Below are 51,219 nucleotides of genomic sequence, written 5' to 3' on the forward strand. Positions count from 1 at the left end.
GCCGGCGATGGGGAGCGTGCGTCTGTGAACCGGGAAATTCCCGCGGAAAGCGCCAGAAATGGCGAAATTCCGAAGTTCCAAAAGCCACTCTTCGGAACGACGCCACCTTCCGCCCTGTCAGGTCTCGTTGTTCAGACCTTCCCTAAGCTCATGAACTCACTGGGTTTGCGCAGGCGGGCGCTAGTGGGGCGGGGATTGGGGATTCGGTATTGCGGATTCGCAACGGCGGCGCTACTGCGACGGGGCTCGCTGCGATGGGGCTCGCTGCGATGACGACAATTGCTCAAACAAGCTAGCGACCACGGCTTTTTTTTTGACCAATCCCCAATGCCGAATCCCCAATCCCCGCCCATGACTACCGGCACATTCACTATAGCTAGGTTCTACATAGCATCACCTTCAACCTAGCGGAGATGGCCGATGAGCGAGCCGGATATCCACCTACGCAAATTTCAGAAGGAACTGAGTGCGGGCACGGTCTCGTTGGCCTTGCTGGCCGTCCTGGCACAGGCCGATACACCGCTGTACGGCTACCTCATCGCCAAGCGGCTCGAGCGTCTGGAGGGCGTGCTCAGCGGCAAGCAGAGCGCCCTGTATCCGGTGCTGCGCAATCTGGAAGGGGCCGGGTTGCTGCACAGCCATGTCGAGCCCTCGGCCTCCGGGCCACCGCGGCGGTATTACCGCATCACCGACAGCGGGCGTGACTGCCTGCGCGACTGGACCGCCGCCTGGCGTGCCACCCGAGATTCCGTTGATTCAGTGCTGGAGGGGACCCACTCATGAAGACAGTTGCACAGGCACACCCGTTGCCGACCACCATTGGCGATTATCTGCTGCAGCTGCGCCAGGCGCTGTCCGGTGCAGATCCGGCAATGATCCAGGACGCGCTTTACGACGCCGAAGAGTATCTGCGTTCGGAACTGGCAGAACAGAAAGGCAAGAGCGAGGCCGAGGTCATTGCCTGCGTGGCCAGCAGCTACGGCGCGCCGGAGGAAGTGGCAGAGATCTACCGCGAAACCGAGGTGACCGTGGCACGCGCACTGCGTTCCCCGGTGCCACCGAGGCGGGCATCGTGGATCGGCACGTTCTTCGGTGTGGCCGCCGACCCCCGCACCTATGGCGCCTTGTTCTACATGCTGCTGTCGCTGCTCACCGGGGTGTTCTATTTCACCTGGGTCGTGACTGGCGCCAGCCTGTCGATCGGGATGTTGATCCTGATCATCGGCGTGCCGCTGCTGGTGTTGTTCTTCGGCTCGGTGCGGGTGTTGTCGCTGGTGGAAGGCCGCGTGGTCGAGACGCTGCTCGGCGTGCGCATGCCGCGTCGCCCGCAATACCCGGGCCTGCAAGGTGGTTGGCTGCAGCGTATCGGCGCGATGTTCACCGATGCGCGGACCTGGAGCACGATGCTGTATTTCCTGCTGATGCTGCCGCTGGGCATTCTGTATTTCACTGTGTTTTGCACGCTGCTGGCGCTGTCGTTGGGCCTGGCCGCTTCACCGATCGCGGTGCTGTTCGACAACCTCGCCGTGCTGACCTGGGATGGCGTGGACATCACCAGCGCCTGGCTGACGCTGCCGTTGTTCGCAGCGGGCGTGCTGTTGTTGTTCGTTACGCTGCACCTGGCGCGCGCGTTCGGCAAGTTGCACGGCATGTTCGCCAAGCACCTGCTGGTCAAGGGCGGAGAAGCGGCCGCGTGATGCGCCTGGCCGAGATGTCAGCGTGCGCAGGGTCGGTGGTGGTGCTCGCTCGCCGGCATCACGTCGTCTCGCGGTTGCACGCAGATCGAAATGAACATCCCCGGCATTGCCGGGGATGTTGTGTGGATCAGGCGCGTTTGCCGCGCTTGCGGATCGGGGTCACGGTGGCCGGGTCGCGGCTACCCACCGGGTCGGCGTCGTAGCGGGCGATGAATTCGCGCACCTGCGGGTACACCACCTCGCGCCAGCGACGGCCGCTGAAGATGCCGTAATGGCCGGCGCCTTCCACCACCAGATGGCGCTGATGCGCCGCATCGATGCCGGTGCACAGATCGTGCACCGCCTCGGTCTGGCCGAGGCCGGCCATGTCGTCCAGCTCGCCTTCGATGCTCAGCAGCGCGGTATTGCGGATCGCCGAGGGCTTGACCAACTGGCCGTCCACCTTCCACTTGCCTTGCGGCAGCAGGAACTCCTGGAACACGACGCGAATGGTGTCCAGGTAATACTCGGCCGGCATGTCGAGCACGGCGTTGTATTCGTCGTAGAACTGCCGGTGCGCTTGCGCATCCTGCAGATCGCCCTTGACCAGATCGGTGTAGAAATCCCAGTGCGACATCACGTGCCGGTTGGGGTTCATCGACAGGAAGCCGGCGTGTTGCAGGAAGCCCGGATACACCTGGCGGCCATGGCCCGGATACGGGAACGGCACGGTGTGGATCAGGTTGTTCTGGAACCACTCGATGCCGTTTTCCGTGGCCAGGTTGTTGACCTGGGTGGGGCTGCGACGCGCATCGATCGGCCCGCCCATCATCACCAGCGAGCGCGGGGTGGGCTCGTCGTTGCTGGCCATCAGCGACACTGCAGCCAGCACCGGCACGGTAGGCTGGCACACGCTCACCACATGCAGGCGCTCGGCGCCGATATGGCGGATGAATTCCTGGATGTAGGTGATGTAGTCCTCGAGCCGGAACGCGCCGGCGTCCAGCGGTACCATGCGCGCGTCCACCCAGTCGGTCACATAGACCTTGTGGTTGCGCAGCAGGGTGCGCACGGTGTCGCGCAGCAACGTGGCGTGGTGGCCGGACAACGGCGCCACCACCAGCACGGCAGGCTGCTCCTTCATCTTGCCGATTAGCTCGACGTGGTCGCTGAAACGCTTGAAGCGCAGCAGCCGGCAGAACGGCTTGCTCAACACTTCGCGTTCGATGATCGGTAGCGAATGGCCATCGACCTCGACATCGTCGAGCGCCCAGGCCGGTTTTTCGTATTCCTTGCCCAGCCGGTGGAACAACTCGTTGCTGGCGGCCATGCGCTCGGCGCCCGGGAGCGAGGCCCACAGGCTGTCCGGGTCGGAAAACATCTTGGCGTTCGCCTGGGCCTGATGTACCCAGGGGGCTAGCAGATTGCGGGTCAGCTCATGCAGTTGATAAAGCATTCCACCCATCCGTGCGGTTTTGCTGCCGCGCAGCATACCGGTTTTGGCGCATTTGCACCTTAATGGGGCTGCGGACCGTTGAGGCTGCCATACGATTGACGGCAAGCGCGAGCGCGTTGATTTGCCGCGGTTTGGTTTGCCGCAAGTGGTGATGCTTTGGACGGCTGCGCGCGCCGAAAGCGCGCGTTCGGCGCAGAACCCTGCGGCCTGCTGGACGAGTCCCTCTCCTGTAGAGGAACACGTGAGGTCGGAGCGCAGCCCAGTGCACTCAGACTTCTTCAGCGCTCGATCTCCACCAGGCTTCGCACGTACCTCGTCCGCCCCTGCGGGGCACCTTCTCCCGGCGGGAAGGAATCAAGCCGCTCAGCCTGCGAGGAAGGCTGCGTGGACTGAAGCCCCTCTCCTGCGGGAGAGGGTTGCGGTAAGGGGGCGCGGCGAAGCCACTCGCCACGCGTGCCGCAACCGGCCAACGTTTTGCTTAGCCGCGTTCCAGTGCAGAGGCCTCATCGGCCAACTGTGGCGACAACCAGCAATGCGAGCCGAGTGCAGCAAACCCCACGCTGGCGAAGCGGCGCCGATACCAGCGCGCCGATCGCGCCTGGAAGCCGTCGTGATCGCCCTCGAACGCATCTTCTTCGGCGAAGGCTTCCAGAAACGCCACGCCTGCGCACATCTCGGCCAACCCCGGCAGGCCCTGGTTGAACTCGCGCGTGGGCACGTAATGCAGCACGTCCGAGCAGATCAGTAGATCCACCGGGGCGCACGGGCGCAGCCAGGCAAAATCGCCGAAGCGGGCAGGGTGGATCTGGCGACTGCGGCCATAGCGCTGCACCGCATAGGCGCTGCTGTCGAAACCCAGATAACTCAGCTTTGGCCGCAATGCCAACAACGGCGCGCGCCATGCGGCTTCGCCGCAGCCGACATCGAGCACGCTGCGGATCGGCCGTTCCAGGTAGTACTCGGCCTGGGCCACGGCGAGTGCGACCTTGCGTCGCAGGCGTGCGGGGTCGGCCAGCCCGGCATCGCGATACCAGCGGCGGAAATAGTGGGCGTCGTACTGTTTGGGGTCGGACTGCTGCATGGGCTTGGCTGCTTTCGCGCGCGCGGATAGGTGAAAATGCGGGCCATCCTACGCGAGCCAGCGGAGCCAGCGCATGACCCTGTATTTGTGGATCAAGACCTTCCACCTGTTGTTCGTAATCGCCTGGATGGCCGCGGTGTTCTACCTGCCGCGCATTCTGGTCAACATCGCCGAAGCCGGCAGCGACACCGCGGTGCGCGCGCGCCTGGTGTTGATGGGGCGGCGGCTCTATGCATTCGGCCACAGCATGCTCGGTCTGGCACTGCTGCTGGGGGCGGTGCTCTGGCAGGGTTATCGGGTCATCCCGGATTTCCCGACGATGGTCGCCGGCGGCTGGCTGCACGCCAAGCTGTTTGCCGTGGCATTGATTCTTGCCCATTACATCGTGTCCGGGCGCTGGGTCAAAGGCGCCGAACAGGGGCGTGCAGTGCCCAGCGGTTGGGCGCTGCGCTGGTTCAACGAAGCACCGGTGATCCTGCTGGTCGGCGTGATCTGGTTGGTGCTGGCCAAGCCGTTCTGAGCGCATTGCCCACCGCATCTGCGTACGCCTGACGGCTCCGGCGCGCCGGTGCCAAGGCTGCTACTGCCGAAAAAATACGGGGCATTCCGGTGTCCCGCCGCGCATGCCTGTGGTGGTTCATGGAGGGACGGCCAGTGACGTGGAGATGTGCGCACCGGGCAAAAGGGCCGATGAATCTTAGGGTCCGCGCGAGCGCGACGACGAATTCATGCGCCTGACGGGTGTTGCTTGAGCAGCATCTCCAGATACCGTTTCTGGTGTCCGGCAAATCCCTTTCTGCCGTATAGCGCGTAAATTTTGCCGAAGGCAGCATAGGCGCGTGCCTCATCCCCGAGCTGCAGCATCGCTTCGCCTTCGGTCATCAGCACAAGATGGTCGGTGTGGTCTGGGTCGTCGTACATCAGTGCCATCACCTGGATCCATCGAAGCACGTTTTCCTGATCGTGCAGGTCGGCGTAATCCTTGACGAAACTTGCAGACAGGCTTTGCGGGTAATAATCCCAGTTCGCCTTAGGTTCGGGGATCAGCGCCCACGCCTGTAATCCCAAGGCGAGCGATTCGGCCAGGGCGCCGCTGCGAAACCGCTGTGTGGATTGCTCCAGCAGACGATCGATCTCGGCTCTCAGACCTGCCTCGATTTCAGGCTTCCTTTGCATGGTGATGGCCTTGATCAGGTTGCCAAGCGATTGGTTGCCGAGCGATGCGATGTGCGTGACCTGCAGCTACACGGGCGTCGTGTTGGCTGCTCTCAGGCGCCGGTGTCGAGCTCGCGCAGGCCCTTGCGCGCCAGGTCGACCCAGGCGCGTTGCTCGCGTTGGTAATGCTTGGGCGAGGCGGCGGCGTGACGCAGCACCTGTTCGTACACCGCCCTGGCCTGGTCATTGCGTGCGATGCGCTGCAGCAGTTGTGCATAGCGCACGCGTGCTTCTTCGCCCGGATAGCCTTGCGCCAGCGTGTCGTATTCGTGCAAGGCAGCCTCGGTGTCGCCACTGCCTTCGACCGCGCGCGCATACAGCAGGTGCCCGTCATGCGAGCGGAAGCTGGGGTTGGCTGCGATCAAGGCATCCAGGGTCTGCCGCGTCTGCTGCGGTCGGCCCAGCCCGAACTGCGCCTTGGCCAGGCCGAGCATCAGGTGCGGATCGTCGCGATAGAGTCCACGCAAGGCCCCCTGGTAATGCTCGGCGGCCTGGGCGTAATCGCCGCGCGCCAGCAAGGTCTCTGCGAGCTGGCGGCGATTTTCCGGTGTGTCGGCCACATCCAGCCGGCGTGAGGCATCGCGCTGTTCGCGTTGCGGGTCCAGGGTGCTGCGCACGCGCTTGAGGCCACGGCGTGCATAGGGGTCGTTGCGCAGATCGGGGATGACCGCCACGCACACATAGACCAGCACCGCCAGCAGCGAAAACGCCAGCAGCAGGAAGATCCAGTACAAGGGCCGCCCGCTGCGCACGACGTGGACGCAGCAGGCGGCTTGCAGCAGCAGTGAGATCAGCAGGAGCGGAGACATGCGGGTGTGGCGTCCTTTCCATGGCCGCGCACTTGGCGCGGCCGGCCTTCGTGCGAATCAATGCCCTTCGTAGGCACCGTAGCTGCGCAGACGCTCGTAACGCTGCTGCAGCAACGTATCCACTGGAATCTTTTCCAGCGCGTCCAGCTCGTTGAGCAGTACCGCTTTCAGGCGCTTGCCCATCTGTTCGGGATTGCGATGCGCACCGCCGGTGGGTTCACGGATCACCTTGTCGACCAGGCCCAGGCCTTTCAGGCGCTTGGCGGTCAGACCGAGCTGTTCGGCGGCGTCCTTGGCCTTGGCCGCGTCCTTCCACAGGATCGAGGCACAGCCTTCCGGCGAAATCACCGAATAGGTGCCGTATTCCAGCATCAGGGTACGGTCGCCCACGCCGATCGCCAACGCGCCGCCGGAGCCGCCTTCGCCGATCACGGTGCAGATCACCGGGATTTTCAGCTCGGCCATTTCCAGCAGGTTGCGCGCGATCGCCTCGGACTGGCCGCGCTCCTCGGCACCGATGCCCGGATACGCGCCGGGCGTGTCGATGAAGGTCAGCAGCGGCAGGCGGAAGCGCTCGGCCAGCTTCATCAGGCGCAGCGCCTTGCGGTAGCCCTCCGGGCGCGGCATGCCGAAGTTGCGTGCCACCTTGGTCTTGGTATCGCGGCCCTTCTGGTGCCCGATGATCACCACCGGGCGGCCGTCGATACGGCCCAGGCCACCGACGATGGCCTTGTCGTCGGCGTAGGCGCGGTCGCCGGCCAGTTCCTGGAACTCGTCGCAGATGGTGTTGATGTAGTCCAGCGTGTACGGGCGCTGCGGATGACGCGCCAGCTGCGAGACCTGCCAGGCCGACAGATCGCGGAAGATCTGCGCGGTGCGCACGCGCAGCTTGTCGCGCAGCGCACGCACTTCGGTCTCCACGTTGACCGCAGGCCCGGTACTGGCCTTGCGCAGTTCCTGGATCTTTGCTTCCAGATCGGCGATGGGTTGCTCGAAGTCGAGGTAGTTAGGATTCATGCAATGGCGTCGTCAACGTAAGGCGGGGAGTGTAGCTGAAGCGGTGTGGCTGGCCCGTACGCAGCCGTGCGGTTGCACGGCAGGGATTGGGGATTCGGGATTCGTAACGGCGGTCTGTTGCAGCGCCGAAGTCGCAGTGCTGCTGTTACGAACCCCCAATCCCGAATCCCGGCTCCTCACGCCCACGGCGGGTTGTACTTGATCTTCAAGGTCCGCACCGCAGGGTCTGCGCGCAGGCTGTCCATCAGCTGCTGGTCGATCCGCACCGAATGGTTGCCGTTGAGGTCGAGCATGCCGGCCACGCCCCCGCTGGGCGCGCGCAGCAGCAGGTCCAGGCGCAGGGGCGTCCTGCCGGGGCGGTGCTTGGCCAGCAGGGCGTCGATGCGCTTGAAGGCCTGCTTTTCGCGCAGGTCCAGGCGCAGCGACAGCCGCTGCGCGTGGTCGGCGCAGATCTGCTCGTAGTCCCAGCACTGGCGGATGCGCAGGCTATAGCCGCCGTTGAATTCGTCCTCGCGCAGGCCGCCCTTGACGATCAGGATGCGGTCGCGGGTGAGCAGGTGGCCGAACTCGGCCATCGCGTCGGAGAACGCACTGCATTCGACCCGGCCGCGGCCGTCTTCGAGCTGCACGAACACCTGGCTGTCGCCCTTGCGGCGTACGCCGACCACCTGGCCGGCCAGGATCGCGCTCACTTCCGGCCGCCAGGCGCGTTTTTCGCCATCGCCCCCGCCGCCCCCGCCACCACGTTGTTGCGAGGCCAGGATCTTTTCCAGCGCACCCAGATCGCAACCGACCAGCTCGCGGACTTCTTCGCGGTGCGGGTCGAACGGGTGGCCGCTGAGGTAGAAGCCCAGCGTTTCGCGCTCGCCGGTGAGCAGCTGGCCCAGCGGCCATTCCTTGCTCTCGGGCAGGTCCAGGCGCATCGCCGGGGCGCTCGGGTCCGGCCCGCCGAACAGCGAGTTCTGTCCGGAGGCGCGCTCACGCGCCATCTGCTCGGTAGCCTTCATCACCTCCGGCAACTGCAGCATCAGCGAAGCACGGTTCTTGCCCAGGCCATCCATCGCGCCGGCATTGATCATGGCTTCCAGCGTGCGCCGGTTGAGCTTTGCGGTGCCCACGCGCGTGCAGAAATCCAGCAGCGTGGTGTAGGGGCCGCCGCGCTGGCGTTCTTCGACGATCGCCTCGCAGGCGCCCTGGCCGACGCCCTTGATCGCGCCCAGGCCGTATTGAATGGTGTCCGGGCTGGCGGCGGCGAACATGTACGCCGACTTGTTGACGCGCGGCGGTTTGACGGTGAGGCCGAGGTTGCGCACCTCATCCAGAAAGCCCACCACCTTGTCGGTGTTGTCCATGTCCGAGGACAGCGTGGCGGCCATGAATTCGGCTGGGTAATGGCGTTTCAGCCACGCGGTCTGGTAGCTGACCAGCGCGTAGGCGGCGGCGTGCGACTTGTTGAAGCCGTAGCCGGCGAACTTCTCCATCAGGTCGAAGATTTCGTCGGCCTTGGCGGCGCTCACGCCGCCCTTGGCCGCACCTTCGCGGAAGATTTCGCGGTGCTTGGCCATTTCGGCCGGCACCTTCTTGCCCATCGCGCGACGCAGCAGGTCGGCGCCGCCCAGCGAATAATCGCCGACGATCTGCGCCATCTGCATCACCTGCTCCTGGTACACCATGATGCCGTAGGTGTCTTTCAGGATGACTTCGGTGCGCGGATCGGGGTAGACGATCTCCTGCTGGCCGTGCTTGCGCGCGTTGAAGTCCGGGATCAGGTCCATCGGGCCGGGACGGTACAGCGACACCAGCGCGATCAGGTCTTCGAAGCGGTCCGGGCGCGCGTCCTTGAGCAGGCGGCGCATGCCCGAGGATTCGAACTGGAACACCGCACCGGTATTGCCCGAGGCGAACACGCCCTTGTAGGTGGGCACGTCGTCGAGCGGAATGGCGGTGATGTCGACCGGGTCGATGCCGGCGCGCGCGTGGCGCACGTTGATCGCCTTGACTGCCCAATCGATGATGGTCAGCGTGCGCAGGCCAAGGAAGTCGAACTTCACCAGACCCACCGCCTCGACGTCGTCCTTGTCGAACTGGGTCACCGGGTTCTTGCCGCGGCCGTCTTCGTCGTGTTCGGCGAACAGCGGGCAGAACTCGGAAAGCGGATCGGGCGCAATCACCACGCCGCCGGCGTGCTTGCCGGCGTTGCGGGTGAGGTCTTCGAGCTGGCGCGCCAGATCCATCAGGTCGCGCACGTCGTCTTCGACCTGGTAGCGCTGGATCAGATCCGGCGAGGCCATCTCCGAATCCTTGCCTTCGCCCATCGCATCCTTGAGCGTGATGCCCAGGATGTTGGGGATCAGCTTGGCCACGCTGTCGACCAACCCATACGAAAAGCCCAGCACGCGGCCGGCATCGCGCACCACCGCCTTGGCGGCCATGGTGCCGTAGGTGATGATCTGGCTGACGCGTTCGCGGCCGTACTTGCGCGCCACGTAGTCGATGACTTCGTCGCGCCGGTCCATACAGAAGTCGATGTCGAAGTCGGGCATCGACACGCGCTCTGGATTCAGGAAGCGCTCGAACAGCAGGTTGTAAGGCAGCGGGTCCAGGTCGGTGATCTGCAGCGCCCAGGCCACCAGCGAGCCGGCACCGGAGCCGCGGCCCGGGCCGATCGGAATGCCCTGGTTTTTGCCCCACTGGATGAAGTCGGCCACGATCAGGAAGTAGCCGGGAAAGCCCATCTTGATGATGGTGTCCAGCTCGAATTCGAGCCGGTCCACATAGTCCTGGCGGGTCTTGCCCGGCGCGATCGGGTTCTTTTCCAGGCGTGCGGCCAGACCCTGTCGCGACTGGCTGCGGATCCAGCTGTCCAGCGTTTCGTCTTCCGGCACCGGGTAGGCGGGCAGGAAGTAGGTGCCCAGGCGCATCTCGATGTTGCAGCGCTGCGCCAGCGCGTGGGTGTTGTCGATGGCGTCGGGGATGTCGGCGAACAGCGCCGCCATCTCCTCGCTGGACTTTATGTACTGCTGGTCGCTGTAGTCGCGCGGGCGCTTGGGATCGTCCAGCACGCGGCCGGAGGAAATGCAGACGCGCGCTTCGTGCGCATTGAAGTCGCTGGCGTACAGAAAACGCACGTCGTTGCTCGCCACCACCGGCAGCCCGCGCACGCCCGCGGCGTGCAGGGCGAACTGGTTGAAGCGTTCCTCGCCATCGCGGCCGGTGCGGGTGAGCTCCAGGTGCAGGCCATCGCCGAACACGCGCTGCCAGTCGGCCAGCTGTTGCTCGGCCAGATCCGCGCGGCCCTCGTTGAACAGGCGCCCGGCCAGGCTGTCGCGGCCGGCCAGCGCAAACAGGTTGGCGTGCCCGGCCTGCAGCCATTCGGGATGGATCGCCACACCGCCTTCGGGGCGGTGGCCTTCCATCCAGGCGCGGGTGAGCAGCCGCGACAGGCTCAGGTAGCCTTCACGGTCGCGGCAGAGCAGGGTCATGCGCCACGGGGTCATGTCCGGCGTGGCGATCATCACGTCGGCGCCGGCGATCGGCTTGATGCCGACGCCTTCGGCGGCCTTGTAGAACTTGACCAGCGCGAACAGGTTGTTGAGGTCGGTGACTGCCAGCGCGGGCATGTCGAGTTCGACTGCCCGGCTCAGCAGGTTGGCCTGCTTGGCCTTTTTCGGGTCAGCCTGATCCGGTTTCTCGGGCACACGGATGGTGGAATCCGCCAGCGAGAACTCGGTGTGGACGTGCAGATGGACGAAGCGGGAAGTGGACATGCGGGACCGGAATAATGCGCGGTCAGGGTACCGGCGGGGGCGGGGGCGAACAAGGCTTGACAGCGGGGGGCGGGACCCGGGACCGGAGACCTGGAAGGGCGGTCAATCGCTTGCCGGGCCGGCGCTGCACAGGCATCCGAGGACCGCAGGGCCGAGACGAGTGGAATGATGTGTGCCTGGAGCCACTGCGCACGGCACGCAATCAATGTGCGGCTGTTCAGGCTCCGACGCGCAGCCGGACACGCCGATGCCGACCCTGGCGTCTCTTACAGCGGCGCAACCAATTGCCCGACCTGCAACTGCTCCAGGTCCCGGGTCCCGTGACCCGGTTCCAGGCCTTCACGGCCTTGCAGCGCCAGACGCACCGGCGCAAAACTGCGCCGGTGTTGCGGGCATGGCCCGTGGGTTTGCAACGCGGCCAGATGCACCGGCGTGCTGTAACCCTTGTGCTGATCGAAGCGATATTCCGGGTGCCGCGCGTGCAGTTCGTGCATCAGCCGGTCGCGCGTCACCTTGGCCACGATCGAGGCGGCCATGATGGCGCGGTCCAAGGCGTCGCCACCGATCAACGCCTCGGCCGGGCAGGGCAGCCCCTTGGGCACGCGGTTGCCATCGATGCGCGCGAACCCGGCCACATGCGCCACGCCTTCCACTGCGCGCCGCATGCCGAGCATGGTCGCCTGGTAGATATTGATGCGGTCGATCTCTTCGCTGTCGATCAACACCACCGACCACGCCAGCGCCCGGTCGACGATGCGCGCATACAGCTGCTCGCGCCGCTCGGCCGTGAGCTGCTTGGAATCGTCCAGCCCGTTGATGCGCGGCTTGCCGGGGTCGAACACCACGGCGGCCACGGCCACCGGCCCGGCCAGTGGGCCGCGGCCAGCTTCGTCGACACCGGCGATCAAACGCCGCGATTCGACATTCGGGATTTGGGATTGGTCAAACAAGGGCGACTGGCGCGCCTCGGCGTCGGCGCTATCGGCCTGGGTGCCTAAAGCAATGATTTTCATGCCTTCGCTCCTGCCGAATCCCCAATCCCGACTCCCGACTGCCGGCCTTCCAGCAGCCCAGCCACCGCATCCGCTGCCCGCGCCGACGCATCGCAGCGCAACTCCGCGTGCAGGGCCAGGTAGCGCGGCTGCAGGGCGGCGACCTTGTCGGGGTGTTTGAACCAGTCCAGCAGTGCCACGCACAGCCGCTCGGGGGTGCAGTCGTCCTGCATCAGTTCCGGCGCCAGGTCGTCATTGGCCAGGATATTGGGCAGGGCGTAGCGGTTGACCTTGAGCAGGCCCAGCAGCTTGACGATGCGGTAGGTGAGCGGAGCGACCTTGTAGCCCACCACCATCGGGCGCTTGACCAGCATCGCTTCCAGCGTGGCGGTGCCGGAGGCCAGCAGTACCACGTCGGCGGCCAGCATGGCGGTACGCGCCTGGCCGTCGAGCAGATGCGAGCGCATCACCGGCAGCGACGAGCGTGACAGCTGCTCGGCCAGCAGGTGCTTGCAGCCTGGATTGGCGGCCGGTACCAGCACGTGCAGATTGGGCAGGTGCTCGGACACCAGCCAGGCCGCCTGGAAAAAGGTGTCGCCGAGCCGGCTGATTTCGCCGTGACGGCTGCCTGGCAATACTGCCAGGACAGTGCTGGAGGCGGACAGGCCCAGCGTTGCGCGCGCTGCTGCGCGGTCGGCCTGGTAGGCAATATCGTCGGCCATCGGGTGGCCGACAAAGCGGGCGTCCACGCCATGCTTGGCATAGATCGGCGGCTCCATCGGAAACAGGCACAGCACCAGATCGGCGCTGACGCCGATTTTTTCGGCACGCTTCTCGCGCCACGCCCACACCGACGGGCTGACGTAGTGCACGGTCTTGATCCCGCGCTGCTTGAGCCAGCGTTCCACCGGCAGATTGAAATCCGGCGCGTCGATGCCGATGAACACGTCCGGCTTCCACGCCAGCACCCGCTCGCGGAACGCGCTGCGCAGCTTGAGCAGGCGCGGCAGATGCCGCAGCACCTCGGTCAGGCCCATCACCGCCAGTTCGCTGGCATCGAACCAGGTCTGGCAACCGGCGCCACGCATCGCATCGCCACCGATGCCCACGAATTCGGCATTTGGATAGCGCAGCCGCAACTGCTCGATCAGCCCCGCGCCGAGACTGTCGCCAGAGGCCTCGCCGGCGATCAGCGCGATGCGCGGTGCGCGGAGATTGGGGATTGCGGATTGGGGATTGGCCAGCGCGTCGTGCACGACTTCGCCCGGTGTGGTGTGGACGCTTTGCATCCCCAATCCCGAATCCCGAATCCCGGCCGTCATCGTAACAACGGCCGTTCTGCTGCTTCGATGAACTCGAGCATCCCGCGCACATCGTCGCTGCTCTTGGCCTGTTCGGCCAGCTGCAGCTTGGCATCTGCCAGCGGCAGGCCGGCGACGTACAGCGTGCGGTAGGCGCGCTTGATCGCGGTGATGCGTTCGGCGTCGAAACCGCGGCGCTTGAGCCCTTCGCTATTGATGCCGCGCGGACGCCCCAGCGATTCGCTGCCCACCATGGTGAACGGCGGGACGTCGCCGTTGGTCAGCGCGCCCATGCCCAGGAAGGCGTGCGCGCCGATACGGCAGAACTGATGCGCGCCGGCAAAACCGCTGATGATCACGTAGTCGCCGACGGTGACGTGGCCGGCCAGCGTGGTGTTGTTGGAGAACACGCAGTGGTTGCCCACATGGCAGTCGTGCGCCACGTGCGTATAGGCCAGCATCCAGTTGTCGTTGCCGACCACGGTGATGCCGCCACCACCGCCGGTGCCGCGATTGATGGTGACGAATTCGCGGATCACGTTGCCGTCGCCGATCACCAATTCGGTCCGTTCGCCAGCGTACTTCTTGTCCTGCGGTTCGCCGCCGATCGCGGCGTGGCCGATGAAGCGGTTGTTGCGACCGATCCGGGTCGGGCCGTGGATCGAGCAATGTGGCCCCACCTCGGTGCCCGCCCCGATCTGCACATCGGCGCCGATCAGCGAGAAGGCGCCGACGCGGACGTCGTCCGCCAGCGTTGCCGATGGATCGATGACCGCCGTCGGATGAATCAAAGGTGTTGAATCGCGCATCGTGTCTTACTCCGAAAGCGGGGGATTACCTGGCGCCGGCGCACATCACCTCGGCACTGGCCACCACTTCGCCGTCGACCTTGGCTTCGCCGTAGAAGCATCCCACGTTGCGGATCAGGCGCTTCATCTGCACTTCCATGATCAACACGTCGCCCGGGACCACCTGCTTGTTGAAGCGGGCCTTGTCCACCTTGACCATATAGAACAGCTGCGACAGGGCATCGCGGCCCAGGCCGAGCTGGGTCATCACGCCGCCGACCTGCGCCAGCGCCTCGATGATCAGCACGCCAGGCATGACCGGACGGTTCGGAAAATGGCCCTGGAAGAACGGTTCGTTGATGCTGACGTTCTTCTGCGCCACGATCCACTTGGTTTCAAGATCGAGTTCGAGGATGCGGTCGACCAGCAGAAACGGGTAACGGTGCGGGAGCAGCGTCTGGATCTGACTGACGTCGATCGGCAGTTCGTAAACGTGGTGGCTCATTGTTTCTCCTTGCCCACAGCCAGGATGCGCCTAGCGAGCGCATCAAGCTGCTTGAAGCGCGCGGCGTTTTTGCGCCACGTGCGATTGTCGGTGAGAGGGGTGCCGGACGAATACTCGCCCGGCTCATGGATGGAATTACGCACGACAGACTTGCCGGTGATCACCACCTTGTCGCAGATCTCCAGGTGGCCGACCACGCCGACATGCCCGCCAAGCAGGCAATAACGGCCGATCTTGGCGCTACCGGCAATGCCGGTGCAGCCGGCAATCGCACTGTGCGCGCCGATGCGGCAGTTGTGCGCGATCTGCACCAGGTTGTCCACGCGCACGTCTTCTTCCAGCACGGTGTCTTCCAGCGCGCCGCGGTCGATGCAGGTGTTGGCGCCGATTTCGCAGTCGTCGCCGATCACCACACCGCCAAGCTGCGGCACCTTGATCCAGTGCCCGGCATCCATGGCCAGGCCGAAGCCATCGGCGCCGATCACCGCACCGGGGTGGATGCGCACGCGCTTGCCCAGCCGCACGCGGGTGACCAGGGTGACGCGGGCAAGCAGCTCGCTGCCGGCGTCCACCACGCAGTCTTCGCCAATGATGCTGCCGGTGCCGATCACGCAGCCATCGCCCACGCGACTACGCGCGCCAATGCTGACGAACGGACCGACATGCGCGGTGGCCGAGACCTGGGCGGTCGGGTCGATCACCGCAGAGGCATGGATGCCCGGTTCGCGCACCGGGGCCACATCGAACAGCGCGGCGATCTTGGCGAACGCGGTATACGGGTCCTTGGCGACCAGCGCGGTGCCTTTGGCGGCCTCGGCATCGTCGGCACGCAGCACCACGACAGCGGCCTGGGTGTCGGCCAGTTGCGGACGATAGCGTGGGTTGGACAGGAAGCCCAGCTGGCCTGCGCCTGCATGGGCCAGGGTGGCGACGCCGCTGACTTCGGTGGTGCCGTCACCGACGACGGTCAACCCGAATTGTTCGGCAATCGCACTGGCGGTCAATCGCATCAGGGTAAACCTCGCGTAAACGATAATTGGCTGGTTTAACAGGGGGGGGAACGTCGCCAAAAGTTGGCTAAACAGTCGAGCGTATTGCTTACCGGGCCGCAACGATGCGGCGAACCCAGGAAGAAACATATGAAAACTGTTCTCTCCATTTTCGGTAGCGTGATCCTGCTGGGCGCAGTCACCAGTGCATCGGCCGACGATTTCGCGCAGCAGCGCACCAACGCTCTGAGCTTCTGGGACCAGCAGGTGCAATGCGTGGACGCATCCGATTGGGGCGCCACCGCCACCTGCCTGGGCAATGTCTGGAACAACTACTTCTAAAGCTGTTTCCTACCAGGGTGTTCAAACAACAATGGCGGCCCGGGCGTCCGGGCCGCCATTGGTTCGCGTGCCAATCTTAGAACTGGCCGCCGAAGGTGAACTGCAGACGCTCGATCTCGTCGTTGTCTTCCTTCTTCAGCGGGAATGCATAGCTGATCGAAATGGGGCCGACCGGCGCGCGCCACAACAGCGCCACACCGGTGGAGGCGCGCAACTCGTTGGCCTTGAAGTTGTCCACGCCGCTGTAGACGTTGCCGAAGTCGACGAATGCCGAAACGCGCGCCGACGGGCTGTCGAACAGCTTGGGGAAATACATTTCCACCGAGCCCACCGTCTTGAACGACCCGCCCAGCGGCTGGCCGCGGGTATAGCCATTGATCGCTTCCGAACGCGGGCCCAGGGTGTTGTCTTCGAAGCCACGGACCGAATTGGTGCCGCCGGCGTAGAAGTTCTCGTAGAACGGCAGGCCGGTGGCGGTGACCGTGCGGGTGCTGCCATCCGGATTGGTCAGCACGCGGGTGCTGTCCTTCCCGTAACTGTCGCCGTAGCCCAGTTCGAAGCGCGTGTTCAACACCAGCGCCGGAATGATCGGCCAGTAGTTGGAGATCTGGTAGTTGAGCTTGTAGTACTCGACCGTGGAGCCGGGCAGGGTGGTTTCCAGGCCCACACGCTGGTACATGCCGCGGGTCGGCATGAAGAAGTCGTTGCGGGTGTCGCGCGCCCAGCCCAGTTCCGTGCGCCAGGCATGGAAGGTGCGCGTGCCGATCGCATTGATGTAGTCGATGATCGCCTGCGGTGTGGTGCCCGCGAAGGTGGTGATCTGGTTGCTGTCGATACCCACCATTGCCGAGACGGTGTCGTTTTCGGTGATCGGCACGCCGAACACCACCTGCGCCGAACCGTTCTTGCTGTTGAATTGCGCGGTGTTGAAGTCCGAATAATCCAGTGCACGCCAGGACAGGTTGTAGCCCAGCGACACGCCGTCGTCGGTAAAGAACGGGTTGGTGTAGGAGAACGCGTAGCGCTGCTGATAGCTGCTGCGCGAGGCCTCCACTGCCACGCGGTTACCACCGCCCAGGAAGTTGTTCTGCGACAACTGCACCGAGGTGGTCACACCGAAGCTCTGCGAATAACCCAGGCCGAACACGAAGCTGCCGGAGGTGGTCTCCTTGACGTTGTAGACCACGTCGACCTGGTCGTTGCTGCCGGGCACCGCGGGCGTTTCCACGTCCACGCTTTCGAAGTAGCCCAACCGCTGCAGACGGATCTTGGAACGGTCGATCGCCGCCTGCGAATACCAGGTGTTCTCGAACTGGCGCATTTCGCGGCGCAACACCTCGTCGGAGGTACGGCTGTTGCCCTTGTAGAGGATGCGGCGCACGGTCACGCGCGGGCCGGGCACCACCTGCAGGTTCACTGCCACGGTGCGGTCTTCGCGATTCGGCGTCGGGATCGGGTTGACCTTGGCGAACGCGTAACCGACGTTGCTCAGCGTATTGGTGATCGCATCGGACGTGTACTCCAGCAGCGCACGCGAGAAGATGTCGCCGGCCTTGGGGATCACCAGGCGCTCGATGTCGGCCTGCGGCAGCACGGTGTCGCCGGTGACCTTGATTTCGGAAATCTTGTACTGCTCGCCCTCGGTGACGCCGGCGCTGATGAACATATCGCGCTTGTCGGGGCTGATCGAGACCTGGGTGGAGTCGATGCTGAAGTCGACATAGCCGCGGTCCAGGTACCAGGAGTTGAGCTTTTCCAGGTCGCCGGACATCTTTTCCTTGGAGTACTGGTCGTCGCGGCGGTACCACGAGGCCCAGTTGTGTTCCTTGGATTCCCAGTTGTCCAGGATGTCCTCGTTGGCGAACTTTTCGGTACCGATCAGGTTGACGTGGCGGATCTTGGCCGCCTTGCCTTCCTTGATCGCGATGGCCACGTCGACGCGGTTACGGTCCAGCGGGCTCACCGTCGGGGTGATTTCCACGTTGTACTTGCCGCGGTTGTTGTACTGGCGGGTCAGTTCCTGGGTCACGCGGTCCAGGCTCAGGCGATCGAAGGTGCCACCCTCGGACAGGCCGATGTCACCCAGGCCCTTGAGCAGTTCCTCGGACTTGATGTCCTTGTTGCCGGTCACGGTGAGCTTGTTGATCGCCGGGCGCTCCTTGACCGTGATCACCAGGATGTTGCCCTGGCGGTCCAGCTGCACGTCCTCGAAGAAGCCGGTGCGGTAGAGCGCCCGGATCGCGTCGGCCACCTTGGCATCGTCCACGGTGTCGCCGCGGTTCACCGGCAGATAGGTGAAGACGGTGCCGGAGGCGATGCGCTGCAGGCCGTCGACGCGAATGTCGCTGGCAACGAACGGCTCGACGGCCAGAGCAACGGCCGGCAGGCTGAGGCCGGCGGCAAGAGCGAGGGCAAGCAGGCGGCGAGTGGGAAGACGCGTCATGTCACATCCGGTTGGAGTCGTATTCGGGTGTTGCTGGATGCCGGCGTATGACGACGACAACAGGCGGAAAGAGTGGAGCAGCTTCATCGTGGAACCAGGCCGAGGATGTCGTTGTAGAACGCCAGTCCCATCAACCCGGCCAGGACCGCCAGGCCGACGTATTGTCCGGCAATCATGGCCCGTTCGCTGATCGGGCTGCCCTTGATCAACTCGATAAGGTAATACAGCAGATGCCCACCGTCCAAGATCGGGATGGGCATCAGGTTGATGATCGCAAGGCTGAGCGACAGCAACCCGAGGAAATACAGGAACCAGTCGAGCCCGCGTTCGGCCGAGGCGTTGGCGGCGCGCGCAATGGTGACCGGGCCGGAGATGTTCTTGACCGAGGCCTGGCCGGTCAGCATGCGCTTCATCATGCCCAGCGAATCGGCGGTCATCCGGCCGGTTTCGCGGATCGCGGCCGGCACGGCGGCGAACAGCCCGTACTGCTGGCGGCTGTCGTATGCCGGAGCCGGGGCGGCGGCCGGACGCACGCCGATCATCCATTGGCCCTGCGGCGACTTGCGCGGGGCGATTTCCAGCGCCAGCCGGTCTTCGCCACGCGCCACCTCGATCATGCCCGGCCCGCCGTGGGCGCCCAACGCCTGCACCTGCGGAATGATGTCTTCGGTCGAGCGGATCGGCTGGCCATCGATGGCCACGATCCGGTCGCCCGGCTTGAGCAGGCCGTCGGCCACCGATCCCTTCACCACTTCGGCAATCACCGGTGGCTGCAGCATGAACTGCCAGCCGATGCCGGCCAGTGCGGCAACGCGGCGTTCGTCGAAACCGACCGGCAACTGCGACAGGCGCAAGGTGTGTTCGCTGCTGCTCGCAGTGTCGGAGGCGGTCAGGACGCGGACATCGCGCCTGTCCATTGCCGCAGTGGTGAGCTGCAGGCTGGCATCGCTCCAGCTGCTCACGCTGCGGCCGTCGATGCGTACGATGCGCTCGCCCGGAGTCAGTCCGGCTTCGGCGGCCAGGCCATCGGCGCGACCGACGGTTGCCGAATAATCCTGCTTGCCGACCACGAACATCGCCCACAGCATCGCCATGCACAGCAGCAGGTTGGCGATGGGGCCCGCCGCGACGATCGCGATGCGCTGCCACACGGTCTTGCGATTGAAGGCCTGGTCCTGCTCGGCCGGATGCACGTCGCCTTCGCGCTCGTCGAGCATTTTGACGTAGCCGCCCAGCGGGATCGCGGCGACCACGAACTCGGTGCCGTGGCGATCGCGGCGCATCCACAGCGGTTTGCCGAAGCCCACCGAAAAACGCAGCACCTTGACGCCGCAGCGCCGCGCGACCCAGAAATGCCCGAATTCGTGAAAGGTCACCAACACGCCCAGGCTGACGATCATCCACCAGACCGAACCGATGAAATCACCCATGTGTGCAGCTCGTGTGCGTGGAACGATCAGGCATGAAGGGCGTGATGGGCGAGGGCGCGTTCAGTGATTTGCCGGGCTTGCGCATCGGCAAAAAGCAGGGTGTCGAGGGAATCGGCATTGTGCCGCTGGAGCGTTGTCAGTGTGTGTTCGACCAACGCAGGGATCGCTAGGAAACCCACCTGGCCCTGAAGAAAGGCTGAAACAGCCACTTCATTGGCCGCGTTCAGGATCGCCGGGGCGGTGCCGCCGGCCCGTAATGCGTCCCAGGCCAGACGCAGACACGGGAATGCGGCGGTGTCGGGGGCCTCGAAATCCAGCCGGCCCTGGGTCAGCAGGTCAAGTCCGGCGACACCGGAGTCGACCCGCTCCGGCCACGCCAGGCCCACCGCCAGGGTGGTGCGCATGTCCGGCAGGCCAAGCTGGGCAAGGGTGGAGCCGTCGACGAATTCCACCAGCGAATGCACCAGGCTCTGCGGATGCACCAGCACATCGATCTGCTCGCCCGGCAGTCCGAACAAGTGATGCGCCTCGATGACTTCCAGGCCCTTGTTCATCAGGGTCGCCGAATCCACCGAGATCTTCGGTCCCATCGACCACTTCGGGTGGGCGACGGCCTGCGCCGGCGTTACCGCCGTCAGCGCCTCACGGTCCCAGCCACGGAACGGACCGCCCGAGGCGGTCAGTACCACGCGGCGCACGCCACGACTGGCGTCGCAGGAGCGCAGGCACTGGAAGATAGCGCTGTGTTCGCTGTCGATCGGGATGATTTCAGCCCCGGCAGCGGCTGCGGTGCGGGTCAGCAGCTCGCCGGCCAGCACCAGGGATTCCTTGTTGGCCAGCAACAGGCGCTTGCCGGCGCGCGCTGCCGCCAGCGTAGACGGCAGCCCGGCCGCACCCACGATCGCCGCCACCACGGTGTCGCACGCATCGCCACTCGCCAGTGCGTCCAACGCCTCGGCGCCGGCATGCGCCTGGGTCGCCAGGCCCAGCGCGCGCAGGCCATCGCGCAGTGCCGGGTACAGCGTCGTCTCGGCAATCACCGCATGCGCAGGCCGGCGGGTGGCGCAGAGCCCCAGCAGCTCGTCGACCTTGCTGCCGGCCGACAGCACGCTGGCGCGCAGCCGCTCGGGGTGGCGCGCGATCACGTCCAGTGCCGATGCGCCGATCGAGCCGGTGGCGCCGAAGACGGCGACCTGACGGGGAGAAGAGCCAGCCATGCCTAGAATCCGAGAATTTCCTTGCCGAGTGCGAACACCGGCAGGGCAGCGAGCACGCCATCGATGCGGTCCAGCACGCCGCCATGGCCAGGAATCAGCGTGCCCGAATCCTTGGCGCCGGCGTGGCGCTTGAGCAGGCTTTCGAACAGGTCGCCCAGCACCGATGCCAGCACCGCCAGCGCGGAGACCAGCACCAGCTGCGGCACATGCGCCAGGGTCAGCCCGGCCAGCCAGCCGAACGCGCAGGCAACTGTAATCCCGGCGAGCAGGCCTCCGAGCAACCCTTCGATGGTCTTGTTGGGGCTGACCCGCGGCGCCAGCTTGTGCTTGCCGAACGCGCGGCCGGCGAAATACGCACCGGAGTCGGCCGCCCACACCATGGTCAGCGCGGTCAGCAACCACAGGTTGCCCTTGTCCGGGCTGGCATGCAGCAGCACCAGCGCCGCCCATGCCGGCAGCACCGCCAGGGTGCCGGCGGCCAGCTTGAGTGCGCGCGCCTGGCCGTTGCCATGATCGGCGCCGAAGGTGAAAAAGCGCAGCCAGAGCAGCGCCAACAGCCACCACGCCACGCCGACCAGCGACGCAATCTGGAACAGCACCATCGAGCCGGCCGAGGCCCACACCATCAGCACCATCAGCAGCAGATTGAGCATCAGCAGCACGGTGCGCGGCAGGCTGTCGTCGATGCCGGAGAGCTTGAGCCACTCCCACAGACCGGTCAGGAACAGGACCGCCGCCAGCGCTGCCAGCCATTGAGTGGGCAGCAGCACGATCGCGCAAATCGCGAGCGGCGCCATGATCAGCGCGGCAATCACGCGAGTCTTGGTCATGCGGAGGAGCTCTCCGTCGCCTTGTCGGCGATCTGTGCGCTGGTCAGGCCGAAGCGGCGTTCACGCCCGGCATAGTCGTCCAGCGCTTGCTGCAGCACGCCGGCATCGAACTCCGGCCACAGGGTTTCGGTGAACCACAGCTCGGTGTAAGCCAGCTGCCACAACAGGAAATTACTGATGCGGGTGTCGCCACCGGTGCGGATGAACAGATCCGGCGCGGGCAGGTCGGCCAGGGCGACCCGGCTGGACAGCAGCGCTTCGTCGATCTGCTCTGGCTGCAGGCGGCCGGCAGCTACGTCTTCGGCCAACGCGCGGGCCGCCGCGGCGATGTCCTGGCGGCCGCCGTAGCTGGCGGCGATGCTCAGCACCAGCCGCGAGTTCGCTGCGGTGCTGCGCTCGGCGCCGGCCATGCGGTCGCGCAATGGTGCGGCAAAGCGGCTGCGGTCGCCGATGAAGCGCACCTGCACGCCACGTCGCTGCAATTCTTCGACTTCGCGGTCGAGCGCATGCAGGAACAGCTTCATCAGCGCATCGACCTCATCCTGCGGACGGCCCCAGTTTTCACTGGAAAACGCGAACAGGGTCAGCGCCGACACGCCTTTTTCCAGGCAGAAATCGATCGTGCGATTGACCGCGCGCGCGCCGGCACGGTGGCCGATGACGCGCGGACGCCGCCGACGCTGCGCCCAACGCCCATTGCCATCCATGATGATGGCAATGTGGCGCGGCACAGCAGCAGAGAGGACGGGATGCATGGCAGGCGATGCCACGATCAGACCGTCATCAATTCCTGTTCCTTGCCCTTGACGACCTCATCCACGTCCTTGATGGACTTGTCGGTCAGTTTCTGGATGTCGTCTTCGGCGCTGCGGGCCTCGTCTTCGGTGACGGCCTTGTCCTTGAGCAGATCCTTGACCTGCTGGTTGGCATCGCGGCGGATGTTACGGATCGCCACCTTGCTGTCTTCGCCCTCGCCATGCACGGACTTGCTGAGCTCCTTGCGGCGCTCCTCGGTCAGCGGCGGCAGGTTCAGGCGGATCACGGTGCCGACCACGGTCGGGGTCAGGCCCAGATCCGAGGCATAAATGGCTTTTTCCACGTCCTTGATCATGCCCTTGTCGAACAGGCTGATGACCAGCGAGCGGCCTTCGGACACGCTGATGCTGGCAACCTGATTCAGGGGCGTGTCGGCGCCGTAGGCCTTGACCTTGATGCCGTCCAGCAGCGCCGGCGAGGCACGGCCGGTGCGGATGGTGGTGAGGGAATGGCGCAGAGCATCGATGCTCTTGGTCATGCGCGTCTGCGCGTCTTGTTTGATCTGGGTGAGCATCGCCGGAATCCGTGTGGAGCTGAATCCGGAGATTATAGCCGGGACTGAGGTTTCACGACTCGCGGGCCGCCAGCACCCGCGCAGCCGGTTCACTTGCCGCCCCTTTCTAGGTGCCGGGTCCGCGGGTTGGAGATCGCCGCACAGCTTGCGGTACTGCGCCTTGCGATTCCCCAATCCCGATTCCCCGCCTCAGCTACGGCCCTGCACCAACGTGCCGATCTGCTCGCCATGCAGGATGCGCAGCAGCACGCCCGGTTCGCTCATGCCGAAGATGCGCAGCGGCAGGTCGCTGTCGCGCGCCAGTGCAAAGGCGGCGGTATCCATCACCTCCAGGCCCTGCAGGATCACCTGGTCGTAGGTCAGGCTGTCGTAGCGCACCGCATCGGTGTGCTTCTTCGGGTCCTTGTCGTACACGCCGTCGACCTTGGTTGCCTTGAGCAGCAGGTCGGCACCGATCTCGATCGCGCGCAGCGCCGCGCCCGAGTCGGTGGTGAAGAACGGGTTGCCGGTGCCGGCGGCGAAGATCGCGATGCGGCCCTTTTCCAGGTGACGGATCGCGCGGCGACGGATGAAGTCTTCGCAGACATCGTTGATCTTGATCGCGCTCATCACGCGCACCTTGGCGCCAAGCTTTTCCAGCGCATCCTGCATGGCCAGCGCGTTGATCACCGTGGCCAGCATGCCCATGTGATCGCCGGTGACGCGGTCCATGCCGCTGGCGGCCAGGCCGGCGCCGCGGAAGATATTGCCGCCGCCGATGACCAGGGCCACCTGCGCGCCGGCCTGCTGGGCTTCGATCACTTCATGGGCAAGGCGGTTGATCACCTTGGGATCGATGCCGTAATCCCCGTCCCCCATCAGCGCCTCCCCGGAAAGTTTGAGAAGAATGCGGCGATAGGAAAGTTCGGACATGGGGGAAACCTCGGGGGTGGGGGATCGGCAAACGCCGGCAATTCTAGCGGAAGCCTGTCACCTGGCGTGGTAAAAATTCCTTTGTTGGCAGTGGCGTGACCGGTTGCTCAATGCGCGCGCGGGTTCGGTGGCGTTGGTACATCGGTCGCATCGTAAGCGGTGACGCGGTTGCGGCCGCGATGCTTGGAGCGATACAGCGTGCTGTCGGCGGCCTGCAACAAATGGTCGATGCTGTCGAACTGGCGCTCGGCACCGCCGTGCGTGGCAAGACCGGCAGAGAAGGTGATATGCAGTGGGCCGCCCTGCAGTTGCGCCATCGGCGTGCGCGCGGTTTCGGCCAGGATGCGTTCGATCACCATCAGCGCCGCATCGGCAGGTGTATTGGGCAGGATCACCAGGAATTCTTCGCCGCCGTAGCGCGCCACCAGGTCGCTGGTGCGCACCATGCGTTGCAGCGTTTGCGCGAAATTGCGCAACACTTCATCGCCGACCAGATGTCCGTGCGCATCGTTGACGCGCTTGAAGTCGTCCAGGTCGATGAAGGCGATCGACAGTGGCCAGCCTTGCCGCGAGGCCAGTTCGAACTCATGCGTCAGTGCGGTACCGAGCTGATGCCGATTGAATACCCCGGTCAACGCATCGCGGCTGGCCTGTTCGGCCAGGTGGCGCATGCGGTTTTCCGATTCGTCGGCATGCCGGCGTGCTTCGGCCACGTCCTGCAATTCGCGCAGGCTACGCAGCATCGCCAGTTCACGCGCCTGCTCGAAGATCATCTGGATGTGCTCGGGCTGCGGCACGCGGATGTCGAACAGCGCTTCCAGTTCCGGCAGCGATTCGGCGATGCGTTCGATCACTTTTTCGAAGCGTTCGGCATCCAGCTCCAGCACGTCCTGGGCCTGCTGCTGCGCATGTTCGGTTGCGGTGACCGCACTGGCCGAGAGCCAGATATCGGCCAGGCGCCCGGATAGCGCCACGCAGGCCATGAACGGTTCCAGGCCTGCCGGGTCTTCTTCGCTCTGCGCAACTGCATTCTGCAGATATGGCGGCAGCTGCCACTGATGCGCCAGCCAGGCGCCGACTTCGGCATGCGTGGCGCCCAGTTGTTCGCGTTCGGCATCCAGCAGCGCGGTGTTGTCGGCGGCCTGTTCCAGCAGCGGTCCGTATAGATCCGGCGCACCTTGCAGCAGGGCCAGCTTGCCGATGTCCTGCAGCAGGCCGGCCAGCATCAATTCTTCGGGTTTGCGGATGCCGTAGGCCTGGCCGAGGATGCGACTGGCCAGCGCGCACAGGCCGGCGCGTCGCCAGATGCGCTCGTGCAAGGGGTGGGCGATGAAGGTGCTGCGCACGCCGTGCACCATCGAAAAGCCCAGTGCCAGGCTCAAGGTCGCGTTGAGGCCGAGCATGGTCAGCGCCTGGCCGAGATTGTCGATGCGGCGGCGACTGGCGTATAGCGGCGAATTGGCCACCCGCAGCATGCGTGCGCTCAATGCCATGTCCATGCCGATGACCTTGGCCGTGGTGCTCATGTCCACGTCCGGATCCTGCGCAAGTTCGATGATGCGCAGCGCAACGCCAGGCGGCGAGGGCAGGTTGCGGCAGTAGTGCAGGGCGGCCTGGAGATCTGGTTGCATGAGTCATTGCCAACAGTGGCCACAAGCATACAGCTGCGGTCGTTGAGTGGGGCGCGCCATGCTCCGCCATCGCCGCGCCACAAGACATGCGTGATGGAACGCGAAAAGCCTGGTCGGCATCTTCAGGTAACGGCAATACCGATGACATCTGTAGAGTTGAGGCCGCTTTGCCGCTGCGCCGGATGCGTTCGCTTCAGGTTCGCGCCGGTGTGCGGATGCGCGATCGACGGCAAAAAAAAAGCCGCGGCATGCCGCGGCTTTCTTTCGAGCGGGGAAGATCAGGCCAGGCCGGCCTGCTTCATCACTTCGGCGGCGTAGTCTTCCACCACCTTCTCGATGCCTTCGCCAACGGCCAGGCGCTGGAAGCCGATCACTTCGGCGCCGGCGGCCTTGACTGCCTGCTCGACGGTCTGGTCGGTGTTGAGCACATACGGCTGGCCGTACAGCGTTACTTCGTTGACGATCTTGCTGATCTTGCCGCTGATGATCTTTTCCAGGATCTCGGCCGGCTTGGCCTTGTCCTTTTCGGACATCTTGGCCAGTTCGATTTCCTTTTCCTTGGCAACGAATTCGGCCGGAACGTCGGACGCCTTGACGTGCGGCGGGTTCATCGCCGCGATGTGCATGGCGATGCCGCGCGCCAGCTCGATGTCGCCACCCTTCAGTTCGACCAGCACGCCGATACGGCCGCCGTGCACATAGGCCGCGACGTTGTTGGCGCTGTCGATACGGACCAGGCGACGCACCTGCAGGTTTTCGCCGACCTTGGCGATCACCGCAGCGCGACGCTCTTCGATGGTCTCGCCGCTGTCGAGCTTGACGCTCTTGAGTGCTTCGGCATCGGCAGCGTCCGAGTGCAGTGCGGCATTGGCCACCACCTCGGTGAAGGCCAGGAAGTTCTCGTCCTTGGCGACGAAGTCGGTCTCGGAGTTGACTTCGACCAGCACGGCCTTGCCGCCGGCCTGGGCGGTGGCGATGCGGCCTTCGGCGGCAACACGGTCGGCCTTCTTGTCGGCCTTGGCCAGGCCCGACTTGCGCAGCCACTCGGCCGCGGCGTCGATGTCGCCTGCGTTTTCGACGAGTGCCTTCTTGCACTCCATCATGCCGGCGCCGGTGCGCTCGCGCAGTTCCTTGACCAGGGAAGCAGTGATTTCCATGGAATTACCTCATATGGACGAATGCGTGCGGCGGAAGTGATTCCGCCAGTAGGAGACGGTGCAGCATGCCGCCGCCCCCGTAAATGTATTCAGTCGCCTCAGCGACGGAGCGACAGGGCGCCGTCGGGGCTGCGGCCGCACAGCATGGTGCGGCCGCATTGCACGCCGATTACTCGGCGGCGTCAGCCTTCTTGTCGCCCTTCTTGGCCGGAGCGCGACGGCCCTTGCCTTCGTCGGCGGCGTCGGCCGAGAACTCTTCTTCGCGAACAGAAGCGGAGTTCGGCGCAGCAGCCTTGCCTTCCAGCACGGCATCGGCAGCGGCGCGTGCGTACAGCTGCACGGCGCGGATGGCGTCGTCGTTGCCCGGGATGGCGTAGTCGACCAGGGCCGGATCGTAGTTGGTGTCGACCACGGCGATCACCGGAATGCCGAGCTTCTTGGCTTCCTTGATGGCGATGTCTTCATGGCCGATATCGATCACGAAAATCGCGTCGGGCAGACGGTTCATTTCCTTGATGCCGCCGAGCGAGGCGTCCAGCTTCTCGCGCTCGCGACGCAGGCCCAGCACTTCATGCTTGACCAGCTTGTCGAAGGTGCCGTCGGTCTCTGCCGCTTCCAGTTCCTTCAGGCGGGCAACCGACTGCTTGACGGTACGGAAGTTGGTTAGCGTGCCGCCCAGCCAGCGCTGGGTCATGAACGGCATGTTGCACCGCTCGGCTTCTTCCTTGATGGACTCGCGTGCGCTGCGCTTGGTGCCCAGGAACAGCACGGTGCCGCGCTTCTGCGCAACCGAGGAGAGGAAGTTCATCGCGTCGTTGAAGAGCGGAACGGTCTTCTCGAGGTTGATGATGTGGATCTTGCCGCGCGCGCCGAAGATGTACGGCGCCATCTTGGGGTTCCAGTAGCGGGTCTGGTGGCCGAAATGGACGCCGGCTTCCAGCATCTGACGCATGGTGACTTGGGGCATTGCAGTAACTCCGTAAGAGCGGAATCGCCGTGCGCTGACCTGACTTTTGAAAAGTCCGCACATGGATGTGCAGGTTCTTGCGAGAGGCTCGCAGTCAAACGCACGTAATTCCGGGGTTGGGCTTCCCTGTTGCCTCCGCGACGAACCCCTTGCGAGGGCACCCCGGCGCGGATGGCGGCAACAGGTGTGAATTCGTCGGTGACGTCCGACGTGGACGACGTAATGCGTTAAGACGCAAAATAGCCGGCGGAGTATAGCCGGCCGGGTGGCGTGGTGCAATTGGTCTGGTTCTGAGGCAGCTGACGGTGATCGCTGGGGATTCGGGATTCGGGATTGGTTTACAGCGGATCGCGAATGACCGGTGGTGTCGCGCATGCCGAAGGACGGCGAGGCCAGCAACGCTTTGCGATTCCAATCCGCGATCCCAGCCCTCAGGGCTGCAGCGCCAGCGTGCTTTCGATATCGCTGTTGATGCGCGCCACGAAGCGGCCGCTGCCTTCGGGCAGGTTGGCGGGCAGGGCCCATTGGCGGGTCTGGCCGGGGAGGACGTAGCCGGCCAGGTCGTCGCGGATGTTGCGGCGGGTGCCGCCGGCATCGATATAGGCCAGGTCGGCCAGGCGCGCATGGCTGGGGCCGGAATTGTAGATGCGCAACGCGCGCTGGCTGCCGTGCCCGGCCAGGCTGGCGTGCAGCGCCGGTTGCGCTGCGCTGGCCTGGCTGGGCTGTGCAAACACGGGGGTGGAATAACGCAGCAGGTCGGTCTCGTTGCCGATCGCGTGCTGGGTCACGACGAGCCGGTAGCTGTCTTCGGCCTGCGTGGGGCTGGGGCCGAGGCGGATCACGCGCAGCAGTTGCCGGCCCTGCGACGGTATTTCGAAATGCGCCGGGCTGACGGTGGCGCCGGTGGCCGGCTCGAGGAGTTCGCGCTCACCGTCCTGGCGCCAGCGGTAGAGCTTGGCGTCGGCACGCCATGGCTGGGCGGCCTGGTTGTAAAGCCAGACCGTTGCCTGGTCGCTGTCGGCCGGGATATGCGCAGTGGTCGGCGCGATGGCGATCTCGGCAGCACTGGCGCCGCCGCTTCCCGCCATACCGCCGAGGACCAGGACCAGGACCAGGACCAGGGCCAACAGATCGCGAAGGTGGCGGGCAGTGGCCATGCTCAGAACGCGATGGTGGTGATGCGCGCGCTGCCGGCGGGCATCGGCCCGGCGAGTGCGCTGGCGTCCTGGCCGGTGCTGGTGACGGTCGATGCCTCATTGCTGCTGGGCGGCTCGGCGATCGCCATCGGCGTGCCCCTGGAGCAACTGGCGCGTGGCGGCGCGGTACGCAGTTCGCAACCGCTGAGCAGGCGCAGGCCGATATGCAGGGTGGAGTTTTCCGGCCCCCGCACCGTGGCTGCGTTCGCCGCGGTAGAGGTCGCGGCGCATGCGAGAGCAGCCAGGGCCAAGCGCTTCAGGAAGGTGACCTGCGTCATGGAGGCAATCGTTTGCATTGGAGACGTAAGAAATAGCGACGCCCCCGATACGAACTTTATTAACTGTCAGTAAGTGATGGAGACGGTCACCGTATCGGTGTAGGCGCCTGCAATCGGCAGTTGTGGGGCCGGCGCGCGTCCATACACCGTGACCGTCTGGGTGGTGCCATTGCCGGTACCCGACAGCGTGTCCACCCCGATGACGGTGCCCCACCGATTACTGCGCCCGGTATTGCTGTAGAGCTCGTAGTTGATGTAATTGGCGCTGCTGGCATGACGCATGCGCCGCACGCTGCCGCTGGCATTGCTGCCATTGTCCAGCCCGATATTCCAGGCAGTACGGTTGGTGCAGGCCAGGCTGATGGTGGAGCTGCGATCGATGGCGGTGTCGATGCTGCCGGCGATGCTGCCGAAGTCCAGATCGGTGGTGACGTAGGCATTGCAGCGAGCCGGCACAGTGGCCGAGGCAGTGAACGGGAAGGCGTTGCTGGCAGTCTTGGAGCCGGTGCCGCCAGCGGTACAACTGCTTGGCAGCGAGGGCATCCCGGTGATGCTTTCGTTGTAGGAGTAGCGCAGCACGGTGTCGGCGCCGCCAAAGCTGCTGGTGTGGTTGCCGACAGAAAGGGTCTGGTTGGCCGGAATCCGCCCATACACGGTGATGGTGGCGGTCTGCGAGCCGCCGGTGATCACCGGGACGGTGTAGGACAGTGTCAATGTCCGCGGCGAGGGAGCGGCCGACCCGGTGGCGCCCCAGATCTGCGTGCGTGTTGCCTCGCTGTAGATCTGGAAATCCAGGCTGTCGCTGGTGGAGTTGAGCATGCGGCGAGGGGCATACACGCCGCTGCTGGCACTGCCGGGGCCAAGGTCCAGGCAGAGGCTGACTTGTGCATAGCCCAGCACGCTGAGCGCAGCCGTCGCGCAGGAAACATTGAGCGTTGCCACTGCATCGGTGGTGCCGTTGGCCGCCACGTTGCCAAACGCCAACGGAGTGCCGAGGGTGACGGTGCAGGTGGTGTCCGCGTGCGCTCGCTCGCTGGGCCCAAGCCACAACATCGCGATCGTCAGCGCGAGCATCAGGCGCCAACGTGTGGACATGCTCACGGCGTGGTCTGCTCAACGATGCACTGCAGGGGACCCACCCGCGGAATGCCGCCCGGGTCGGCTGGATACGCGAACTGCGCAACGCAACGGCCCTGGGGCAGGTCGACCATGATGCGGTTGTCGCGTTGCAGGTTGTCCAGATAGGTTTCGCCGTCGTAGCCGACCACCACGCGGTCGGTACTGCCTTCGCGCTGCACCATGCTGCCGACGGGCAACGGCGCGCCGTGCGCATCGTGCAGCACGATGATGGCGGCGCGCACGCGGGTGATGCCGAAGCGCACCGCCACACCCGATTGCTGGCGCGGTGTCACCGTGGTGTCGACCCGGTCCACGCGCAGGTCCGCCGACAGGCCCAAGGTGTCGATGGAGAGCTGGTTGCGCTGCCATGATTGCAGTGGCGTGACCAGCAGGGTGCCGCGCGCGTCGGTGACCCCGATCAAGCGGTTTTCCAGCCGCACCGGAATGCCGGGCTGGCCGTCGGTGCTCACCACCGCGAACGCGTCCTGGATATCGCGCGCGGCGAAGGTGCGGCCGTTCATCCACACCAGGCTGCCGCTGGCGCTGGCATAGCCGAAGCTGTCGCCGTCCTGGGTTGCTGCGCCGAGGTTGTAACGGCCGATCCGGTTCAACCAGCCCAGTTCGGCCAGCCCGCCGCTGGCATCGTCGCCGGCACGTCCTTGCAGGCGCCAGCCGATGCCGCCCAGATCGCCATCGCCAGGCAGCGGCTGGCTGATATCGGCCACCAGGCCGGTGCGCTCGCCGTTGCGCTGCATCGATGCGCTGGCCTGACGCACTTCGCCGAAGGTGGTCGACAGCGACAGGTACAGGCTGCGATCGCTGGGGACATCCAGATTCTGATTGCCCGATAGATTGGCCGCCCAGTTGCGCCCGAAGCTGCGCGACCAGAACACGCTCGCATAGCGCGAGGTATCGCCCTGCGGATAGCTCAGCCGCACATAGCTGGTGCCGAGCGAACCGATCGGGTCGACGTTGACGCCGAGTGCTGCGCGGTCGCTGACGCGCGCTGGCAGGGCGCCTTGCAGTGCGCCCAGGTCACGATAATCGCCATGGGTGCGCTGGCTGCCCAGATTGACGTTGAAACGCCGGTTGTTCCAGGCGTAGCCCAGCACGTACTGGCCGCCACGCAATGCCTCCATCCGGCTGTGCGCGTAGGCGGCGTTGAATACACCGCCCACGCCAAGCAACCACACGCCGCCTGCGCCTGTATTGATTACGCCACCGCCAGTTTCGGCATGCGCTTCGAGGGTGAAGTCGTCGCGCAGGCCCTTGCGAAAGGTGGCGCTGGCCACACGACGTCGGTCATAGGAAAACGAGCGCACGCCGTAGTCGCGGCGCAGATGGCCGATGCCGACCGACCATTCGGAAATGCCGCGCGCCAGCAACTGCGGTGTGCCATAGAACGCAAAATCCAGCCGGCGCACGCGACCGAACGCATCGGTCACCACGATCTGCGCCTGGCCCGTGCCGCTGATGCCCGGTTGCGCGGCCAGCTGAAACGGGCCGGCCGGCACCTGGCCGCTGTACTGGCGTAAGCCATCCACATACAGCTCAACGGTGGAAGGCACCGCCGCTTCGCCGAGAAAGCTCGGCGTGGGCGTCAGTACCCGATACGGTTGCAAGGCGTAATTGCGGCCGATCTGCACGCCGCCCAGGCGGATCGAGCGGCTCCAGTCGACAAAGCCGCTATAGAAATCGCCCACGCTCAGGCTGGTGGCGCTCTCCGGGAAATCCATCTGCCAGGCACTGTCCAGGCGCACCGCTTCGCTGCGCCAGCGTTTGTCCTGTGGGCGGTCGTAGGCCAGAAAGACCGCAGTGGTATCGACCATGCCGCGCCCGATGCCGAAGGCGCGCACTTCGGTGGCCAGCGACGCGCTGCTGACGCCGGCGTTGCGGGTGGCATACAGGTCGTAATTGAGCAGCATGCCTGGCGATGCGGTGGCGCTGGGCGGAGCCACTTCTTCGGCTTTCAGCACAGTGGTGGACAACGACAGCTGTGCCAGCGGCGCCTGCAGCGCGAGCCGCTGCAGCGCGGCGTCGTAGCGCACTTCCACGTCGGGCAGGCGGTCCAGATCGACCAATTCGCCAGGGACGCGGTCGGCCAGGATGAAGCCGAGTTTGCGCAGGGTTTCCACCGAGCCGCGCAGCCGCCCGTCGACCAGTTCGAACGGCGCCAAGCCGCGATCGGCCTGGTTCAAGGTCACGTCCAGATAGAGCGTTTGCGGCTGTGGCGTGGCGCTGGGCGGCGGCGGATCGGGAAGCGACGCCACAGCGGCCAGATCGCCGGCTGCGGCGCTGCCCAGGCAGCTGGCGGTCGCAAGCAGCGTCATCGCCAGTCGCGCCGCATCAAGGCGCCGTCGGCGCGGCCAACAAAGTACGTTCGTCAGCCTCACCATTGATCCTTGCGATGATGGTGCCGCGGCCGAACTGCGCCAGCGGCGCACCCAGCGACCAACGCATGGTCTGCCCGGGCAGTACATAACCGACCAAGCCGTTCAGTGCGGTCTTGGTTGCGCCATCGACCTGGTGCCGCAGGTCGGCGACCTGCGCATGGCCGGTGCCGGTGTTGCTGATCTGGATCTGCGCCTTGCCATCGCTGCCGGCAACCACCTGCGCGCTCAGGGCCGGCGAAGGTTCGGCGGTGCCTGGCGGCAGCAGGAAGATCGGCACCGAATAACGCAGCACGAACTGCATGCCCTTGCGGTCGGCATCGGCGCTGGGCAGCTCGTCGACGATGATGCGGTAACACTGCTCCTGCCCGCTCGGGGCAGGGCCGGCGCGGATGACCCGGATCAACTGGCGTTCGCCAGCGGCCAGGGTGCGCATCGGCGGGCTGACCAGCAGATCCTGGGTGGGGTCGAGCTGATCCTGCCCATCGCGCTGGGTCCAGCGATAGGCGCGGGTCTGCACCTGGACCGGCGTGCTGCCGCTGTTGCTCAGCCACAGGCCGTCGGCGGTCTGCTGGGCGCTCAGGCTCAGCGATGTAGGGGCCAACTGCAGGCTGGCGGCATGCGCCGGCGTCGGCAAGCCGCCGTTGGCCATGACCAGCGCCGTCGCCAGCCCGGCCGCCATCAGCCAGACCGGTAAACGTGACAACGGGCGGTGATGCACAGGCATACGCGGACTCAATAGACGATCGTGGCAGTGATCGTGTCCTGGTAACTACCGGTCGCAGGGTTGTTGGCCGACGGGTTGGTCACGCGACCGTAGACCGGGTAGACCTGATTCAGACCGGTGGCGGTGCGGCTGAGCGTGTTGGTGCCGGTGGTGCTGCCCCAGACCGTGCTGCGGCCCAGATCCTGGTAGAGCTGATAGGCGATGTAGTTGTTGGTGGTCACCAGCGCGTCGGTATTTTTCATGCGGCGGGTGGTGACGTCGTTGGCGGTACCGGCATTGCTGCCTGCGCTCAATGCGATGTTGTATGGCGTCAGCGCGGTGCACTGGGCGGTCACGCTGCCGTTGGCGTCCGCATTGGCGGTCGAGGTCGAGAGCACCGAGCCGAAGTCGACATCCGTGGCGGACGCAGCGGTGATCGTGCAGGCCTTGGTGACCGCGATCTTGACGTTGAAGGTGGTGGTGTCTGCCGCGCTCGCCATGCCAATGGTCGAGAGCAGGCCGAGCGACAGCAGGACAGGGCGGACAGTACGCATGGACATTTCCTTGACCGTTCTGGTCATTGATGACGCGACGAGTCGTCGCCTTCCCTGCAATGCATCAGCTGTGCCAAACATAACGCCGAATTCACGCGCTATCTAGTTGTCTTCACTCGTTTTAATCGTAAAAGTGCGATGTCTTACGGATGGCTTCGTTAAGGCAACTTTTGACGCCGAGTGCGCTGCGTCACGCATGAATGGGAGGCTGCGACGGTTTTCTGCTGTGCGGTCCGCTTGAGGCGAACCACGGTGTCCCATAAAAAACGCAGGCGCGGGTCGTTCAGATTCAGCCCGGATCGGCGATAATCGCGGCCATGAGCGTCAATCTGAAAACCAAAGAAGAAATCGAACTGATGCGCGTCGCCGGCCGCCTGGCCGCCGAGGTGCTCGATGTAGTGGCACCGCACGTGAAGCCGGGCGTGACCACTGCCGAGCTGGACCGCATCTGCCACGACCACATCGTCAACGTGCAGGGAACCATCCCCGCCAATGTCGGCTATCGCGGCTTCCCCAAGAGCGTGTGCACCTCGGTCAACAACGTGATCTGTCACGGCATCCCGAGTGCGGCCAAGGTGTTGAAAGACGGCGACATCGTCAACATCGACGTCACCGTCATCAAGGACGGCTGGCACGGCGACACCAGCCGCATGTACTACGTCGGCACTCCGTCGGTGATGGCCAAGCGCTTGGTCGAAACGACGTATGAAGCGATGTGGCGCGGCATCCGGGCGGTCAAGCCGGGCGCCACGCTGGGCGATGTGGGCCATGCGATCCAGAAGTTTGCCGAAGCCGAGCGCTTCAGCGTGGTACGCGACTACTGCGGCCACGGCATCGGCAAGGTCTATCACGACGAGCCGCAGGTGATGCATTACGGCCGCCCGGGCGAAGGGCTGGTGCTCAAGCCGGGCATGACCTTCACCATCGAGCCGATGATCAACGAAGGCACCTATCACCATAAGACGCTGCCCGACGGCTGGACCGTGGTCACCAAGGACCGCAAGCTGTCTGCGCAGTGGGAACACATGGTTGCGGTCACCGAAGACGGCGTGGATGTGTTGACGCTGTCGGCCAATTCGCCCGCGCCGGTATGACGGCCACGCCGGCGGAGCGACCCGACCCGGGCGTCGCCGGCGACGCGGACTGGGCCGCGCAGGCCCGTCCGCTGCTGGTGCATGCGGACATGCGCCTGTGCAAACGCTTCGATCAGGGTGAGCCGATCGAGCGCCTGGTCGCCTTGCGCGCACGCGCGGTCGACCAATTGATGCGAAATGCCTGGATGCGCTGTGTTCCGGCCGATAGCGGTTTGTCGCTGCATGCGGTCGGCGGCTATGGACGTGGCGAATTGTTTCCGCGCTCGGATGTGGATGTGCTGGTGTTGGGCGACACCGCCGCGCAACAGCAGCACGAGCAGGCTCTGGCGCGCCTGTTTGCGCTGCTCTGGGATGTGGGCCTGCCGATCAGTCACGCGGTGCGCTCGCCGGCGCAGTGCACCGCTGCGGCGGCCGACCAGACCGTGCTCACTGCCTTGATCGAATCGCGCGCGCTGGTGGCCGACGCCCAGGCGCGCGGGGCGCTGGTAGCAGCGATCGCGCCGCCGCAGGTGTGGCCGCCGCGCGATTTCTTCCAGGCCAAGCGCGAGGAATTGCTGGCGCGCCACCAGCGCTTCGGCGACACCGCCGATAATCTCGAACCCGACATCAAGGACGGCCCCGGCGGTCTGCGCGATCTGCAGACGCTGGGCTGGATGGCCTCGCGCGCGTTCGGGGTCAAGGACCTGGAGGCCTTGGTCGGGCTGGGCCATGTCGGCTTCGACGAAGCCGCCGCGTTGCGTCGCGAGCGCGAAGAGCTTGCCCGTCTGCGTTTCGGTTTGCACATCGTGGCCAACCGGCCGGAAGAGCGCCTGCGGTTCGATTATCAAAAGACCCTGGCCGAACGGTTGGGGTTCGCCGACGACCGGGAAAGCCTGGGCGTGGAAAAAATGATGCATCGCTTTTATCGCAGCGCTGCATTGATTCGCCGCATCAGCGACCGCCTGTTGCAGCGCTTCGAAGAACAGTTCGATGGCGAAGCGACGCCGGAGCCCCTGGGCGGCGGCTTCAGCCTGCGCCGCGGCTATCTGGCTGCCGACCCCGAGAGCTGGCCGGACGGCGATGTGCTGCAGGTGTTTGCGCTGTTTGCGCAATGGGCCGCGCATCGCGAGGTGCGCGGACTGCATTCGCTGACCGCGCGCGCGCTGGCCGAGGTCCTGCGCGATCTGCCGGCGTACGAGGTTGCCGATGCGACCGCCCGGGAACGCTTCATGGCGTTGCTGCGCGGCCCGCGTGCGGTGGAGACGCTCAATCGCATGGCGCGGCTGGGCGTGCTGGGCCAGTGGATTCCGGCATTCGCCAGCGTTTCCGGGCGGATGCAGTTCGACCTGTTCCATGTCTACACGGTGGACCAGCACACCTTGATGGTGTTGCGGAATATTGCGCTGTTTGCCGCAGGCCGTGCCGATGAACGTTTCTCGATCGCGCATGAAGTCTGGCCGCGTCTGCGCAAGCCGGAACTGCTGTTGCTGGCGGGCCTGTTCCACGACATCGCCAAGGGCCGCGGCGGCGATCATTCGGAACTGGGCGCGGTGGATGCGCGCGCGTTCTGCCTGGCGCATCGCTTGAGCGAAGGCGATACCGAGCTGGTGACCTGGCTGGTGGAGCAGCACTTGCGCATGTCGGTCACCGCGCAGAAGCAGGACATTTCCGACCCGGAGGTGATCCACCGTTTCGCGACGTTGGTCGGCACCCGCGAGCGTCTGGACTATCTGTACCTGCTCACCTGCGCCGATATCGCCGGCACCAGTCCCAAGTTGTGGAACGCGTGGAAAGATCGGCTGTTGGCGGATCTGTATTTCGCCGCGCGTCGCGCGTTGCGCGAGGGCCTGGAACATCCGCCTCCGCGCGAAGAACGGCTGCGCGAAGCGCGCGAGTCGGCGCGCACCTTGATGCAGGCGCAGGGGCATGACGATGTCACCATCGACCGGCAATTCGCCGGCATGCCGGACGAGAATTTCCTGCGGTTCCGTCCCGAGCAACTGGCGTGGCAGGCGGCCTCGCTGATCGAAGTGGAGATCGGTCAGACCCTGGTCAAGGCGCGTCGCGCGGTGCCGGATAACGACGCGCTGGAAGTATTCGTGTATTCGCCAGACCGCGATGGGCTGTTTGCGGCCATTGTGGCCACGCTCGATCGCAAGGGCTACGGCATTCATCGCGCACGTGTACTGGACGCGCCACACGATGCGATCTTCGACGTGTTCGAAGTGTTGCCGCAGGAGACCTATGCCGACGGCGACCCGCAGCGGCTGGCGGCAACGCTGCGCCAGGTGCTGGCCGGCGATCTGCAGAAGGTGCGCCCGGCGCGCCGTGCGGTGCCGCGCCAGTTGCGGCATTTCCGCTTCGCACCGCGGGTGGAGTTCAGCGAAAGCGCCGGTGGCCGCCGCACCCGCATCAGTCTGGTCGCACCCGACCGCCCCGGCCAGCTCGCCGATGTCGCGCACGTGTTGCGCATGCAGCACCTGCGCGTGCACGACGCGCGTATCGCCACTTTCGGCGAGCGTGCCGAAGACCAGTTCCAGATCACCGACGAGCATGACCGCCCGTTATCCGAATCCGCCCGGCAGGCGCTGCGCGATGCGTTGTGCGCCTGCCTTGACCCTGTCTAGCTAGCAACTCCGGAGACCCTCCATGGCCACCAGCAAGAAGACCGCGCCCAAGCAGAGCGCGACCACCACCACCAACGCAGCGTCCAAGCGCGCGAATGCTCCGAGCGGCAAGGCTGCCAAGGTGCCGGCCGCTGCCGACTCCAAGCCAGGTGTCGGCGTCGGCAAGCAGGGCGCGGCAGCGGGCGCTGTTGGCAAAAAGACTGCTGCATCTGATGCAGCAAGCCCGAAAACCGTTGCAAAGAAGACTGGCGCCAAGACCGCGACTTCCGCTGCACCGCGCGTGGCCAGGCAGCCGACCAAGGTGGTTGCTGCACCGGCCGCAAAGAAGGCTGCTGCGGCAAAGAAGCTGCCGATTGCCGAGCAGGCCGTGCACAGCGCCGCCACGCAGGTCGGCAGCGACGAGCTCAAACTGGGCATCGAAAGCGCATTCGAACGGCGCGCCACGCTGACCATGGACGAGATCGACGGTTCCACCCGTGCCATTGTCACCCGCGTGGTCGACGGACTGGAAAGCGGGCAGTTCCGCGTCGCCGAGCCGGACGGGCAGGGCGGCTGGACCGTCAACGAGTGGCTGAAAAAAGCGGTGCTGCTGTATTTCCGCGTCAACGAGATGGCAGTGATCGACGCCCAGCCAGCGCCGTTCTGGGACAAGGTGGAATCGCGCTTTGCCGGCTTCCATGAGGCCGAATTCCGCAAGGCCGGCGTGCGCGTCGTGCCAGGTGCGGTGGCGCGTCGCGGCAGTTACTTCGGCAAGGACGTGGTGCTGATGCCGAGTTTCACCAACATCGGTGCCTATGTCGGCGAAGGCACCATGGTCGATACCTGGGCCACCGTGGGGTCGTGCGCGCAGATCGGCAAGCACTGCCATTTGTCCGGCGGCGCCGGCATCGGCGGCGTACTCGAACCGCTGCAGGCCAGTCCCACCATCATCGAAGATCACTGCTTTATCGGCGCGCGCTCGGAGGTGGTGGAAGGCGTGGTCATCGGTCACCACAGCGTGATCGGCATGGGCGTGTTCATCGGCCAGAGCACACGCATCTACAACCGCGCCACCGGCGAGATTTCTTACGGCTATGTGCCGCCGTACAGCGTGGTGGTGTCCGGGCAGTTGCCCTCCAAGGATGGCTCGCACTCGCTGTATTGCGCGGTGATCGTCAAGCAGGTGGATGCCAAGACGCGCAGCAAGACCAGCGTCAACGAACTGTTGCGCGGTCTGGCGGATTAATCCACTTCGCATCGGCAACAGATACTGCGCAGCGCCGGCCGAGGGTGCGCCTTTGCACGCTCGGTTGCTGCATGACTCGCGCGCCCCAACGCGCTTGCAAGTCGCTTACCGGTTGTTTCGCGCGCAGTTCTCTCGCAACCCCTTTCAAGAAGTAAGGGCTCTGCACACCGCACTTTGGGATATTTCGCATGACCACGCTCTACGGACTCAAAAACTGCGATACCTGCAAGAAAGCCACCAAGTGGCTGGATCGTTTTGGTGTGGCGTATACGTTTGTCGACTATCGCGATCACAAGCCGGAGCCGCAGACCCTGGTGGGGTGGGCGGAGCAGGTCGGTGGATTCGATGCATTGATCAACAAGTCCTCGACCACATGGCGGCAGTTGCCGGACAACCGCAAGGTGGCGGGCAGCGCGGCCGAATGGAAGCTGTTGCTGCGCGAGTACCCGCAGCTGATCCGGCGGCCGCTTGTCATCACCGACGATGGCGCGCTGCATCAGGGCTTTTCCGATAACGGCTTCAAGAAGCTATTCGGCATTGGCTAAGCGACTGCGGTTTTCGACGGTGCTGCGGACCGTGTTGCCGCTATCGTCGCGATGCGTTACGTCTCGCATGTTGATCGCGCACTCATCAGCTGGGCAAGCCGTTCAACGTCGCGCAGGCACTGACGCGATGATTGCCTGCAAACCAGTTAGCTGCCACCGCTGCAACCGCGACCAAACCACGCCGATCGATGCGGACGCGATCCCTCCATCAACGCCGCAGATGCGGCTCTACTGCGGTGACGTTTCATGAGCGATGTGCTGGAGTTGACCTGTGACCTCATTGCACGTGCCTCGGTAACGCCGGTGGATGCCGGATGTCAGGCCGCGATTGCGCAGCGCCTGCGCGCAGCCGGCTTCAGCTGCGAGCACTTGCGCCTGGGCGAGGTCGAGAATCTGTGGGCAACCCATGGCAGCGGTGCGCCGGTGCTGGTGTTGCTCGGGCATACCGATGTGGTGCCGCCGGGCCCGCGCGAGGCGTGGACCAGCGACCCGTTCGATCCGCAGATCCGCGACGGCGTGCTGTACGGGCGTGGTGCAGCGGACATGAAAGGCAGCGTCGCCGCATTCGTCGTCGCCGCGGAGCAATTTGTCGCTGCGCATCCATCGCATACCGGCACGCTGGCGGTGCTGTTGACCTCGGACGAAGAGGGCGATGCCATCGATGGCGTGCGCCGGGTTGCCGAGGTGTTTCGCGAACGCGGGCAAACGATCGACTGGTGCATCACCGGCGAACCGTCGTCCACCGAGCGCCTGGGCGATCTGTTGCGCGTCGGCCGTCGCGGCAGCCTGTCCGGTACGTTGACCGTCAAGGGTGTGCAGGGGCATGTGGCGTATCCGCACAAGGCGCGCAACCCGATCCATCTTGCAGCGCCTGCGCTGGCCGAACTGGTGGCGCGGCAATGGGACGACGGCTTCGAAAGCTTTCCGCCCACCAGCCTGCAACTCTCCAACATCCATGCCGGCACCGGCGCCAATAACGTGATTCCTGGCGAGCTGCAGGTGGCCTTCAATCTGCGCTATACCCCGCACTGGGACGCGCCGCGCCTGGAGGCCGAAATCACTGCGCTGCTCGATCGCCACGCGCTGGACTACGCGCTGCGCTGGCACCGCAGTGGCGAGCCGTTCTATACCCCGGAAGGGCGGTTGCGCAGCGTTGCACGTGAGGTGTTGGGCGAGTTTGCCGGCGCGCCGCCGGAAGAAAGCACCGGTGGCGGAACCTCCGACGCGCGCTTCATCGCGCCATTGGGCGCGCAGTGCATCGAAGTGGGCCCGGTCAATGCCAGCATCCACCAGGTCGACGAGCATGTGCGCGTGGCCGACCTGCAAGCGCTACCGGCGCTGTATCGCAAGTTGATCGAGCGCCTGCTGGTCGGGTGAGCGGGCCACGCAGACGCCGTTGTTGCCACTGAAACAGTTGCGCCGGTACAGCCGAACCGTTAGCGTCGGCGACATGGTCATTCGCCTCGCCAATCTCAATAACGCCAACCGCAACAATCTGCGCGCGAATAATCGTGCGCGGCCGATGCGGGTCTGCGACTAGGCGACGTCCACCAAACGCCCAGGAACCAGAAAAACCCGCATCGGCCGATGCGGGTTTTTTTTTATGGGTGTCGATCCGTGCAGCACGCTCTTACCGGCCGCCAATCCACGCAGTTCTTCAGGAGTGTTTCCATGTGTTCCATCTTCGGTATTTTCGGCCTGCAACCCGGTGACGACCTGCAGGCGCTGCGCCGGCAGGCGCTGGAATGTTCGCAGCGGCAGCGTCATCGCGGGCCCGACTGGAGCGGCGTCTACGTCGATACCGGCGCCATCCTGGTGCACGAGCGCCTGGCCATTGTCGATCCGGCCGGCGGCTCGCAACCGTTGCTCTCCGAAGACGGGCAGCTCGCCTTGGCGGTCAATGGCGAGATCTACAACCATCGCGAACTCAAGGCGGAGCTGCTGCAGCCGTACGCGTTCCAGACCGGCTCCGACTGCGAGGTGATCAATGCGCTGTATCGCGAAGATACGCCGGCCTCGTATCTCAACCGCCTCAACGGCATCTTTGCATTCGCGCTGTGGGACAAGACGGAAGGTCGCGTCATCATCGCGCGCGACCCGATCGGTGTGGTGCCGCTGTACTGGGGGCATGACCGCGAAGGCCGTTTGCGTGTGGCCTCGGAACTGAAATCGCTGGTGGACGATTGCGCCGATGCGGCGCAGTTTCCGCCGGGCCATTGGTACGACAGCGCCACCGGCGCACTGAACCGTTACTACGAGCGCGCCTGGCGCCAATACGGCGCGGTGGAAGGTGTACAGGTGCAACTGCAGGAATTGCGCGAAGCCTTCGAGCGCGCCGTGCACCGTCAGCTCATGACCGACGTGCCGTACGGCGTGTTGCTGTCCGGTGGCCTGGATTCGTCGTTGGTCGCCGCGGTCGCCGCGCGCTACGCCCGTCACCGCATCGAAGAAAACGACACCACCGAAGCTTGGTGGCCGCGCCTGCATTCGTTCGCGATCGGCTTGAAGGGCTCGCCAGATCTGGCCGCGGCCGAAGTGGCCGCCGCAGCGCTCGGCACGGTGCATCACGGTTTCGAATACACCTTCGACGAAGGCCTGGATGCATTGCCCGACGTCATTCGCCACATCGAAACCTATGACGTCACCACCATTCGCGCCTCCACGCCGATGTTCTTGCTGGCGCGGCGGATCAAGGCAATGGGCGTCAAGATGGTGCTTTCCGGCGAAGGCAGCGATGAGATCTTCGGCGGCTACCTGTATTTCCATAAGGCACCGGATGCGCGCGAATTCCACGAAGAGCTGGTACGCAAGCTCGACGCGCTCAACAACTACGACTGCCTGCGCGCGAACAAGTCGATGATGGCCTGGGGCGTAGAGCCACGTGTGCCGTTCCTGGACCGCGAATTCCTGGATGTGGCGATGCGCATGGATGCCAGGTTCAAGATGATCGACAAGACCAGCAGCGGGGCGACGCGCATGGAGAAGGGCGTACTGCGCGAGGCATTCGCCGGCTATCTGCCCGAATCGATCCTGTGGCGTCAGAAAGAGCAATTTAGCGACGGCGTGGGGTATGGCTGGATCGACGGGCTAAAGGCGCATGCGCAGGCGCAGGTGAGCGACCGCGAACTCGCCGCCGCCGACCGACGCTACCCGGTCAACCCGCCGCAGACCAAAGAAGCGTATTTCTATCGCAGCTTGTTCGAGCAGTTTTTCCCCGGCCAGGCGGCGGCGGAAACCGTGCCGGGCGGCAAGTCGATTGCCTGTTCGTCGCCAACGGCGATTGCCTGGGACGCGAGTTTTGCCGCGATGGCCGACCCATCGGGCCGCGCGATTGCCGGAGTGCACGCGCAGGCGCTGGTTTCGTAAGGCTGCTGTCACTGCCGCGGCCGGCGTGCATCGCTGCACGGCCGGCCGCGGTGTTGACCGGCGCGTCTTATTGCTCGTGACGCACGCAATACCCATAGCGCTGCGGATCGATATCCACACCGGCCATGTCGGCCTGGTTATTGCGCCATAGGTTCGGCTTGAAGTCGGCCGCCGTGCAGTTGGCCGCGCGGTCCACGCCGATGGTGTAGGTAAACGGCGTGTTGGCGAAACGGTTGTTCTCGAAGATGTTGTCCTGGCTCATGCTGTTGTCCCAGCACAAGATTTCCGGTGTGCGATAACGAATCGCGCAGGCCAGAAACACGCCGGCCACCTTGTTGCCGTCGAATTGATTGTTGCTGAAGCGATTGCGCCGCGCATCGGAGAGATAGATGCCCTGGCTGCCGTTGCGCTCGAAACGGTTGTTGCGGATCTCGCTGTCTTCCAGGTGCTCGGTGGTCAGGCCGGCGGCCACGTTGTCGTGGATGTAGTTGTTGACCATCGTGACCTTGGCGGTGCGGTTGAACGAGACGCCGTCCCAGATTGCGCCGGATACATCGTTGTTTTCGATGGTGATCTCGCGGGTGTCGTACTCGCTCAACAGGCACGCGCTGCGGCACTTGTTGACCTGCAGGCCTGCAAGCCGGATGCCTTGTCCGGACCGCACCACCACCGCGCTGTTGCTCAGGTAGGGGCGCTCGGGCATGAACTCCTTATCGCCTGTGCTCGCTACGATCTGCATGTCTTCGATGCTGACGTTGCGGATCACACCGGTGGGCTGCTGGTTTTCGTAGTCGCCGACCACCAGCACCGGCTGCTGCACACCGTCGGCCATGCGCACGATGGTGCTGGGGCCCTGGCCGCGCAGAGTGAAATTGCCGCGATGGATCGATACCAAGCCATTGAGCGGGAACTCGCCTTTCTCCAGGCAAAGTACCGTGGGCTTGTCGCTTTGCGGCAGTTTGTCGATGGCTTTCTGCAGGTCCTGGCCAGGACGTACCTTGGCGGTGCATGCAGCCACTGGCGCATCCGGCGGGCCGGATTTGGCTGGCGCCGCGGCCGAGCAGGCAGTGGCAAACATCAGTGGCAACAGGGCGGAAACGGAGCGGGCAAGCAAAGGCATGCGGATTCCGGTCAGTGGGGGGAGGAGGGCGATGTGCGGAGCAAGACTCCACATTCGCGACGGACTCTAGTGTGTCCCACCGGACGTTAAGTTCCAGCCCATGCGCAGCCGCGCGATTCGGCGCAGGTTCATTACGCTGCTGCAGTCGAGGCTGTTTTGCCCACTGCGAGAGGTCGCTCCGCTGACCTGCATCACATTGCAAGCGGAACGCCGTGCAGTCCGCGTCCGACTTGCCTTGCACTGCACGGGGGCGCAGTTTCAAGCCACGACTTGCGCCCGTTTACAGCTGTTTTGCACATGCAATCGGTAGAGCGGGCCAGGCACGCTCTATCCTTCAACAGAGAGAAACACGTGTTTTGAGCAGGTGGCAACCGCAGGCACGATGCGCTGTTTGCGTTGCCATCGCCGCTGGCTGGTGGCGTGCACATATTCGCTGCGCACTCGTCAGAAGCTGTAAGCAAGCTGCGCGTAAATGCGACGCGGCTCGCCGGGAAAGTGTCCGGCGCGCGTATTGAACCCGCTCACCGCATAGACCTTGTCGAACAGGTTCTTGACGTTGATTTGCAGTTTCCACGCGTCCCACTGCGTCTGCCAGCTGATGTCGTAAATGGCATACGGTTTGACGCGTTGGCCATCCAGGCTGACGCGTTCGCCCACGTAGTCGGCACCGAAGGCGATCGCCGAGCGCCACATCGGCAGGTCGTAGCGCGTCCACAGGCCGAAGGTGTTGCGCGGTGCATTGGCGAAGCGATCGCCAGAGGCATTGGTGATGCCATTGGTGCCTGCATCGAGCACGCGTGCATCGTTGTAGGCATAAGTGAGATTGAGCACCCAGCGCTCGGTCAGGTCGGCCAGCAGATCCACTTCCAGGCCTTCACTGCGCACCAGGCCAAGCGCAGAGAGCTGATTGACCCCATCGACGATGCTGCCGTTCGCCTGCACGATGTTGCTGCGTTCGATGCGATACAGCGCCGTGTTGAGGGTCAGCCCACCGTCGTTGAGCGCAGTCTTCAGGCCGACTTCCCATTGCGTGCTGCGTTCCGGGTCGAACGGGCCGCCCACGCTGCTGTCCTGATTGGCGGCATCCTGCGGCAGAAAACCGCTGGCGTAACTTGCGTAAGCGTTGACGCCCTCGCGCAACACGACGGTGCTGCCGACGCGCCAACTCAGGTCGTTACCGGTCACGCGCGAGCCATCTAGCAGGTTGTCGTCCTTGAAGCCGTCCCAGCGCAGCCCGGCCATGGCATACCAGCGCGGCGTCAGCGTGAGTTCGTCCTGCAGATATGCGCCGTAGCGTTGACTGCGCGTGCTGGTGGCGCGCCAGGGCAGGGCATCCAAACCGTAATCGTAGAAGCCGCTGCGGCCGTATACCGGATTGAACAAATCGATGCCAGGCACCGGGCCACGCACGCGTCCGGTGTCGGCGGTGTTGGCGGTTTGCGCGCGGAAATCCGCGTCCAGCCGGTAGTAGTCCGCGCCCATCAGCAGCTTTTGCTCGATCGCAGCGGTGCTGGTGCGGAACACCGCATTGACGTTGCTGGAGATCGCATCGTTGTCGCGGTATTGATTGCGCAACTGCCGGGTCATCCACTCGGTAGTGCCGTCGCGATCGCGGTCGATCAAGCCCATCGGCTCGTGATAGATCTGATGCTCTTGGTTCTTGAACCAGCGCAGCGCCATGTCCACCTCCCACGCGCTGGACGGCGCAAACCGGTACTGCGCAAATGCCACCTTGGCGCGCATGTCCAGAAAGTCGGTAGGTTCGTTGTGGTTCCAGCGCCGGTCGGTGAGGAAGTTGCCGTCGTTATCGACCGGCACGCCGCGCAGGCGGTTGCCGCCCAGGTTCTGGGTGATGTCGGTGTATTGCAGGGTGAGCTCGCCGGTGTCGCCGAGATCGAAGGCCACCGACGCATCGCCGATCTGGCTCTGGCTGTCGGTATTCCAACGAAACCCGTCTTCGCCATCGGCATAGGCGCCGATGCGGTAACGGATGCGGCCGTCTTCGCGCGCAGGGCCGGTGGCCTCGAACGAGGCTGCACCGAAGGATTGATTGCCCAGCTGCAGTTCGATGCGGCGCGCCGCCTGATGACCGGGCTTGCGCGTGACATAGTTGATCACACCCCCGGGTTCGCCACCGCCGTACAGCGCACCGGCCGGGCCCTTGAGCACCTCGACGCGTTCGATGTTGAACAGCTGCGGCACCGAGAACCCGGCATACGGGTCGCCGCGTAGGCCGTCGTACAGCACGTTTTCCTGGCGGAAACCGCGCAAGGTCACACCGGCATAGCTGAAGAAGCTGATGCCGCTGATGCTGCGGTACAGATCGGTGATCTGCCGCGCGGCCTGGTCGTCGATCAACTCGCGCGGCAGCACCTGCACCGACTGCGGCACCAGCGCCAGCGGGGTATCGGTGCGCGTGGCAACAGCGGCGTCTTCGGACTTGTAGAGCGTCTGCGCACGGCCGATGACATCAACGCCATCCAGCTCTGTCACGGCTGGCGTGGTGGTGTGTTGAGCGAGGGCGGGCAGGGTGTGCAGAGCGAGCGCAGCGGCGAGCGCGGTGACAAGAAGCGTGGGGCGCATTGGTCACTAATGAGAATGGTTATCAAATGCATCTTAGCATGATGTGCTTGCTTGATCACGGAGCTCGCCGAGGTGCCGGGGGCCATGCTTGGTGGAGGATGCATGCGCGCGTGTGCGCGTGCGCGGATCCATACATCCGAGATGCGAAAGATGCAGAACGCGCAAATGCACAAGGCATGCGTGCACGGCTTCCCTTCCCCCGCCGGGACATCGTCCCCTTCATTGAGTAGCAGGTGCCCGAAGGGCGGATGAAGGCGGGTGCGAAGCCTGATGGGCGCGCGCGAAGGGTCACATTGCGCACTAATCAGTAGTGCGTGATGCCCGTAACCTCACCCCCAAGGGGAGGGGCGCTTTGTGGAGCAGCGATGCTCGAACGCCTTGGTCCTTGTTCGCTGGACGCTGCGCAACAGCGTTTCCGCCCGCTTTTACTGCGGACGCAGTTGCAGCGTGTAACGCGTGGCAGTGGGCAAAAATGGTGTGGGTCTGCCATGCACCCAATCGTCGTGCCCCGCGCCCCAGAACGGCGAAAGCGGGTGGCCGCTCTGGCCGCCGGGCATGTGCACGATGCCGTCCTGCTCGTGGCCGGGCGAAACCACCATGCGCTCGGAGGCGCCAAAGGCCGGGCCTTGCACGCGCGGCATGTCGCGGTCGCCCGGCAGTTGATCGGGCGGCATGCAGAGCCAGCGCTTGGCCAGGGCGGGCAGTGCACGCGCAATGGGGTGGCAGATGGAGGCGGTGTTGCGCTGGCCCCAGGTGTGCTGGCCGCGCGGTTCGCTTTGCGCGTCTTCAGCAATCACGTCTGACTGCGCTCTGCGCACGGCATCGTCGAGCAACTGCTCCCAACTTGCGACGGCGGGCGACAACAGGTGGGCCGGGCGCTGTTGCAGCAACGGCCAGACGATGCCCTCCAGTTGCGCGCGACGTGGCGGCAGGAACTCCGCGCCAAGTGCGGCTTTTGCCGGTGCCAGCAGGCCGGCTTCCACCGCCTCGATGGTCTTGCTGCGAAATTGGCGCACGATGCGATAGCTGGCCGAGTCAGTCGATGCGCGCCCATCCCAGTGGCGCGTGGCGTGTGCAACCTGTTGCAGCGCCGGATCCTTGCTGTGCTCGACCACGCTACGCAGCAGTTGCCACCAGCGCGTGAGCAGCACGGCGCGATCGTCGAGCTGGATGGCGAGCAGATCGCGTTCGTTGAAGCGCTGCTTTGCGAAAAGATCCTCGCGAATCTGCTGCGCACGCGCGCCAAGGTCGTAACCTGCGTTGCCAAGCGTGGCCAGTTGTTGCGCATCGACGATACGGTTGTTGGCGGTCCAGAGCCGGTGCGACGGCGGATCGATCAACGCAGGCGCAGCATCGCTGCGCAGCGACCATGGCAGGCAGGTGCCCGACATCGAAGGCGTTGCAGCCGTCTCTGCAGGTGCGCTGGATGCTGCCTCAGGTGCGGGCGTCGATGTCGCCAATTCGGCAATCCCGCTCGGGCCGCACCCGGCATTGCGCGCGGGGCGCGCGCCGATCAGGCGCCAGGCGATGCGCCCGCTGCGATCGGCAAGCAGCAGGTTCTGCGCCGGAATGCCGGAGCGGTCGGCCACCGCAAACGCCGCCTGCAGATCGCCCGCCGTGCTCATCTGGGCGAAGTCCAACCGGATCGCACCGGGCAACTGCGCCGCCCAGCGCAATGCCAGCGCGCTGCCGTCGGCGTTGACGTGCAATACCGGTCCCCACGTCGCTTCACGGACCTCGAACTGCACCGGCGCTGCGCCCGCCACGCGGATGGTTTCCACGTGCCTGGTCAGTGCCTGTGGGTGACCCGGTGTAGGTGCGGGAATGCGCGCGAAATCCGCAGTGTCGATGTAACTGTTGGTAAATGCCCAAGCCACATGCCCGTTGCTGCCCACGACCACCGCCGGCAGACCCGGCAGGGTGAATCCGGTGACATCCACCTTGCCCTCGGGCGCATTGCTGTCTGCATAGCGCATGCGTGCGCGGAACCAGATATTGGGCGCGCGCAGGCCCAGGTGCATGTCGTCGGCAACGATGGCGCGGCCGTCGGCGGTGAGGCTGCCGTCTACCGCGAAGTTGTTGCTGCCCGGCGTCGGCGTTTCCGCGTGTGGCGCGGCAGGCAGATGCGGTAGACGCCGTAGGTCCAGCGTGGCCGCATCCGGCACGCTGGCATCGCCTTGTGGCGGCCCGAACATCGGCGCGTCCCAACTGGAGCCCTGATGGTCGAACAGTGCCGCCAGCGCAGGGGGTACCACGGCACGGATGCGCGCAGCGGCCAGCTCGGTCTGGTTGTCGCTGTCCTGCAGGTCTGCGTACATCGCAAGGCCGGTGAGGATGGAGTCGTCCAGCGTCCACGCACGCGGTGTCTGGCGCAGCAGCAGATAGGGCCAGGGCCGTACGCGCAGTGCTGCCAGTCCTGCATTGACGCCATCGGTATACGCTTGCAATGCGGCGCGCTGACTGCCGGTGGCGATATCCAGGCTGGCCTGCACGCGCGCGCGCAGGCGATGCACGCGGTTGCGCTTGTCCAGGCCCACGGCCTCGGCGCCAAACAGCTCGGACAACTCGCCGGCCGGTGCGCGGCGCATCAGATCCATCTCGAAATAGCGTTCCTGCGCATGCACGTAGCCGAGCGCACGCATCGCATCGAGCTGGTTTGCTGCATCGATGGTGACCACGCCCAGCCGGTCGCGCTGCACGCTGACCGGCGCAGCCAGGCCGCTGAGCGCGCTGTCGCCGTCCAACTGCGGCAGGCTGCCGCGCATCAACAGATACAGCCCCAGGCTGGCCGCCAGGACCAGCAACCCGATTCCCAGCAGCAGCCGGCCCAGCCATTGACGCATTGTCGGTTCCTTGGAGCCCGGTGAAAGTGTGGCCGGCGGACATGACCGTAGCGGGTCTGGCCGCAAGCGCAACTGAAAGTGATTCCGATTAGATCATTGCCCGGCGGCTTAGGGCACCATGCGCGCATTGCGTCGCTGGAGCACACCATGAAAGGCCATCCCGAAGTCGTCGATTACCTCAAGCAGCTGCTGCGCGGCGAATTGGCGGCCCGCGATCAATATTTCCTGCATTCGCGCCGGTACGGGGATCAGGGCCTGATGGCGCTGTACGAGCGCATCAACCATGAAATGGAAGAGGAAACCGAGCACGCCGACGCGCTGCTGCGGCGCATCCTGTTCCTGGAAGGCGACCCGGACATGCGCCCGGCCGAATTCACCCCCGGCAAGACCGTGGTCGAAATGCTGGAGCGCGACCTGGTTGTCGAGTACGAAGTGCGCGCTGCGCTCGCTGCCGGCATGAAGCTGTGCGAAGAGCATGGCGACTATGTCAGCCGCGACGTGCTGCTCAAGCAGCTGCAGGACACCGAAGAAGATCATGCATGGTGGCTGGAGCAGCAGCTTGGCCTGATCAAGCGCATCGGGCTGGAGCTGTACCAGACCTCGAAGATCGATAAGGGCGATGTCGCCGGTTGAGCCGGCAACGACGCTGCGCAGTCGCCTGGCTGGCTGACGCAGCGTGAACCGGCTCGGCATGGAATATGCGTGCCTGGCCATTCCCGACGATGGTCTGTGCGACCTGCCTGCCGCTCCTGCAGCCGGCTGCAGGAGTGGGTTTTGACGTGTTTGCTGCAGGCCTGCCACATGGGGCAATGCCGCGTTGTCCTGATCGGCCAGCGGCGCTCGCCGCATGCACGCCATGCAATTGCGACGTGATGGCGTGCCGGGTTCGACGGCCGTTTCAGCGGCGTTGCAGGCGATAGACGGCAGTCGACAACCCAGTGACACCTTCATCGCGGAAGCGTGGTTCCTGATCGAGGATGTCGCGCCGTTCCAACTGGTCCACCTGCCAGGCAGCATCGAAAAGTGCATGCACGTGCGTTGCGTCCACCGAGAACGGTGGGCCGGCCTTTTCTGCCTGCGGATATTCCAGGGTGATCAGCAGGCCGCGGCAGTGTGTGGGCAACTGCGCGTAGACCGTTTGCAGGTAACGCAGGCGCAGGTCGGCCGGTAGCGCGACCAATGCGGCACGGTCGTAGACGGCCGTGCAGTCGGCCAGCACGCTGGCGTCCAGCGCGAATGCATCGCCGCAGATGATCTCGATCGGGCCGGCAATGAAGTGCTCCCCTGCAGCGCTGGTGTGACGTTGCGGTTGAAGGCCTGCTTCATCGAAGAATTGCGTCACCGCCAGCTGCGACAGCTCCACGCCAAGCACGCGATGGCCTTGCGCCGCCAGCCAGTGCATGTCCAGCGTCTTGCCGCACAGGGGTACCAACACGCGCGACTCCTCTGGCAAATCCAGCGCGTGCCAGTGCTTTTGCAGCAGCGGCAACACCTCTTGCTGATGAAAGCCGGTGTGTCCCAGCTGCCAACGTTCCAACCAGAAGTTCGTGTCCATGCGTTGCCTTGTCAGTGGCTGCCTCCACTGTGGTCATGTGAGAGTGGGGTGTGGTGCGTTCTGAAGCGGTGCGCAGCGTTGGCAGGGCGTCGCGATGGCATCGTTGTGCCTGGAAGAGCGAATACTTGAAGCCAGTGCCTCAGCAGTTTTATTGCCTCTGCCCGCCTCAGCAGCCTGAGGCGAG

At 65.0% G+C, this 51,219-nt stretch carries 42 protein-coding genes; 11 read left to right on the plus strand and 31 right to left on the minus strand.

What is annotated here, in order from left to right:
* Nucleotides 1-420 precede the first annotated feature (420 nt).
* Nucleotides 421-783, plus strand: a complete 363-nt coding sequence (locus tag J7367_RS08420; RefSeq protein ID WP_057662021.1) for a PadR family transcriptional regulator — start codon at nt 421-423, stop codon at nt 781-783.
* The gene (locus tag J7367_RS08425; protein WP_057662018.1) at nt 780-1,697 is read left to right on the plus strand and encodes a sensor domain-containing protein; all 918 of its coding nucleotides are present in this window, start codon (nt 780-782) and stop codon (nt 1,695-1,697) included. Before J7367_RS08420 ends, J7367_RS08425 begins: the two co-directional genes overlap by 4 nt.
* Nucleotides 1,698-1,824: 127 nt before the next feature.
* Here the strand turns inward: J7367_RS08425 and J7367_RS08430 are convergent, their stop codons facing one another.
* Together J7367_RS08430 and J7367_RS08435 are read right to left on the minus strand one after the other, a co-directional pair.
* Nucleotides 1,825-3,168, minus strand: a complete 1,344-nt coding sequence (locus J7367_RS08430; protein ID WP_176215038.1) for a polyhydroxyalkanoate depolymerase — start codon at nt 3,166-3,168, stop codon at nt 1,825-1,827.
* 442 nt (nt 3,169-3,610) lie between these two features.
* Nucleotides 3,611-4,213, minus strand: coding sequence for a class I SAM-dependent methyltransferase (locus J7367_RS08435; protein ID WP_057662016.1), 603 nt, complete (start codon nt 4,211-4,213; stop codon nt 3,611-3,613).
* Between the two features lie 73 nt (nt 4,214-4,286).
* Between J7367_RS08435 and J7367_RS08440 the strand changes: the two genes are divergently transcribed.
* Nucleotides 4,287-4,733, plus strand: coding sequence for a CopD family protein (locus tag J7367_RS08440; RefSeq protein ID WP_057662014.1), 447 nt, complete (start codon nt 4,287-4,289; stop codon nt 4,731-4,733).
* A 206-nt stretch (nt 4,734-4,939) separates the two neighbouring features.
* Here the strand turns inward: J7367_RS08440 and J7367_RS08445 are convergent, their stop codons facing one another.
* The 9 genes from J7367_RS08445 to lpxD form a co-directional block, all read right to left on the minus strand.
* The gene (locus J7367_RS08445; RefSeq protein WP_244664001.1) at nt 4,940-5,455 is read right to left on the minus strand and encodes a hypothetical protein; all 516 of its coding nucleotides are present in this window, start codon (nt 5,453-5,455) and stop codon (nt 4,940-4,942) included.
* A gap of 26 nt (nt 5,456-5,481) precedes the next feature.
* The gene (locus tag J7367_RS08450; RefSeq protein WP_057662007.1) at nt 5,482-6,237 is read right to left on the minus strand and encodes a tetratricopeptide repeat protein; all 756 of its coding nucleotides are present in this window, start codon (nt 6,235-6,237) and stop codon (nt 5,482-5,484) included.
* A 57-nt stretch (nt 6,238-6,294) separates the two neighbouring features.
* Nucleotides 6,295-7,254 (minus strand): acetyl-CoA carboxylase carboxyltransferase subunit alpha, encoded by a 960-nt coding sequence (locus tag J7367_RS08455; protein ID WP_005924942.1) that lies wholly within the window; start codon nt 7,252-7,254, stop codon nt 6,295-6,297.
* 176 nt (nt 7,255-7,430) lie between these two features.
* Complete coding sequence (gene dnaE, locus J7367_RS08460; protein ID WP_057662005.1) at nt 7,431-11,021, minus strand: DNA polymerase III subunit alpha; 3,591 nt, start codon at nt 11,019-11,021, stop codon at nt 7,431-7,433.
* A 266-nt stretch (nt 11,022-11,287) separates the two neighbouring features.
* Nucleotides 11,288-12,034, minus strand: coding sequence for a ribonuclease HII (locus J7367_RS08465; protein WP_007965609.1), 747 nt, complete (start codon nt 12,032-12,034; stop codon nt 11,288-11,290).
* On the minus strand, nt 12,031-13,335 hold the full coding sequence (gene lpxB, locus J7367_RS08470) for a lipid-A-disaccharide synthase (RefSeq protein WP_139792795.1): 1,305 nt from the start codon (nt 13,333-13,335) through the stop codon (nt 12,031-12,033). Before lpxB ends, J7367_RS08465 begins: the two co-directional genes overlap by 4 nt.
* On the minus strand, nt 13,332-14,123 hold the full coding sequence (gene lpxA / locus J7367_RS08475) for an acyl-ACP--UDP-N-acetylglucosamine O-acyltransferase (protein WP_003485381.1): 792 nt from the start codon (nt 14,121-14,123) through the stop codon (nt 13,332-13,334). The genes lpxB and lpxA overlap by 4 nt, the downstream gene beginning before the upstream one ends.
* Nucleotides 14,124-14,148: 25 nt before the next feature.
* Nucleotides 14,149-14,607 carry a 3-hydroxyacyl-ACP dehydratase FabZ gene (fabZ, locus tag J7367_RS08480; protein ID WP_003485378.1) on the minus strand — a complete coding sequence of 153 codons (459 nt, stop codon included), beginning with the start codon at nt 14,605-14,607 and terminating at the stop codon, nt 14,149-14,151.
* Entirely contained in the window at nt 14,604-15,617 is a 1,014-nt protein-coding gene (lpxD, locus tag J7367_RS08485; protein WP_057662000.1) for a UDP-3-O-(3-hydroxymyristoyl)glucosamine N-acyltransferase, read from the minus strand. Before lpxD ends, fabZ begins: the two co-directional genes overlap by 4 nt.
* A 129-nt stretch (nt 15,618-15,746) precedes the next feature.
* On the opposite strand from lpxD, the gene J7367_RS08490 reads away from it, so the two are divergent.
* Entirely contained in the window at nt 15,747-15,938 is a 192-nt protein-coding gene (locus J7367_RS08490) for a hypothetical protein (protein WP_005911715.1), read from the plus strand.
* Nucleotides 15,939-16,014: 76 nt separating this feature from the next.
* Here J7367_RS08490 and bamA read toward each other — a convergent pair whose 3' ends face one another.
* From bamA to J7367_RS08570, 16 genes are all read right to left on the minus strand, one after another.
* Nucleotides 16,015-18,381, minus strand: a complete 2,367-nt coding sequence (bamA, locus tag J7367_RS08495; protein WP_007973104.1) for an outer membrane protein assembly factor BamA — start codon at nt 18,379-18,381, stop codon at nt 16,015-16,017.
* An 83-nt stretch (nt 18,382-18,464) separates the two neighbouring features.
* Nucleotides 18,465-19,811, minus strand: a complete 1,347-nt coding sequence (gene rseP / locus J7367_RS08500) for an RIP metalloprotease RseP (RefSeq protein WP_057661997.1) — start codon at nt 19,809-19,811, stop codon at nt 18,465-18,467.
* A 26-nt stretch (nt 19,812-19,837) separates the two neighbouring features.
* Nucleotides 19,838-21,028, minus strand: a complete 1,191-nt coding sequence (locus tag J7367_RS08505; RefSeq protein ID WP_057661994.1) for a 1-deoxy-D-xylulose-5-phosphate reductoisomerase — start codon at nt 21,026-21,028, stop codon at nt 19,838-19,840.
* A 2-nt stretch (nt 21,029-21,030) separates the two neighbouring features.
* Nucleotides 21,031-21,858, minus strand: a complete 828-nt coding sequence (locus J7367_RS08510) for a phosphatidate cytidylyltransferase (protein ID WP_057661993.1) — start codon at nt 21,856-21,858, stop codon at nt 21,031-21,033.
* On the minus strand, nt 21,855-22,613 hold the full coding sequence (gene uppS, locus J7367_RS08515) for a polyprenyl diphosphate synthase (RefSeq protein ID WP_057661990.1): 759 nt from the start codon (nt 22,611-22,613) through the stop codon (nt 21,855-21,857). The genes J7367_RS08510 and uppS overlap by 4 nt, the downstream gene beginning before the upstream one ends.
* A gap of 17 nt (nt 22,614-22,630) precedes the next feature.
* Nucleotides 22,631-23,188, minus strand: a complete 558-nt coding sequence (gene frr, locus J7367_RS08520; protein ID WP_057661986.1) for a ribosome recycling factor — start codon at nt 23,186-23,188, stop codon at nt 22,631-22,633.
* A 189-nt stretch (nt 23,189-23,377) separates the two neighbouring features.
* A complete protein-coding gene (gene pyrH, locus J7367_RS08525; protein WP_005911727.1) occupies nt 23,378-24,100 on the minus strand; it encodes a UMP kinase in 723 nt (240 codons plus the stop codon).
* Nucleotides 24,101-24,207: 107 nt separating this feature from the next.
* A complete protein-coding gene (locus tag J7367_RS08530; protein WP_057661982.1) occupies nt 24,208-25,731 on the minus strand; it encodes a GGDEF domain-containing protein in 1,524 nt (507 codons plus the stop codon).
* Nucleotides 25,732-26,009: 278 nt separating this feature from the next.
* Nucleotides 26,010-26,888, minus strand: a complete 879-nt coding sequence (tsf, locus tag J7367_RS08535) for a translation elongation factor Ts (RefSeq protein WP_057661978.1) — start codon at nt 26,886-26,888, stop codon at nt 26,010-26,012.
* Nucleotides 26,889-27,057: 169 nt separating this feature from the next.
* Nucleotides 27,058-27,855 (minus strand): 30S ribosomal protein S2, encoded by a 798-nt coding sequence (gene rpsB, locus J7367_RS08540; protein WP_005911732.1) that lies wholly within the window; start codon nt 27,853-27,855, stop codon nt 27,058-27,060.
* Between the two features lie 431 nt (nt 27,856-28,286).
* Entirely contained in the window at nt 28,287-29,012 is a 726-nt protein-coding gene (locus J7367_RS08545) for a fimbria/pilus periplasmic chaperone (RefSeq protein WP_057661975.1), read from the minus strand.
* Between the two features lie 2 nt (nt 29,013-29,014).
* Nucleotides 29,015-29,347: a hypothetical protein gene (locus tag J7367_RS08550; protein ID WP_042674793.1), complete on the minus strand. Its 333-nt coding sequence runs from the start codon at nt 29,345-29,347 to the stop codon at nt 29,015-29,017.
* A gap of 48 nt (nt 29,348-29,395) precedes the next feature.
* Nucleotides 29,396-30,430: a spore coat U domain-containing protein gene (locus J7367_RS08555; RefSeq protein ID WP_022559712.1), complete on the minus strand. Its 1,035-nt coding sequence runs from the start codon at nt 30,428-30,430 to the stop codon at nt 29,396-29,398.
* Nucleotides 30,427-32,778: a fimbria/pilus outer membrane usher protein gene (locus J7367_RS08560; protein WP_057661973.1), complete on the minus strand. Its 2,352-nt coding sequence runs from the start codon at nt 32,776-32,778 to the stop codon at nt 30,427-30,429. The genes J7367_RS08555 and J7367_RS08560 overlap by 4 nt, the downstream gene beginning before the upstream one ends.
* 16 nt (nt 32,779-32,794) lie before the next feature.
* The gene (locus J7367_RS08565) at nt 32,795-33,565 is read right to left on the minus strand and encodes a molecular chaperone (protein ID WP_057661971.1); all 771 of its coding nucleotides are present in this window, start codon (nt 33,563-33,565) and stop codon (nt 32,795-32,797) included.
* 8 nt (nt 33,566-33,573) lie between these two features.
* Nucleotides 33,574-34,125, minus strand: a complete 552-nt coding sequence (locus J7367_RS08570; RefSeq protein WP_008576696.1) for a spore coat U domain-containing protein — start codon at nt 34,123-34,125, stop codon at nt 33,574-33,576.
* Between the two features lie 290 nt (nt 34,126-34,415).
* On the opposite strand from J7367_RS08570, the gene map reads away from it, so the two are divergent.
* The 6 genes from map to asnB all read left to right on the plus strand — a co-directional run bounded on the left by map (nt 34,416) and on the right by asnB (nt 42,934).
* Complete coding sequence (map, locus tag J7367_RS08575) at nt 34,416-35,192, plus strand: type I methionyl aminopeptidase (RefSeq protein ID WP_008576697.1); 777 nt, start codon at nt 34,416-34,418, stop codon at nt 35,190-35,192.
* Entirely contained in the window at nt 35,189-37,798 is a 2,610-nt protein-coding gene (locus tag J7367_RS08580) for a [protein-PII] uridylyltransferase (protein ID WP_057661969.1), read from the plus strand. The genes map and J7367_RS08580 overlap by 4 nt, the downstream gene beginning before the upstream one ends.
* A gap of 22 nt (nt 37,799-37,820) precedes the next feature.
* On the plus strand, nt 37,821-39,023 hold the full coding sequence (gene dapD / locus J7367_RS08585) for a 2,3,4,5-tetrahydropyridine-2,6-dicarboxylate N-succinyltransferase (protein ID WP_033481301.1): 1,203 nt from the start codon (nt 37,821-37,823) through the stop codon (nt 39,021-39,023).
* A 188-nt stretch (nt 39,024-39,211) separates the two neighbouring features.
* Entirely contained in the window at nt 39,212-39,568 is a 357-nt protein-coding gene (locus J7367_RS08590; protein ID WP_007966645.1) for an arsenate reductase, read from the plus strand.
* 246 nt (nt 39,569-39,814) lie between these two features.
* Nucleotides 39,815-40,945: a succinyl-diaminopimelate desuccinylase gene (dapE, locus tag J7367_RS08595; protein ID WP_057661966.1), complete on the plus strand. Its 1,131-nt coding sequence runs from the start codon at nt 39,815-39,817 to the stop codon at nt 40,943-40,945.
* A gap of 294 nt (nt 40,946-41,239) precedes the next feature.
* A complete protein-coding gene (gene asnB, locus J7367_RS08600) occupies nt 41,240-42,934 on the plus strand; it encodes an asparagine synthase B (RefSeq protein WP_007966648.1) in 1,695 nt (564 codons plus the stop codon).
* A 67-nt stretch (nt 42,935-43,001) separates the two neighbouring features.
* Here the strand turns inward: asnB and hpaM are convergent, their stop codons facing one another.
* The 3 genes from hpaM to J7367_RS08615 form a co-directional block, all read right to left on the minus strand.
* A complete protein-coding gene (hpaM, locus tag J7367_RS08605; RefSeq protein ID WP_033481302.1) occupies nt 43,002-44,054 on the minus strand; it encodes a type III secretion-associated outer membrane-bound protein HpaM in 1,053 nt (350 codons plus the stop codon).
* Nucleotides 44,055-44,498: 444 nt separating this feature from the next.
* Nucleotides 44,499-46,637 carry a TonB-dependent siderophore receptor gene (locus J7367_RS08610; RefSeq protein ID WP_057661963.1) on the minus strand — a complete coding sequence of 713 codons (2,139 nt, stop codon included), beginning with the start codon at nt 46,635-46,637 and terminating at the stop codon, nt 44,499-44,501.
* A gap of 425 nt (nt 46,638-47,062) precedes the next feature.
* The gene (locus J7367_RS08615) at nt 47,063-49,480 is read right to left on the minus strand and encodes a penicillin acylase family protein (RefSeq protein WP_057661960.1); all 2,418 of its coding nucleotides are present in this window, start codon (nt 49,478-49,480) and stop codon (nt 47,063-47,065) included.
* Between the two features lie 147 nt (nt 49,481-49,627).
* On the opposite strand from J7367_RS08615, the gene bfr reads away from it, so the two are divergent.
* Nucleotides 49,628-50,113: a bacterioferritin gene (gene bfr / locus J7367_RS08620; RefSeq protein ID WP_057662024.1), complete on the plus strand. Its 486-nt coding sequence runs from the start codon at nt 49,628-49,630 to the stop codon at nt 50,111-50,113.
* Nucleotides 50,114-50,378: 265 nt separating this feature from the next.
* Here the strand turns inward: bfr and J7367_RS08625 are convergent, their stop codons facing one another.
* Nucleotides 50,379-51,035 (minus strand): thiopurine S-methyltransferase, encoded by a 657-nt coding sequence (locus J7367_RS08625; RefSeq protein ID WP_057661957.1) that lies wholly within the window; start codon nt 51,033-51,035, stop codon nt 50,379-50,381.
* Nucleotides 51,036-51,219: the final 184 nt, after the last annotated feature.

Source organism: Xanthomonas sp. D-36-1 (assembly GCF_017746155.1).
GTDB lineage: Bacteria > Pseudomonadota > Gammaproteobacteria > Xanthomonadales > Xanthomonadaceae > Xanthomonas > Xanthomonas cissicola.

Coding starts and splice junctions, on each gene's coding strand:
- J7367_RS08430 (WP_176215038.1), bottom strand. CDS start 3,168: ATGCTGCGCGGCAGCAAAACCGCACGGATGGGTGGAATGCTTTATCAA.
- frr (WP_057661986.1), bottom strand. CDS start 23,188: ATGCTCACCCAGATCAAACAAGACGCGCAGACGCGCATGACCAAGAGC.
- bamA (WP_007973104.1), bottom strand. CDS start 18,381: ATGACGCGTCTTCCCACTCGCCGCCTGCTTGCCCTCGCTCTTGCCGCC.
- dapE (WP_057661966.1), top strand. CDS start 39,815: ATGAGCGATGTGCTGGAGTTGACCTGTGACCTCATTGCACGTGCCTCG.
- fabZ (WP_003485378.1), bottom strand. CDS start 14,607: ATGAGCCACCACGTTTACGAACTGCCGATCGACGTCAGTCAGATCCAG.
- J7367_RS08440 (WP_057662014.1), top strand. CDS start 4,287: ATGACCCTGTATTTGTGGATCAAGACCTTCCACCTGTTGTTCGTAATC.
- asnB (WP_007966648.1), top strand. CDS start 41,240: ATGTGTTCCATCTTCGGTATTTTCGGCCTGCAACCCGGTGACGACCTG.
- J7367_RS08550 (WP_042674793.1), bottom strand. CDS start 29,347: ATGCAAACGATTGCCTCCATGACGCAGGTCACCTTCCTGAAGCGCTTG.
- J7367_RS08570 (WP_008576696.1), bottom strand. CDS start 34,125: ATGACCAGAACGGTCAAGGAAATGTCCATGCGTACTGTCCGCCCTGTC.
- J7367_RS08615 (WP_057661960.1), bottom strand. CDS start 49,480: ATGCGTCAATGGCTGGGCCGGCTGCTGCTGGGAATCGGGTTGCTGGTC.
- lpxD (WP_057662000.1), bottom strand. CDS start 15,617: ATGCGATTGACCGCCAGTGCGATTGCCGAACAATTCGGGTTGACCGTC.
- hpaM (WP_033481302.1), bottom strand. CDS start 44,054: ATGCCTTTGCTTGCCCGCTCCGTTTCCGCCCTGTTGCCACTGATGTTT.
- J7367_RS08560 (WP_057661973.1), bottom strand. CDS start 32,778: ATGACGCTGCTTGCGACCGCCAGCTGCCTGGGCAGCGCCGCAGCCGGC.
- J7367_RS08505 (WP_057661994.1), bottom strand. CDS start 21,028: ATGGCTGGCTCTTCTCCCCGTCAGGTCGCCGTCTTCGGCGCCACCGGC.
- map (WP_008576697.1), top strand. CDS start 34,416: ATGAGCGTCAATCTGAAAACCAAAGAAGAAATCGAACTGATGCGCGTC.
- lpxB (WP_139792795.1), bottom strand. CDS start 13,335: ATGACGGCCGGGATTCGGGATTCGGGATTGGGGATGCAAAGCGTCCAC.
- J7367_RS08545 (WP_057661975.1), bottom strand. CDS start 29,012: ATGGCCACTGCCCGCCACCTTCGCGATCTGTTGGCCCTGGTCCTGGTC.
- J7367_RS08465 (WP_007965609.1), bottom strand. CDS start 12,034: ATGAAAATCATTGCTTTAGGCACCCAGGCCGATAGCGCCGACGCCGAG.
- uppS (WP_057661990.1), bottom strand. CDS start 22,613: ATGCATCCCGTCCTCTCTGCTGCTGTGCCGCGCCACATTGCCATCATC.
- J7367_RS08455 (WP_005924942.1), bottom strand. CDS start 7,254: ATGAATCCTAACTACCTCGACTTCGAGCAACCCATCGCCGATCTGGAA.
- tsf (WP_057661978.1), bottom strand. CDS start 26,888: ATGGAAATCACTGCTTCCCTGGTCAAGGAACTGCGCGAGCGCACCGGC.
- dapD (WP_033481301.1), top strand. CDS start 37,821: ATGGCCACCAGCAAGAAGACCGCGCCCAAGCAGAGCGCGACCACCACC.
- rpsB (WP_005911732.1), bottom strand. CDS start 27,855: ATGCCCCAAGTCACCATGCGTCAGATGCTGGAAGCCGGCGTCCATTTC.
- bfr (WP_057662024.1), top strand. CDS start 49,628: ATGAAAGGCCATCCCGAAGTCGTCGATTACCTCAAGCAGCTGCTGCGC.
- J7367_RS08425 (WP_057662018.1), top strand. CDS start 780: ATGAAGACAGTTGCACAGGCACACCCGTTGCCGACCACCATTGGCGAT.
- J7367_RS08610 (WP_057661963.1), bottom strand. CDS start 46,637: ATGCGCCCCACGCTTCTTGTCACCGCGCTCGCCGCTGCGCTCGCTCTG.
- J7367_RS08510 (WP_057661993.1), bottom strand. CDS start 21,858: ATGACCAAGACTCGCGTGATTGCCGCGCTGATCATGGCGCCGCTCGCG.
- J7367_RS08590 (WP_007966645.1), top strand. CDS start 39,212: ATGACCACGCTCTACGGACTCAAAAACTGCGATACCTGCAAGAAAGCC.
- pyrH (WP_005911727.1), bottom strand. CDS start 24,100: ATGTCCGAACTTTCCTATCGCCGCATTCTTCTCAAACTTTCCGGGGAG.
- J7367_RS08580 (WP_057661969.1), top strand. CDS start 35,189: ATGACGGCCACGCCGGCGGAGCGACCCGACCCGGGCGTCGCCGGCGAC.
- J7367_RS08420 (WP_057662021.1), top strand. CDS start 421: ATGAGCGAGCCGGATATCCACCTACGCAAATTTCAGAAGGAACTGAGT.
- lpxA (WP_003485381.1), bottom strand. CDS start 14,123: ATGCGCGATTCAACACCTTTGATTCATCCGACGGCGGTCATCGATCCA.
- J7367_RS08625 (WP_057661957.1), bottom strand. CDS start 51,035: ATGGACACGAACTTCTGGTTGGAACGTTGGCAGCTGGGACACACCGGC.
- J7367_RS08565 (WP_057661971.1), bottom strand. CDS start 33,565: ATGCCTGTGCATCACCGCCCGTTGTCACGTTTACCGGTCTGGCTGATG.
- rseP (WP_057661997.1), bottom strand. CDS start 19,811: ATGGGTGATTTCATCGGTTCGGTCTGGTGGATGATCGTCAGCCTGGGC.
- J7367_RS08435 (WP_057662016.1), bottom strand. CDS start 4,213: ATGCAGCAGTCCGACCCCAAACAGTACGACGCCCACTATTTCCGCCGC.
- J7367_RS08530 (WP_057661982.1), bottom strand. CDS start 25,731: ATGCAACCAGATCTCCAGGCCGCCCTGCACTACTGCCGCAACCTGCCC.
- J7367_RS08490 (WP_005911715.1), top strand. CDS start 15,747: ATGAAAACTGTTCTCTCCATTTTCGGTAGCGTGATCCTGCTGGGCGCA.
- J7367_RS08450 (WP_057662007.1), bottom strand. CDS start 6,237: ATGTCTCCGCTCCTGCTGATCTCACTGCTGCTGCAAGCCGCCTGCTGC.
- dnaE (WP_057662005.1), bottom strand. CDS start 11,021: ATGTCCACTTCCCGCTTCGTCCATCTGCACGTCCACACCGAGTTCTCG.